General features: G+C 61.1%; 54 protein-coding genes and 2 tRNA genes (2 of these 56 only partly in view). 40 read left to right on the top strand and 16 right to left on the bottom strand.

Features of this window, described 5'->3' with window-relative positions; translation table 11 throughout:
• The 3 genes from glpK to QWY79_RS00995 form a co-directional block, all read left to right on the top strand.
• A protein-coding gene (gene glpK, locus QWY79_RS00985) for a glycerol kinase GlpK (RefSeq protein WP_290268995.1) crosses the window boundary here: on the top strand, positions 1-1,205 show its 3' portion. 304 nt of this gene lie to the left of the window's left edge; only the last 1,205 of its 1,509 coding nucleotides appear in the window; its start codon lies off the left edge, out of view; its stop codon occupies positions 1,203-1,205.
• A gap of 96 nt (positions 1,206-1,301) precedes the next feature.
• Positions 1,302-1,378: transfer RNA gene (locus QWY79_RS00990), tRNA-Val, on the top strand.
• Positions 1,379-1,409: 31 nt separating this feature from the next.
• Positions 1,410-1,486 (top strand) — tRNA-Val (locus tag QWY79_RS00995).
• A gap of 73 nt (positions 1,487-1,559) precedes the next feature.
• On the opposite strand, the gene QWY79_RS01000 is transcribed toward QWY79_RS00995, so the two are convergent.
• From QWY79_RS01000 to QWY79_RS01015, 4 genes are all read right to left on the bottom strand, one after another.
• Positions 1,560-2,018 carry a GAF domain-containing protein gene (locus tag QWY79_RS01000; protein WP_290268996.1) on the bottom strand — a complete coding sequence of 153 codons (459 nt, stop codon included), beginning with the start codon at positions 2,016-2,018 and terminating at the stop codon, positions 1,560-1,562.
• 104 nt (positions 2,019-2,122) lie between these two features.
• A complete protein-coding gene (locus QWY79_RS01005; RefSeq protein WP_290268998.1) occupies positions 2,123-2,911 on the bottom strand; it encodes a MetQ/NlpA family ABC transporter substrate-binding protein in 789 nt (262 codons plus the stop codon).
• Between the two features lie 99 nt (positions 2,912-3,010).
• Positions 3,011-3,664, bottom strand: a complete 654-nt coding sequence (locus QWY79_RS01010; RefSeq protein WP_290269000.1) for a methionine ABC transporter permease — start codon at positions 3,662-3,664, stop codon at positions 3,011-3,013.
• Positions 3,645-4,703: a methionine ABC transporter ATP-binding protein gene (locus tag QWY79_RS01015; protein ID WP_290269001.1), complete on the bottom strand. Its 1,059-nt coding sequence runs from the start codon at positions 4,701-4,703 to the stop codon at positions 3,645-3,647. Before QWY79_RS01015 ends, QWY79_RS01010 begins: the two co-directional genes overlap by 20 nt.
• A 469-nt stretch (positions 4,704-5,172) precedes the next feature.
• On the opposite strand from QWY79_RS01015, the gene QWY79_RS01020 reads away from it, so the two are divergent.
• The 19 genes from QWY79_RS01020 (at position 5,173) to QWY79_RS01110 (ending at position 23,119) form a co-directional block, all read left to right on the top strand.
• A complete protein-coding gene (locus QWY79_RS01020; protein WP_290269003.1) occupies positions 5,173-5,802 on the top strand; it encodes a riboflavin synthase subunit alpha in 630 nt (209 codons plus the stop codon).
• Between the two features lie 108 nt (positions 5,803-5,910).
• Complete coding sequence (locus QWY79_RS01025) at positions 5,911-7,215, top strand: NCS2 family permease (protein WP_290269004.1); 1,305 nt, start codon at positions 5,911-5,913, stop codon at positions 7,213-7,215.
• 22 nt (positions 7,216-7,237) lie between these two features.
• On the top strand, positions 7,238-7,783 hold the full coding sequence (locus QWY79_RS01030; RefSeq protein WP_141318213.1) for an adenine phosphoribosyltransferase: 546 nt from the start codon (positions 7,238-7,240) through the stop codon (positions 7,781-7,783).
• 56 nt (positions 7,784-7,839) lie between these two features.
• Positions 7,840-8,523 carry a uracil-DNA glycosylase gene (gene ung / locus QWY79_RS01035; RefSeq protein ID WP_290269009.1) on the top strand — a complete coding sequence of 228 codons (684 nt, stop codon included), beginning with the start codon at positions 7,840-7,842 and terminating at the stop codon, positions 8,521-8,523.
• Positions 8,524-8,635: 112 nt separating this feature from the next.
• A complete protein-coding gene (upp, locus tag QWY79_RS01040) occupies positions 8,636-9,265 on the top strand; it encodes a uracil phosphoribosyltransferase (protein WP_141318217.1) in 630 nt (209 codons plus the stop codon).
• 345 nt (positions 9,266-9,610) lie between these two features.
• Positions 9,611-10,699 carry an ABC transporter ATP-binding protein gene (locus QWY79_RS01045; protein ID WP_290269012.1) on the top strand — a complete coding sequence of 363 codons (1,089 nt, stop codon included), beginning with the start codon at positions 9,611-9,613 and terminating at the stop codon, positions 10,697-10,699.
• Position 10,700: 1 nt separating this feature from the next.
• Positions 10,701-11,801: an ABC transporter ATP-binding protein gene (locus QWY79_RS01050; RefSeq protein ID WP_290269014.1), complete on the top strand. Its 1,101-nt coding sequence runs from the start codon at positions 10,701-10,703 to the stop codon at positions 11,799-11,801.
• Entirely contained in the window at positions 11,794-12,672 is an 879-nt protein-coding gene (locus tag QWY79_RS01055; RefSeq protein WP_290269016.1) for a carbohydrate ABC transporter permease, read from the top strand. Before QWY79_RS01050 ends, QWY79_RS01055 begins: the two co-directional genes overlap by 8 nt.
• A gap of 1 nt (position 12,673) precedes the next feature.
• Complete coding sequence (locus QWY79_RS01060; RefSeq protein WP_290269018.1) at positions 12,674-13,570, top strand: carbohydrate ABC transporter permease; 897 nt, start codon at positions 12,674-12,676, stop codon at positions 13,568-13,570.
• 12 nt (positions 13,571-13,582) lie between these two features.
• Entirely contained in the window at positions 13,583-13,855 is a 273-nt protein-coding gene (locus QWY79_RS01065; RefSeq protein WP_290269021.1) for a DUF2160 domain-containing protein, read from the top strand.
• Positions 13,856-13,911: 56 nt separating this feature from the next.
• Positions 13,912-15,654: an ABC transporter substrate-binding protein gene (locus tag QWY79_RS01070; protein WP_290269023.1), complete on the top strand. Its 1,743-nt coding sequence runs from the start codon at positions 13,912-13,914 to the stop codon at positions 15,652-15,654.
• A gap of 145 nt (positions 15,655-15,799) precedes the next feature.
• Positions 15,800-17,443: a glycerol-3-phosphate dehydrogenase/oxidase gene (locus QWY79_RS01075; RefSeq protein ID WP_290269025.1), complete on the top strand. Its 1,644-nt coding sequence runs from the start codon at positions 15,800-15,802 to the stop codon at positions 17,441-17,443.
• Between the two features lie 129 nt (positions 17,444-17,572).
• On the top strand, positions 17,573-18,814 hold the full coding sequence (locus QWY79_RS01080; protein ID WP_290269028.1) for a uracil-xanthine permease family protein: 1,242 nt from the start codon (positions 17,573-17,575) through the stop codon (positions 18,812-18,814).
• Between the two features lie 91 nt (positions 18,815-18,905).
• Complete coding sequence (mobA, locus tag QWY79_RS01085) at positions 18,906-19,511, top strand: molybdenum cofactor guanylyltransferase MobA (protein WP_290269030.1); 606 nt, start codon at positions 18,906-18,908, stop codon at positions 19,509-19,511.
• Entirely contained in the window at positions 19,508-20,098 is a 591-nt protein-coding gene (gene mobB / locus QWY79_RS01090; protein WP_290269031.1) for a molybdopterin-guanine dinucleotide biosynthesis protein B, read from the top strand. Before mobA ends, mobB begins: the two co-directional genes overlap by 4 nt.
• 151 nt (positions 20,099-20,249) lie before the next feature.
• The gene (gene moaC, locus QWY79_RS01095) at positions 20,250-21,059 is read left to right on the top strand and encodes a cyclic pyranopterin monophosphate synthase MoaC (RefSeq protein WP_290269034.1); all 810 of its coding nucleotides are present in this window, start codon (positions 20,250-20,252) and stop codon (positions 21,057-21,059) included.
• A 4-nt stretch (positions 21,060-21,063) separates the two neighbouring features.
• Entirely contained in the window at positions 21,064-21,519 is a 456-nt protein-coding gene (moaE, locus tag QWY79_RS01100) for a molybdopterin synthase catalytic subunit MoaE (RefSeq protein ID WP_290269036.1), read from the top strand.
• Positions 21,516-22,508 (top strand): GTP 3',8-cyclase MoaA, encoded by a 993-nt coding sequence (moaA, locus tag QWY79_RS01105; protein WP_141318239.1) that lies wholly within the window; start codon positions 21,516-21,518, stop codon positions 22,506-22,508. The genes moaE and moaA overlap by 4 nt, the downstream gene beginning before the upstream one ends.
• A 320-nt stretch (positions 22,509-22,828) precedes the next feature.
• A complete protein-coding gene (locus QWY79_RS01110; protein ID WP_141318241.1) occupies positions 22,829-23,119 on the top strand; it encodes an H-NS family histone-like protein in 291 nt (96 codons plus the stop codon).
• 71 nt (positions 23,120-23,190) lie between these two features.
• On the opposite strand, the gene QWY79_RS01115 is transcribed toward QWY79_RS01110, so the two are convergent.
• Positions 23,191-24,780, bottom strand: coding sequence for a ribonuclease J (locus tag QWY79_RS01115; protein WP_290269042.1), 1,590 nt, complete (start codon positions 24,778-24,780; stop codon positions 23,191-23,193).
• 228 nt (positions 24,781-25,008) lie between these two features.
• On the opposite strand from QWY79_RS01115, the gene purU (QWY79_RS01120) reads away from it, so the two are divergent.
• On the top strand, positions 25,009-25,863 hold the full coding sequence (purU, locus tag QWY79_RS01120) for a formyltetrahydrofolate deformylase (RefSeq protein WP_290269043.1): 855 nt from the start codon (positions 25,009-25,011) through the stop codon (positions 25,861-25,863).
• An 11-nt stretch (positions 25,864-25,874) separates the two neighbouring features.
• Here purU (QWY79_RS01120) and dinB read toward each other — a convergent pair whose 3' ends face one another.
• Both dinB and lexA read right to left on the bottom strand, forming a co-directional pair.
• Positions 25,875-26,921: a DNA polymerase IV gene (gene dinB / locus QWY79_RS01125; protein WP_141318247.1), complete on the bottom strand. Its 1,047-nt coding sequence runs from the start codon at positions 26,919-26,921 to the stop codon at positions 25,875-25,877.
• Between the two features lie 67 nt (positions 26,922-26,988).
• Positions 26,989-27,651: a transcriptional repressor LexA gene (gene lexA, locus QWY79_RS01130; RefSeq protein ID WP_290269047.1), complete on the bottom strand. Its 663-nt coding sequence runs from the start codon at positions 27,649-27,651 to the stop codon at positions 26,989-26,991.
• 273 nt (positions 27,652-27,924) lie between these two features.
• Between lexA and QWY79_RS01135 the strand changes: the two genes are divergently transcribed.
• Both QWY79_RS01135 and QWY79_RS01140 read left to right on the top strand, forming a co-directional pair.
• Positions 27,925-28,590 (top strand): TetR/AcrR family transcriptional regulator, encoded by a 666-nt coding sequence (locus QWY79_RS01135; protein WP_141318251.1) that lies wholly within the window; start codon positions 27,925-27,927, stop codon positions 28,588-28,590.
• On the top strand, positions 28,590-29,105 hold the full coding sequence (locus QWY79_RS01140; RefSeq protein ID WP_290269050.1) for a L,D-transpeptidase: 516 nt from the start codon (positions 28,590-28,592) through the stop codon (positions 29,103-29,105). Before QWY79_RS01135 ends, QWY79_RS01140 begins: the two co-directional genes overlap by 1 nt.
• Before the next feature lie 8 nt (positions 29,106-29,113).
• Here the strand turns inward: QWY79_RS01140 and QWY79_RS01145 are convergent, their stop codons facing one another.
• Positions 29,114-30,343 carry a type II secretion system F family protein gene (locus tag QWY79_RS01145; RefSeq protein ID WP_290269052.1) on the bottom strand — a complete coding sequence of 410 codons (1,230 nt, stop codon included), beginning with the start codon at positions 30,341-30,343 and terminating at the stop codon, positions 29,114-29,116.
• A gap of 39 nt (positions 30,344-30,382) precedes the next feature.
• Positions 30,383-32,119: a type IV-A pilus assembly ATPase PilB gene (pilB, locus tag QWY79_RS01150; RefSeq protein WP_290269054.1), complete on the bottom strand. Its 1,737-nt coding sequence runs from the start codon at positions 32,117-32,119 to the stop codon at positions 30,383-30,385.
• 241 nt (positions 32,120-32,360) lie between these two features.
• Here pilB and QWY79_RS01155 point away from each other — a divergent pair, with 241 nt between their 5' ends.
• Positions 32,361-32,840 carry a pilin gene (locus QWY79_RS01155; RefSeq protein ID WP_435389740.1) on the top strand — a complete coding sequence of 160 codons (480 nt, stop codon included), beginning with the start codon at positions 32,361-32,363 and terminating at the stop codon, positions 32,838-32,840.
• Between the two features lie 10 nt (positions 32,841-32,850).
• Here QWY79_RS01155 and QWY79_RS01160 read toward each other — a convergent pair whose 3' ends face one another.
• The 4 genes from QWY79_RS01160 to QWY79_RS01175 all read right to left on the bottom strand — a co-directional run bounded on the left by QWY79_RS01160 (position 32,851) and on the right by QWY79_RS01175 (position 37,939).
• Positions 32,851-33,270, bottom strand: a complete 420-nt coding sequence (locus QWY79_RS01160; RefSeq protein ID WP_290269056.1) for a secondary thiamine-phosphate synthase enzyme YjbQ — start codon at positions 33,268-33,270, stop codon at positions 32,851-32,853.
• A 65-nt stretch (positions 33,271-33,335) separates the two neighbouring features.
• A complete protein-coding gene (locus QWY79_RS01165; protein ID WP_290269058.1) occupies positions 33,336-34,496 on the bottom strand; it encodes an extracellular solute-binding protein in 1,161 nt (386 codons plus the stop codon).
• Positions 34,483-36,297: a chloride channel protein gene (locus tag QWY79_RS01170; protein WP_290269059.1), complete on the bottom strand. Its 1,815-nt coding sequence runs from the start codon at positions 36,295-36,297 to the stop codon at positions 34,483-34,485. The genes QWY79_RS01165 and QWY79_RS01170 overlap by 14 nt, the downstream gene beginning before the upstream one ends.
• A gap of 250 nt (positions 36,298-36,547) precedes the next feature.
• Positions 36,548-37,939 (bottom strand): aminotransferase-like domain-containing protein, encoded by a 1,392-nt coding sequence (locus QWY79_RS01175; protein WP_290269061.1) that lies wholly within the window; start codon positions 37,937-37,939, stop codon positions 36,548-36,550.
• Between the two features lie 98 nt (positions 37,940-38,037).
• Between QWY79_RS01175 and QWY79_RS01180 the strand changes: the two genes are divergently transcribed.
• The 8 genes from QWY79_RS01180 (at position 38,038) to QWY79_RS01215 (ending at position 49,025) form a co-directional block, all read left to right on the top strand.
• On the top strand, positions 38,038-38,637 hold the full coding sequence (locus QWY79_RS01180; protein ID WP_290269063.1) for a LysE family translocator: 600 nt from the start codon (positions 38,038-38,040) through the stop codon (positions 38,635-38,637).
• A gap of 175 nt (positions 38,638-38,812) precedes the next feature.
• Positions 38,813-39,130, top strand: a complete 318-nt coding sequence (locus QWY79_RS01185) for a GNAT family N-acetyltransferase (protein ID WP_494337333.1) — start codon at positions 38,813-38,815, stop codon at positions 39,128-39,130.
• A gap of 95 nt (positions 39,131-39,225) precedes the next feature.
• The gene (locus tag QWY79_RS01190; protein ID WP_290269065.1) at positions 39,226-39,474 is read left to right on the top strand and encodes a hypothetical protein; all 249 of its coding nucleotides are present in this window, start codon (positions 39,226-39,228) and stop codon (positions 39,472-39,474) included.
• On the top strand, positions 39,467-40,984 hold the full coding sequence (locus QWY79_RS01195) for a sodium:solute symporter family protein (RefSeq protein ID WP_290269066.1): 1,518 nt from the start codon (positions 39,467-39,469) through the stop codon (positions 40,982-40,984). The genes QWY79_RS01190 and QWY79_RS01195 overlap by 8 nt, the downstream gene beginning before the upstream one ends.
• 360 nt (positions 40,985-41,344) lie before the next feature.
• Entirely contained in the window at positions 41,345-43,480 is a 2,136-nt protein-coding gene (locus QWY79_RS01200) for a hypothetical protein (RefSeq protein ID WP_290269068.1), read from the top strand.
• A 475-nt stretch (positions 43,481-43,955) separates the two neighbouring features.
• A complete protein-coding gene (locus QWY79_RS01205; RefSeq protein WP_290269069.1) occupies positions 43,956-46,202 on the top strand; it encodes a sensor domain-containing protein in 2,247 nt (748 codons plus the stop codon).
• A gap of 140 nt (positions 46,203-46,342) precedes the next feature.
• Complete coding sequence (locus QWY79_RS01210) at positions 46,343-46,690, top strand: DUF1428 domain-containing protein (RefSeq protein ID WP_290269071.1); 348 nt, start codon at positions 46,343-46,345, stop codon at positions 46,688-46,690.
• A 130-nt stretch (positions 46,691-46,820) separates the two neighbouring features.
• Complete coding sequence (locus QWY79_RS01215; RefSeq protein WP_290269073.1) at positions 46,821-49,025, top strand: OsmC domain/YcaO domain-containing protein; 2,205 nt, start codon at positions 46,821-46,823, stop codon at positions 49,023-49,025.
• A gap of 81 nt (positions 49,026-49,106) precedes the next feature.
• On the opposite strand, the gene folD is transcribed toward QWY79_RS01215, so the two are convergent.
• Together folD and purU (QWY79_RS01225) are read right to left on the bottom strand one after the other, a co-directional pair.
• A complete protein-coding gene (gene folD / locus QWY79_RS01220; RefSeq protein ID WP_290269075.1) occupies positions 49,107-49,967 on the bottom strand; it encodes a bifunctional methylenetetrahydrofolate dehydrogenase/methenyltetrahydrofolate cyclohydrolase FolD in 861 nt (286 codons plus the stop codon).
• Between the two features lie 14 nt (positions 49,968-49,981).
• The gene (gene purU, locus QWY79_RS01225; protein WP_290269077.1) at positions 49,982-50,857 is read right to left on the bottom strand and encodes a formyltetrahydrofolate deformylase; all 876 of its coding nucleotides are present in this window, start codon (positions 50,855-50,857) and stop codon (positions 49,982-49,984) included.
• An 811-nt stretch (positions 50,858-51,668) separates the two neighbouring features.
• Between purU (QWY79_RS01225) and QWY79_RS01230 the strand changes: the two genes are divergently transcribed.
• From QWY79_RS01230 to QWY79_RS01255, 6 genes are all read left to right on the top strand, one after another.
• The gene (locus QWY79_RS01230; RefSeq protein WP_290269079.1) at positions 51,669-52,535 is read left to right on the top strand and encodes a hypothetical protein; all 867 of its coding nucleotides are present in this window, start codon (positions 51,669-51,671) and stop codon (positions 52,533-52,535) included.
• A 185-nt stretch (positions 52,536-52,720) separates the two neighbouring features.
• Positions 52,721-54,289, top strand: coding sequence for a GmrSD restriction endonuclease domain-containing protein (locus QWY79_RS01235; RefSeq protein WP_290269081.1), 1,569 nt, complete (start codon positions 52,721-52,723; stop codon positions 54,287-54,289).
• Positions 54,290-54,383: 94 nt separating this feature from the next.
• A complete protein-coding gene (locus QWY79_RS01240; protein ID WP_290269083.1) occupies positions 54,384-54,932 on the top strand; it encodes a hypothetical protein in 549 nt (182 codons plus the stop codon).
• A 99-nt stretch (positions 54,933-55,031) separates the two neighbouring features.
• Entirely contained in the window at positions 55,032-55,667 is a 636-nt protein-coding gene (locus tag QWY79_RS01245; protein ID WP_290269086.1) for a hypothetical protein, read from the top strand.
• A gap of 89 nt (positions 55,668-55,756) precedes the next feature.
• Positions 55,757-56,404 carry a PIN domain-containing protein gene (locus QWY79_RS01250; protein WP_290269088.1) on the top strand — a complete coding sequence of 216 codons (648 nt, stop codon included), beginning with the start codon at positions 55,757-55,759 and terminating at the stop codon, positions 56,402-56,404.
• A gap of 70 nt (positions 56,405-56,474) precedes the next feature.
• The gene (locus QWY79_RS01255; RefSeq protein WP_290269090.1) at positions 56,475-56,903 is read left to right on the top strand and encodes a hypothetical protein; all 429 of its coding nucleotides are present in this window, start codon (positions 56,475-56,477) and stop codon (positions 56,901-56,903) included.
• 68 nt (positions 56,904-56,971) lie between these two features.
• Here QWY79_RS01255 and QWY79_RS01260 read toward each other — a convergent pair whose 3' ends face one another.
• Positions 56,972-57,116, bottom strand: partial view of a hydroxymethylglutaryl-CoA lyase gene (locus QWY79_RS01260; protein ID WP_290269092.1) — the final stretch only. 755 nt of this gene lie beyond the right edge of the window; 145 of the gene's 900 nt are visible here — the last part of the coding sequence; its start codon lies off the right edge, out of view; it ends in the stop codon at positions 56,972-56,974.

A 57,116-nucleotide genomic window follows, 5' to 3' on the forward strand; every position in this document is an offset into this window, starting at 1 on the left:
GGCAGGACCGGCGTACCGCCGATGCCTGCGAGCGGCTGCGCGAAGCCGGCCATGCCGAGGATCTGCAGGCACGCACCGGCCTTTTGATCGATCCCTATTTCTCGGCCAGCAAGCTGGCCTGGATATTGGACAATGTGCCGGGCGCGCGTGAGCGAGCGGAGCGCGGCGAACTGGCCTTCGGCACGGTGGATACCTTCCTGATATGGCGGCTTACCGGCGGCAAGGTGCATGCCACCGATGCCACCAATGCCTCGCGCACCGCGCTGTTCAATATCCACGAGCAGTGCTGGGATGCCACTCTGCTGGAACGCTTCGACATTCCCGAGAGCCTGCTGCCGGAGGTCAAGGACTCCAGCGATGACTTCGGCCGGGTCGATGCCGAATGGCTGGGAGCCGAACTGCCGATCGCCGGTGTCGCCGGCGATCAGCAGGCCGCCCTGGTCGGCCAGGCCTGCTTTACCCCGGGGATGGGCAAGAGCACTTATGGCACCGGCTGTTTCATGATCGTCAACATGGGGCAGGAAGCCGGCATTTCGCGCAATCGTTTGCTGACCACGGTGGGCTATCGCCTGAATGGCGTCCCGACCTACGCCATGGAGGGCAGCATCTTCGTGGCGGGGGCAACCGTGCAATGGCTGCGCGACGGCCTGCAGCTGTTCGCCGATGCGGCCGAGACCGAAGCGCTGGCCAGCAAGACCCGGCGTGGTCACAGTGTCTATCTGGTGCCTGCTTTCACCGGTCTGGGCGCCCCGCACTGGGACCCCAAGGCGCGCGGCGCCATCCTGGGCCTGACCCGTGATACCGGGATCGCCGAGATCGTTGCCGCCGGCCTGCAGGCGGTCTGCTACCAGACCCGCGACCTGCAGGTCTGCATGAATGATGACATGAGCGCCGGTTCCAACACCCTCAGGGTGGATGGCGGCATGGTCGGCAACAACTGGGTCATGCAGTTCCTTGCCGACATGCTGGGGGTGCAGGTGGACCGGCCCACTGTGCTGGAGACAACGGCGTTGGGCGCCGCCTATCTGGCCGGACTGCGCTTGGACTGGTACCGCAACCTGGACGAGATCGCCGGGCTGTGGCGCTGCGAGCGCAGCTTCCATCCCGCCATGGAGGAAGAAGAGCGCAGTCGTCTTTACGCCGGCTGGCTGGAGGCGGTGGATCGGGTGCGCACCTCGCCCGGGGAGCATGACTCAAGTCACTGATCTTCGGGATCTTGATCAAGGTGTTGGGGGGTTGCATTTGCGTGCCGGATAGGTAGAATACGCATCCGTTGTCGAGGCGATCCCGGCTCGATAGGCAGGACCATAGCTCAGTTGGTTAGAGCGCCACGTTGACATCGTGGAGGTCGGCGGTTCAAATCCGCCTGGTCCTACCAAGCCTCATCCGGTAGTTCGACAGCACGCATCAGGACCATAGCTCAGTTGGTTAGAGCGCCACGTTGACATCGTGGAGGTCGGCGGTTCAAATCCGCCTGGTCCTACCAGATATCGAAAAGCCCCGGGACCTCGCGTCTCGGGGCTTTTTGCATTCCGGTTGTCAGCCGAGCGGGGCAGGGCTCAGGCGTTGAACGTCGTGCTGGCCACGAAGATCTCGACCAAGGCCTCGATGCCGGCCTGGTCTTCCTCGGCAAAGCGGCCCGGCACCGGGCTGTCCAGGTCGAGCACGCCCCACAGTCGGCCGTCGACGACCACCGGAACCACCAGCTCGGCCTGAGAGGCGCTGTCGCAGGCAATGTGATCGGCAATGGCATGCACGTCGTCGACGCGTTGTGTCTTGTGTGTACGGGCCGCGGCGCCACACACGCCCTTGTCGAAGGGAATCGGATGACATGCCGGTTTGCCCTGGAAGGGCCCCAGGTGCAGTACGCCGGGCTCGCGTTGCAGATAGAAGCCCACCCAATTGAGGTCCGGCACTTCCTGCATCAGCATGGCGCAGGTCTGGGCACTGTTGGTCAGCCAGTCGGTGGTATCCAGCAGGGCGTCGAGTTGTCGGCCCAGCAGGGTGTAATGGGTCATGATGTTGCGCTTCCTTGAACGCTCGAGGCCGGCACCATGGCTGGCCTCGAAGGGTGGGTCAAGCAGGGTTCCCGAGCGGCTTCAGGCCAGGCCCGGGGACCGCTTCACTTCCAGCCGGGCACCGCCTGGGCACCGAACAGCTCTTCGGCCTTGGCTTCCACTGCTTCGCTCTGATAAGCGTCGACCAGCTGCTGAATGCTCTCCTTGTCTTCATCGCCGGCACGCACGGCAATGATGTTGACGTAGGGAGACTCCGGACCTTCCTTGATCAGGGCATCATCCAGTGTCAGGCCGGCCGGCTGGGCGAAGGTGTTGTTGATGAAGGCCATGTCGACGTCAGGCAGCACGCGCGGCAGTTGGGCGGCCTCGATTTCGCGGAACTCGAAGTCGTGCGGGTTCTCGACGATGTTGAGCGGCGTGGCTTCGAGGTTGCTCGGGTCGTCCAGCGTGATCAGGCCTTCGTTGTGCATCAGGATCAGCGAGCGGCCCTCGTTGGACGGGTCGTTGGGCAGGGCGATGGTGGCCCCGTCCGGCAGTGCCTCGATGCTGCCGTACTGCTCGGAGTAGGCACCGATCGGGTAGACGAAGGTGCGCCCGGCAATGGCGAAGTCATAGCCGCGGTCCTCGACCATGGACTGCATGTAGGGCTCGTGCTGGTAGGCGTTGGCATCCAGGCTGCCGTCGGCCAGGGCGGCATTGGGCGTGACATAGTCGGTGAACTCGATGATCTCGATGTTCAGGTCGTGCTGGCTCTCGGCGAGGTCCGCGGCGACCTGCATCACCTCGGTTTCGGGGCCGGCGACGGTGCCCACCTTGAGGCTCTGCTCGTCGGCATGGGCCTGGCCGAAGGCCAGAACGGAAGCGGCGAGGCCGCCGATCAGGATATGGCGCATGTCGGTCTCTCCTTTGCGGAAATGGTGAGGTTGCTCACTACTATATTGGAATAACCGTAAAAAGTGTAATGCTTTTTGGTTATTAAGCGATGGTCCGGCTCACTTGTGATCGCTCTTGCGTACCAGGTAGTCACCCAGGCTCTGGAAGCCTTGCACCATCACCACCAGGATCGCCACGGTGATCAGCATGATGGTCGGGTTGAAGCGGTTGTAGCCATAGCGGATGCCCAGATCGCCCAGGCCGCCGCCGCCGACGGCACCGGCCATGGCCGAGTAGCTGACCAGGGTGACGATGGTCACCGTCAGCGCGGTGAAGATGCCGCCACGCGCTTCCGGCAGCAGCACCTTGGTGATGATCTGCCAGGGGGTGGCGCCCATCGACTGGGCGGCTTCGACCAGGCCGGGGGATATCTCGTTCAAGGCGCCTTCCACCAGGCGTGCGATGAAGGGGATGGCTGCAATCGTCAGGGGCACGACGGCGGCATTGGTGCCGATGGAGGAGCCGACCAGCACGCGGGTAAAGGGGATGATGGCCACCATCAGAATGATGAAGGGCACCGAGCGGCCGATATTGGTGATCACACCCAGCACGCCATTGAGCATCGGCTGGGCGAGTATCTGGCGCGGTCGCGTGACATACAGCATGACGCCCAACGGGATGCCGAGGATCGCGGCGATCAGGCCGGAGACGGCGACCATGTAGAGCGTGGCCAGGGTTGCCTCGAGGATCAGGTTAAGCATCGCGCTGGACATGGCCGAGTACCTCCACTTGCAGGTCGTGGTCTTGCAGATAGGCGAGGGCACGCCGGGTATCCTCGGCGTCGCCCATGAGTTCGGCGATCATCAGCCCCAGGGTACGGTCCTGGATCGACTCCACCTTGGCCTGCAGGATGCTGACATCCACCCCGCATTCGCGGGCCAGTCGCGAGACCAGCGGGGTGGAAACGGCGTCCCCGGAAAAGGCCAGGCGCACGACCGGGTGGCTGTGAGCGCCGGGTTGATCCTCGAGGCGCTCGACGAGTGCATCCGGCGGCTCGAGCTCCAGGAAGTCGTTGAGGAAGTCGCGGCCGAGCTGTGTCGTTGGCGCCGTGAAGAAGTCGCCGACGTCGGCGGCTTCGACCAGCTCGCCGTCGGAGATCAGGCTGACCCGATGGCAGATCGACTTGACGACTTCCATCTCGTGGGTGATCAGCAGGATGGTCAGGCCGAGCTTGCGATTGATGTCGCGCAGCAGCTCCAGGATGGCGCCAGTGGTATGGGGGTCCAGCGCCGAGGTCGCCTCGTCGCACAGCAGCACGCGGGGGCGGCTGGCCAGGGCGCGGGCGATGGCGACGCGCTGCTTCTGGCCGCCGGAGAGCTGAGCGGGATACTGGTCGGCCTTGTCGTCCAGGCCGACCAGCTCGAGCAGGGGCGTGACGCGGTCGCGGATATCGCGTCGTGACATGCCCATCAGTTCCAGGGGCAGGGCCACATTGTCGAAGACATGGCGCGACGTCAGCAGGTTGAAGTGCTGGAAGATCATGCCGATGCGATGGCGGGCCTGGTTGAGGGCTTCCCGGGACAGACCGGTGAGCTCCTGGCCGTCGACGCTCACGCTGCCGGTCGTGGGTCGCTCGAGCAGATTGACGCAGCGGATGAGAGTCGATTTGCCGGCGCCGGAAAGCCCGATCACGCCGTGAATCTGGCCCTCCGGAACATGCAGGTCGACCGGCTTCAGGGCTTCGACGCCCGTGGCGTTGCGGCGTTTGCTCGTGGGGTAGTACGTCTTGGAAACGTTCTGCAGTCGAATCATCACAGCCACCGAAGGTGGCGCCGCAGGTGACGGAGCGGGCGGGCAGGAAGGGGAGCCGAAAAAAAGGCCACCCTGACGGGTGGCCATCAACGCTGGACACACCCTTTTAGCTGCATTTCACGCCACGACAGCCAGGCCGTCGTGGCGTCGGCGCCCGCAATCCGGGTACAAATCGGCGCCTATGAAATGTAGCGCGCAATCCTAGGTGTCATACGAGCGTATGTCAAACGTGTGGCGGCCGTGTGCCACTCAGACGCCTGAACGAAAGGCTTATGGCTAGTGAAATATGCTGCATGGATGCGTTATTCAGCAATATTTATGGCACTGGTGCATGACGGGTCGCGGCGACATGGACGCCACCGGGAGGCGTTGCCTAAACTGTCTGCCTTCATCGGGCGCGGCCTGTCGGGCCGCGTCTTTACTGTGCCATGCCAAGCGATGGCAGCAGCTCAATCAACGGGGATTCATCATGTTCACGGGCATCGTTCAGGGAACCGCCGAGGTGGTGGCCATCGAGGCAGCACAGGATTTCCGCACGCATGTGTTATGGCTGCCGGCGCCCTTGCGCGAGGGGCTCGAGCTCGGCGCGTCGGTATCGCATAACGGTGCCTGCCTGACGGTCACCGCGATCGAGGGCGAGCGGGTCAGTTTCGACCTGATGCGCGAGACGCTGCAGCGGACCAATCTGGGAAGCCTGTGCGTCGGGGGCCGGGTCAATGTCGAGCGGGCCGCCCGCTTCGGCGACGAGATCGGCGGTCACGCCATGTCGGGGCATATCATGGGCATGGCGGAAGTCCAGTCGATCGAGGAGGCCCCCAACAATCGCCGTATCTGGTTCGTGCCGCCGCCGGAACTGGTTCGCTTCCTGTTCGACAAGGGCTACATCGGCCTCGATGGCACCAGCCTGACCATCGGCGAGGTGCGCACGGCCCGCGACGGTCAGCCGGCCAGCTTCTGTGTCGACCTGATTCCCGAAACACTGGCGCGCACGGTGATCGGCGAGCGTCTGCCGGGGGATCGGGTCAATCTGGAGATCGACCCGCAGACCCAGGCCATCGTCGAGACCGTCGAACGCGTGCTGCAAGGTCGGGAGCAGTGAGGGACGGCGCCGCGTCTCGCAAGACCCGGTGCCATCCGCTATCATGAGCGGTTTTCTTGCCCCGGACTCGAGGACGCGCTGGTCAGGCCGGCGTGAAGGACACGACGCATGCTGAAACATTGGATCGACAACCATTTCAAGCTGGCCGAGCACGGCACCACCGTCAGGACGGAGGTGATCGCGGGTATCACCACCTTCCTGACCATGGCCTACATCATTTTCGTCAACCCGAGCATTCTCTCGGAATCCGGGATGGACTATGGGGCCGTCTTTGTTGCCACCTGTGTGGCGTCGGCGCTCGGCTGCCTGATCATGGGGCTGTGGGCCAATTACCCGGTCGCCCTGGCACCCGGCATGGGCCTCAACGCCTTCTTTACCTATGGCGTGGTCATGGGCATGGGCTATACCTGGGAGGCGGCGCTGGGCGCGGTCTTTCTGTCCGGCCTGACCTTTTTCCTGCTGAGCATATTCCGCATTCGCGAGTGGATCATCAACTCGATCCCCACGTCGCTGCGCCTGGGCATCGCCGCGGGTATCGGCCTGTTCCTGGCCATGATCGCGCTCAAGAATGCCGGCATCGTGGTGGCCAACGACGCCACCTATGTGGCGCTGGGGGATCTCACCGAACCCGCCGCCCTCTATGCACTGCTGGGCTTTTTCGTGATCACGGCCCTGGCCTATCGGCGCGTCACCGGCGCCGTGATGATCGGCATTCTCGGCGTGACTGTGTTGGCCATGCTGCTGGGGCACAATGAATTCGGCGGTGTGATGTCCATGCCGCCCTCCGTCGCGCCGACCTTCATGGCCATGGACCTGGCCGGTGCGCTGGACGTGGCGATGCTCAGTGTGGTGTTCGCCTTTCTGTTCGTCGATCTGTTCGATACCTCGGGTACCCTGATCGGTGTGGCCCATCGTGGTGGACTGCTCGACGAGCAGGGCAAGCTGCCGCGCATCGGCAAGGCCATGATGGCCGACAGCTCCGCCTCGATGGCCGGCGCCGCCCTGGGCACCTCGACCACCACCAGTTATATCGAGTCGACCGCGGGCATCGTCTCCGGCGGGCGTACCGGTCTGACGGCCGTGGTGGTGGCCGTGCTGTTCCTGGTCAGCCTGTTCTTCGCGCCGCTGGCCGGCTCCATTCCGGCCTATGCCACGGCCGGCGCATTGCTTTATGTGGCCGTGCTGATGGCGGGCAGTCTGGCCCATGCCGACTGGGACGATGCCACGGAGGCCGCTCCTGTACTGATTGCCGCGCTCGCCATGCCGCTGACCTTCTCGATCGCCGAAGGCATCGCGCTGGGCTTTATCAGCTATGCCGCCATCAAGGCCCTGGCGGGCCGCTTCAAGGACCTGAATCCGGCCGTGATCATTCTGGCGCTGGTCTTTGCCGCCAAGGTACTCTTCCTCGACTGACACTTACCTACAGAGATTCGTGATGAGCATTTACGGCGACTATATCAAGTCTGTGATCCGCACCGTTCCTGACTGGCCGCAGGAAGGGGTCAATTTTCGTGATATCACGCCACTGCTGCAGAACAGTGCGGCGTTTCGCAAGCTGATCGACAGCTTCGTGCATCGCTACCAGGAGATGGAGCTCGATGCCATTGCCGCCATTGATGCCCGTGGCTTCATCGTCGGGGCTCCCCTGGCCTATGAACTGGGCTGCAGCTTCGTGCCGGTGCGCAAGAAGGGCAAGCTGCCATTCCAGACCATCAGCGAGACCTATACCCTGGAATATGGCGAGGCCGAGGTCGAACTGCATGCCGATGCCTTCCGCAAGGGTGATCGCATCCTGCTGGTCGACGACCTGATTGCCACGGGCGGTACCATGCTGGCCGCCGCCAAGCTGATTACGCGCAGTGGTGGCCTGGTGGTCGAGACCTCGACCATCGTCGATCTACCCGACCTGGGCGGCGCGCAGCTCATTCGCGATGCCGGCTACAGTGTCTTCGCGGTGTGCTCGTTCACCGAGGACGAGTGAGTCGTCCGTCGTTGATCGACATGCCAGGATTGCGCCATCAGCTTGGACGGTGAGGCATGAGCAAGGTACTTCCCGACACTTGGCATCAATACCTGGGTGACGAATTCCAGGCCCCCTACATGCAGGCACTGCGCGACTTTCTCGCCGCCGAAAAGGCGGCGCACAAGGTCATCTATCCGCATTCGTCGCACTGGTTCAGGGCCTTCGAGCTGACCCCGCTGGATGAGGTGCGGGTGGTCGTGCTGGGGCAGGATCCCTATCACGGCCCTGATCAGGCGCATGGCCTGTGCTTCTCGGTGCGCCCCGGCATCCAGATTCCGCCGTCGCTGCAAAACGTCTACAAGGAATTGCAGCAGGACCTGGGCTGCGAGCCGGTCGATCACGGCTTTCTCGAAAGCTGGGCACGCCAGGGAGTCTTGCTGCTCAATACCTCGCTGACGGTCGAGCAGGGCAATGCCGGCTCGCACCGCGGCAAGGGCTGGGAGACCTTCACCGACCGCGCCATTGCCACGGTCAACGCGCATGCCGGGCCGACGGTCTTTCTGCTGTGGGGTGGCCACGCACGCAAGAAGAAGGCACTGATCGACACGCATCGCCATCTGGTTCTGGAGTCCCCGCACCCGTCGCCGCTATCGGCCTATCGTGGCTTCTTTGGCTGCCGACATTTCTCGCGAGCCAATGCCTTCCTGGCCGAGCAGGGTCGCAACCCCGTGGACTGGCAGCTCCCCGCCCAACCGTGAGATGTCCCGTCTGCCACGGTGTGGCGGGCCAGCTTAACCTCGCGGCGTGATACGGGTAGAATGCCCATCAATTTGTGCCACCGACCCAACCGCCGCCAAGAGGTTCTCGCTCATGAGTGTCCATGCCATTCAACACCCGCTCGTTCAACACAAACTGGGACTGATGCGTCAGGCGGGCATCAGTACCAAGAGCTTTCGCGAGCTGGCCGGCGAGGTTGCCAAGCTGCTGACCTATGAAGCCACCCAGGACCTCGAACTGGAACTGCAGGATATTCCGGGCTGGAGTGGCGAGCCGATCACCGTCAACCAGCTCAAGGGCAAGAAGGTGACCATCGTGCCCATCCTGCGTGCCGGCCTCGGCATGCTGGAAGGCGTGACCGACCTGATTCCCAGTGCGCGCGTGAGTGTCGTGGGGCTTTATCGCGATGAAGACACCCTCCAGCCGGTGCCGTACTTCTCCAAGTTCGTCGGCGATCTCGACGAACGCATGGCCATCGTCATCGATCCCATGCTGGCCACCGGCGGTTCCATGGTGGCCACCCTGGACATGCTGCGCGAACGCGGCTGCAAGCACATCAAGGTCATCGTGCTGGTCGCGGCCCCCGAGGGCATCGAGCGCGTGCAGCGCGACTACCCGGACCTCGAGATCTATACTGCCTCGGTGGATGAAAAGCTCGACGACAACGGCTATATCGTGCCTGGGCTGGGTGATGCCGGCGACAAGATCTTCGGTACCCGCTGAGTCGTCCGACCCCGTCCATGGCGGGGGACGCCTGTGACGGTCTGACGCCAAACTTTAAGGGGTCGCCAAGGGGCGGCCCCTTTTAATGTTCGAAATCGAAAAATATCGAACCTGGTTCCTGCACAGCCATCCGGGTGGCGGTTTTCATCGACCACCTAGACAAAAGTTATAGAGCTTCATTAATCTCCGTTTATTCAGAGTGTTATGCGTGAATTTCGGGCGCTGCCGGGCAGCGTCGAGCGGTTTTCGCGAAATAACATTTGTGTCTGAATTCGAATCTCGGCTAACTTGGTGCGACACGCCTGCTTAGCGTGGTCTCAACAACAATGATCAGCCGAGATCCGTATGTCATTGACCCTCGAAAACATGGACCGGGTGGTCGGCGGTGAAACCCATATCGCCGACATGAACCTGACGCTGGAACCCGGCTCCTTCAATGTGTTGCTGGGCCGGACGCTCTCCGGCAAGACCAGCCTGATGCGCCTGATGGCCGGGCTCGATACACCGACCCGAGGCCGGGTCCTGATGAACGGCGAGGATGTGACGGGACGTTCGGTGCGCCATCGCAACGTCTCCATGGTCTACCAGCAGTTCATCAACTATCCCGGCCTGAGCGTCTACGACAACATCGCCTCGCCGTTGAAACTGGCCAGGGTTCCGCGCGCCGAGATCGATCGGCGGGTACGCCAGGTCGCCGAGATGCTGCACATGGAGCACCTGCTTGAGCGTCTCCCCCTGGAGCTTTCCGGCGGTCAGCAGCAGCGCACCGCCATGGGTCGGGCGCTGGTCAAGGACGCCGATGTGGTGCTGTTCGACGAACCGCTGGTCAACCTCGACTACAAGCTTCGCGAGGAGTTTCGCGAGGAATTGCGAGCGGTGTTCAGCGAGCGCAACTGCATCGCCGTCTATGCCACCACCGAGCCCGGCGAAGCCCTGGCGCTGGGGGGCAATACCGCCGTGTTGCATGAAGGCCGGCTGGTCCAGTACGGCGCTACCGAGGATGTCTATCACCGTCCGGGCAACATTGCGGCGGCGGAGATGTTCTCCGAACCTCCGATCAATATTGTCACCGGCAGCGTGTCCGGCACCGAGATCCGCTTCGATGAGAGCCTGCACTTTCCGGCGGGGGAAGCGCTGGGCAAGCTGTCGCCGGGTGACTACCGCTTCGGTATCCGTGCCTCGCATATCACTCTCAAGCCGCGTGCCAGCGATGATGTCGAGCTCCGGATGAGTGTCGATATCGCCGAAATCAGTGGCTCGGAAACCTTCCTTCATGTGCACAACGACCACTTCCACATGACGGTTCACCTGGATGGGGTGCACGAATTTGCCGTGGATGAGCCGGTCACGCTGTATTTTCCGGCGCACAAGGTCTATGCCTTCGATCGTGACGGGGCCGTGGTCCACATACCGGCGCATCTGGGAGGTATCTGACATGGCCGAGATCACACTGAAGTCCCTGGCGCACACCTATTCGGCCGCTCCCCGGTCCGACGCGGACTATGCCATCCGCGAGATGAACCACGTCTGGCAACAGGGCGGGGCCTACGCATTGCTCGGCCCGTCGGGCTGCGGTAAATCGACGCTGCTCAACATCATCTCCGGCCTGCTGGAGCCCTCGAGCGGGGAGGTGTTGTTCGATGGCGAGGTGGTCAATGCGTTGCCACCGGAGGAGCGCAACATCGCCCAGGTTTTCCAGTTCCCGGTCATCTACGACACCATGACGGTCTACGATAACCTGGCGTTTCCCCTGCGCAACGTGAAGACACCGGAAGCCCGCGTCCATGAACGCGTCATGGAAGTGGCCGATGTCCTGGAGCTGACCGCGCAACTCAAGCGCAAGGCCAAGAACCTCACCGCGGACGAGAAGCAGAAGGTCTCCATGGGGCGCGGTCTGGTGCGCGATGACGTCTCGGCGATTCTCTTCGATGAGCCGCTGACCGTGATCGACCCGCAGCTCAAGTGGAAGCTGCGCCGCAAGCTCAAGGAGATCCACCAGCGCTTCGCCATCACCATGGTCTACGTCACGCATGACCAGCTCGAAGCCTCCACCTTCGCCGACAAGATCGCGGTCATGTACGAGGGCCAGGTCGTGCAGTTCGGCACGCCGCGCGAGCTGTTCGAGACCCCCAACCATACGTTCGTCGGCTACTTCATTGGCAGCCCCGGCATGAATTTCCTGGATGTCGAAGCCCGTGATGGCAGTGTCTGGGCCGGTGATACCCGTCTGGAAGTCGGCCGGGGCGTGCACGCCACCATTCTCAGGGCCGACTCGTCCAATGTCCGGCTGGGTATTCGACCGGATTTCATCGAGGTCCATGACGAGCCGCTGGAAGGGGGCATGCAGGCGCGCGTCGAGCATGCCCAGGACCTGGGGACCTATTCCATCGTCTACCTGTCGCTGGGTGGCGTCTCGCTCAAGGCGCGCATCGAAGAGGACCAGCAGACGCCGGTCGAGACGGCCTGGTTGCGCTTCCCGGACGAGCGCCTCGGCGTCTATGTCGATGAATACCGCGTGGAGATCGACCATGAATAAAGTCTACAACAATCGGGCCTGGTGGCTGATCCTGCCCATGCTGCTGCTGGTGGCCTTCTCGGCCATCATTCCCTTGATGACGGTCGTCAACTATTCGGTGCAGGACGTCTTCGACGCCCATACCCGCTTCTTCACGGGTACCGAATGGTTCAAGGAGATGCTCAATGATCCAGCCCTCCAGGCGGCCGTTCTGCGACAGTTCGCCTTTTCGCTGACGGTGCTGGCCATCGAGGTGCCCCTGGGCATCGGCATTGCCCTGCTCATGCCGAAGAAGGGCTGGCAGGCCTCCGCCGTGCTGATTCTGGTCACCATGCCGTTGCTGATTCCGTGGAATGTGGTGGGCAGCATCTGGCAGATCTTCACGCGTGGCGATATCGGCCTGATGGGCTGGAGCCTGCGCGAGCTGGGCTATGGCTACAACATCACGGCCAGTCCGGTGGATGCCTGGGCCACCATCATTCTGATGGATGTCTGGCACTGGACGCCGCTGATCGCGCTGCTCTGCTACAGCGGCCTGCGTTCGATTCCGGATGCCTATTATCAGGCGGCACGCATCGATCGCGCCTCGAAATGGTCGGTGTTTCGCTACATTCAGTTGCCCAAGCTGACCAATGTGCTGGTGATCGGGGTACTGCTGCGCTTCATGCACTCCTTCATGATCTATGCCGAGCCCTTCGTGCTCACCGGGGGCGGGCCGGGCAGTTCGACGACATTCCTCAGTCAGTCGCTGACCACCATGGCGATCGGCCAGCAGGACCTGGGGCCATCCGCTGCCTTTTCGCTGATCTATTTCCTGATCATTCTGCTGGTCACCTGGGTGTTCTACACCGCGATCATGAATATGCAGAAAGACAACAACAAGGAGGCATGAGATGACGGATTCATCATCGCCGAGCACTCCCGAGGCCGTCCGCGAACACGCGGCGGCTGCCGACAAGCGCCGGCGTCGCAAGGCACGGCCGGCTTCCCGGCAGTGGCGTCGTCGCGGCCTGATGGCGGCCTACATCGTCTTCGTGCTGTTGCCGATCTACTGGCTGCTCAACATGTCCTTTCAGTCGAACACCGAGATTCTCGGCGGGCTGACCTTGTGGCCGAACGACTTTACCGTCGAGCACTATGCCAAGATCCTGACCGAATCCAGCTGGTATATGGGCTACGTCAACTCGATCACCTATGTGCTGATGAACATGCTGATCAGCATTGTGGTCGCGTTGCCGGCCGCCTATGCCTTCAGTCGCTACCAGTTCATCGGTGACAAGCACCTGTTCTTCTGGTTGCTGACCAATCTGATGGCACCGCCGGCCGTCTTCCTGCTGCCATATTTCCAGCTGTATTACACCGTGGGGCTGTTCGACACACACGTGGCCGTCGCCCTGGCGCATTGCCTGTTCAACATTCCGCTGGCGGTGTGGATTCTCGAAGGTTTCATGAGCGGGGTGCCCAAGGAAATCGACGAAACGGCGTTCATCGACGGCTACAGCTTCCCGCGTTTCTTCGTCAAGATCTTCATTCCCATGATCAGTTCGGGGATCGGCGTCACGCTGTTCTTCCTGTTCATGTTCTCGTGGGTCGAGCTGCTGCTGGCCAGCACCCTGACCTCCACCGATGCTCAGCCGATCGCCTCGGTGATGACGCAGACCAAGGGCGCCTCGGGTATCGACTGGGGGGCACTGGCCGCGGCCGGGACCCTGACGATACTCCCCGGCATCGTGGTGGTGTATTTCGTGCGCAACCACATCGCCAAGGGCTTTGCCCTGGGCCGCACCTGAGGAGGATTCGACATGGAATGGATGGTCTGGACCACGCCCACCACCGTCTTCTTTGCTCTCATCGCGGCCCTGCTGGCCTGCATGACGACCTGGGAAGTCGTGTCACCGACCGTCGAGCGCAAGGGCTTTCTGCCCATTGCGACCACCCGTGGTGATCGCTTCTTTATCAGCCTGCTTTCGGCGGCCTATATCCACCTGATCGTGGTCGGATTCACGCCACTCAGCATCTGGCTGGCTCTGGGGGCATCGGTAGTCTGGTGTCTGATACTGATGCGCTGGGGCTGACAGAAACGCATGGAGCCCAATGTCCAGGACGGACCACAACCACTCAAGAGGTCAACATGAAACACACAACAATGCGACTCTCTGTACTGGCGGCCAGTGTCATGCTGGCCAGCGGTGCGCTGCACGCCGATGACCACGATGCTCGCGCCATTGCCGAGCGCCTGGTCGATGAACACTTCCAGGACTCGACACTGACCCGCGAGGAACAGATCGAGGAACTGATGTGGTTCGCCGAAGCGGCCGAGCCCTTCCGTGGCATGGAGATCAATACCGTGGCGGAGGGTCTGACGACGCACATCTATGAGCGGGATGTGCTGGCCGAGGCCTTCACTGAACTGACCGGCATCGAGCTGACCCACAACATCATCGGCGAGGGTGATGTGGTCAACAACATGCAGACCCAGATGCAGTCGGGGCGCAACATCTATGATGGCTACGTCAATGATACCGACGCCATCGGCACGCACATTCGCTATGGCACCACCGTCAATCTGTCCGAAGCCATGGAGAATGAGTGGGCCGACTATACCCTGCCGAGCCTGGACCTGGATGACTTCATCGGCCTGCAATACGGCACGGCACCGGATGGCAACGTCTATCAGCTGCCGACCCAGCAGTTCGCCAACCTCTACTGGTTCCGCTATGACTGGTTCCAGCGCGAAGACTTCCAGGAGCAGTTCCGCGAGATCTATGGCTACGACCTGGGCGTGCCCACCAACTGGACGGCCTACCAGGATATCGCCGAGTTCTTCACCGAGCATGTCGGCGAGATCGATGGCGAGACCGTCTATGGTCACATGGACTACGGGCGTCGCGACCCGTCCCTGGGCTGGCGCTTCCATGATTCCTGGCTGTCCATGGCCGGCATGGGCAGCCCGGGTGTGCCGTTCGGCAATCCGGTGGATGACTGGGGCATCCGCGTCAACGAGCAGAGCCAGCCGGTGGGGGCCAGCGTCTCCCGTGGTGGCGCGACCAACTCGCCGGCCTCGGTCTTCGCGGTGACCAAGATGGTCGACTGGCTCGAGAAGTATGCACCGCCCGAGGCCAGCGGCATGACCTTCGGCGAGGCCGGCCCGGTGCCTGCCCAAGGCAATGTGGCCCAGCAGATGTTCTGGTACACCGCCTTCACCGCCGACATGACGGCCCCGGACCTGCCGGTCACCGATGACGAGGGCAATCCCAAGTGGCGCATGGCACCGTCGCCCACCGGTCCCTACTGGGAAGAGGGCATGAAGGTCGGCTATCAGGACGTGGGGGCCTGGACCTTCTTCGATTCGACGCCCGAGGATCGCCGCACGGCGGCCTGGTTGTTCGCCCAGTTCACGGTTTCCAAGACAGTGTCGCTGGAGAAGCTGATGGAAGGGCTGACACCGATTCGCGAATCCGATGTGTTCTCCGAGCAGATGACCGAGATGGCACCCAAGCTGGGTGGCCTGGTGGAGTTCTATCGCAGCCCCAACGAGTCCAACTGGACGCCGTCGTCCACCAACGTGCCGGACTATCCGCGCATGGCACCGCTGTGGTGGCAGAACCTGGCACCCGCGGTCAGTGGCGATATCACGCCGCAGGAGGCGCTGGACAACCTGGCCGGGGACCTCGACAGCATCATGCAGCGCCTGTCGCGTGCCAAGGTCTTCGATACCTATGCGCCGGTTCTCAACGAAGAGCGGGACCCGCAGCACTGGCTCGATCAGCCGGGCGCTCCCAAGCAGAAGCTGGATAACGAGATGCCCGAAGGCAAGACCGTGCCCTATGACAAGCTGATGGAGGCGTGGATGGCTGCCGGCGAACGTGAATGACCTCAGGCGCCGGTCGTGAGGCCGGCGTGGTCACGCCCGGGCCCAGGCTCGGGCGACTGGACAAGGTTTCACCGGTTGCCTGAACGGGACAAGGCCCCGCTGGGAGCAAACCGAGCGGGGCCTTCTTTCTGAACAAGGGCCAAACATGCAACTTAGAGAAAGCAATATTCGTCAACTGACCGAGCAGACCTTCGATACCCTGGTCATCGGGGCGGGCATCAATGGCGCCTCGGCAGCGGCGGCGCTCAGTGGCAAGGGCAGCAGTGTCGCGCTGATCGACCGTGGAGACTTCGCCGGCAGTACCAGTATGCATTCCTCCAATCTGGTCTGGGGCGGTATCAAGTACATGGAAAGCGGCGACTTCAAGCTGGTGCGCAAGCTGTGCAAGAGTCGCAACCATCTGATCCGCAGCTATCCCTCGACGGTGCAGGAAATCCGCTTTCTGACCACCATCGACAAGGGGTTCCGGCATCATCCGTTATACCCCTGGGCGGGAACCTGGCTCTACTGGTTGATGGGAAGCGCCTTCACCCGGATGCCGCACTTTCTGCGACCTGCGGCCATCAAGGCGCGCGAGTCGATCATCGATACCTCGAATGCGCAGGGGGGCTTCGAATACTCCGATGCCTATCTGCATGACAATGATGCACGCTTTGTCTTCAGCTTCGTCCGCAATGCGCTGGATTTCGGTGCCATGGTGGCCAATTACGTCGAATCCCTGGGCTCGCGCCGCGAAGGCGATGTCTGGGTGACGCAGGTGAGGGATGGCATAGACGGCCGGACCTTCGAGATTCGCTCGCGGGTGCTGATCAATGCCGCCGGCCCCTGGGTCGATCAGCACAACCGGCTCACGCAACAGCCGACCGACCACCATCATGTGTTCTCCAAGGGCATACACCTGATCGTGCCGCGCCTGACTCCCAACAAGCGGGTGCTGGCCTTCTTTGCCGATGACGGCCGCCTGTTCTTCGTGATTCCCATGGGCCGGCGCACCTGCATCGGCACCACCGACACCCGGGTCGACAGCCCTGACGTATCGGTGACCGAGGACGATATCCGCTTCGTGCTCGACAACATCAACAAGCGCCTCGAACTCGACAGCCCCTTGACCAGCGAAGACATCATCTCGACGCGCTGTGGTGTCAGGCCGCTGGCCGTGAAACCCAGCGGTGGCAATGATCGCGATTTTCTCAACCTGTCGCGCAAGCATGCCATCGATATCGATCGGAACAGCTGCCACCTCAGCATCTTCGGCGGCAAGTTGACGGACTGCCTGAATGTCGGCGAGGAGGTCGTGGCGGAAGTGCGTCAACTGGGCATCGACATGCCGCACCCCGAGCATCGCTGGTATGGCGAGCCGGATGAGGCGGTCCGCGAGGATTTCATGCACCAGGCGAGCCGCATGGGGCTGGACAGCATGACGCACCCGGATGCGTCGGAACCGCTCAGCACCCGGCTATGGCGACGCTATGGCCGTCAGGCTCTGGAACTGCTCGAGGACATTCGCCTCGATCCCGCACAGGCGCAGGTCCTGATCGAAGGCACCGAGTATCTGCGCTGCGAGCTGAAGCTGGCGAGGCGCAGTGAAATGGTGACCAAGCTGGATGACTTCCTGCGGCGTCGCTCGAAGGTGTCGCTGGTCGTCTCCGAGGCGACATTGCATGCCTCGCCCGGTCTCATGGAAGCATGCCGCATCCTGTTCGACGATCAGGCCGAGCAGCGTCTGGCCGAATACTGGCAGTCACGGCAGGCACTGCCCCGGGGAGAAGCCGCGGAAGAGGCGGGCTGAGCCGGCGCCGGGTCGCCATGGTCAGGGTGCGGGCGAGTGGGCTCGGGCGCGCAGGGTTACCGGGCGGGGTCGGGTTGCTAGAATGGCCAGGCTCGAGCCATTCATCCCGCCCTGCAGGAGCCTTGCCTGATGACTGACGATACGCCAGCCGCGGCGACGCCGACGGATTCCCCCATGCGCACTCTACTGGTCGGTGCGCAGATGCTCTTCGTGGCCTTCGGTGCCCTGGTACTGGTGCCGCTGCTGACCGGCCTCGATCCCAATGTGGCGCTGTTCACCGCCGGCGTCGGTACTCTGGTCTTCCATGCCGTGACCGGTGCCAGCGTACCGGTCTTCCTGGCGTCCTCCTTCGCCTTCATTGCCCCCATTCAAAGCTCGGTGCAGAGTTTCGGCATTCCGGCCACGCTCGGCGGGATCCTGGCCGCCGGTCTGGTCTATGTGTTGATCTCGCAGCTCGTGCGACTCAAGGGCACGGTCTGGCTGCATCGACTGTTGCCGCCGGTGGTGGTCGGCCCGGTGATCATGGTGATCGGCCTGGCGCTGGCGCCGGTGGCGGTGGACATGGCCACCGGTGGCACCAGCGATGATATCGGCTATGGCCAGGCCATCACGCTGTCCATGGCCAGTCTGCTGGTGACCATGGTGCTGGCCGTCTTCGGCCGCGGGCTGATCCGCCTGGTGCCCATCATGGGCGGCATCGTGACCGGTTACGGCCTGTCCATGATCATGGGCGTGGTGGACTTCGCCCCGGTCCGGGATGCCGCCTGGCTGGCGCTGCCGAGCTTCACGGCCCCCAGCTTTCACTGGGCGGCCATTCTCTTCATGATTCCCGTGGCCATTGCCCCGGCGGTCGAGCACATCGGCGACATGGTGGCCATCGGCTCGGTAACGCGCCGGCACTATCTCGACAAGCCCGGGCTGCACCGCACGCTGCTCGGCGACGGCCTGGCGACCTGCTCGGCCGCGCTGTTCGGCGGGCCGCCCAATACCACCTACTCCGAGGTGACCGGGGCCGTGACCCTGACCCGTGCCTTCAACCCGCGCATCATGCTGGTGACCGCCGTCATCGCCATCGTGCTGTCCTTCCTCGGCAAGCTGGGGGCCCTGTTGCAGACCATTCCGGCCCCGGTCATGGGTGGCATCATGACATTGCTGTTCGGCTCGATTGCCGTGGTCGGCATGAACACCTTGGTACGCGCGGGCAGTGCGCTCACGGCCTCACGCAATCTGGTGGTGGTGTCCTTGATCCTGGTCTTCGGCATCGGCGGCATGCAGTTCGGGGAAGGCCAGTTCACGCTGCAGGGCGTCAGCCTGGCGGCCCTGGTCGGCATCCTGCTCAATGCCGTACTGCCCCGGGAGGCGGAGGACTGAACCGGGCAATGCAGCATGGCGCCCGGCAGTGTGCTCAGGCATCATGAGAGGCATCAATGATGAACGTCGATGACAAGCGTCAGGAGGCGTGGTGATTCCGCGTGATGAGCTGACGGGGCTGATACTGGCCGGGGGTCGCGGGCAGCGCATGGGGGGCTGCGACAAGGGGCTGGTTGCCTTTCGCGGCAGGCCGCTTGCCGGGCACGCAGCCGAGGTGCTGCGTGAGCATGTCGGCGAGCTGCTGATCGTGGCCAATCGCCATCAGCAGGCCTATGCCAGCCTGGCCGATCGCGTCATCGGGGATGTCGAGACCGACTATCAGGGGCCCTTGATGGGGCTCTACAGTGGCTTGCGGGCGGCACGTGGTCGCTGGCTGGTCGTCGTGCCCTGCGATGTCCCGACCCTGCCGGCCAACCTGGTGGCGCGTCTCGCCGAGGCGGTTGGCGATGCCGATATCGGCGTGGCGCATGACGGCCACAGGAGTCACCCGGTCGTGGCCCTGTTGCGCGTGACGCTGGCCGCGGACCTGGCCCACTGCCTGGCGCAGGGCGAGCGCAAGCTCGATACCTGGCAGGCCCGTCATCGGCGCGTGCAGGTCGACTTCTCCGACTGCCCGGCGGCGTTCGTCAACCTCAACACCCAGGCCGAGCGTCTGCGCCTGGAACGCGCACTCGACGAGGAGCCGCCAACGTCATGACCGATGCCATACCCGCCAGCCTCGATCTGTCGGCGTCGCCGGCCTTGCTGGGCATTGCCGCCTGGAGCGGCACCGGCAAGACCACGCTGCTCGAGCAGCTGTTGCCCGCCCTGCGTCAGCGTGGCCTGAGGGTGGCGGTCATCAAGCATGCCCATCATGACTTCGATGTCGATAAACCCGGCAAGGACAGTCACCGCCTGCGTCAGGCCGGCGCCACTCCCATGCTGGTGGCGTCCCGGACGCGTATCGCGCTGATGATGGAAACGCCCGAGCGTGAAGAAGCGGACCTGGCAGAACTGATCGACATGGTCAGCCATCAGTCGCCGGATCTGATTCTCGTCGAGGGCTTCAAGGCCTGGCCGCTGCCGAAGCTCGAGCTCTACCGCAGTGAACTCGGCAAGCCGCCACTGGCGGCGCAGGATCCGTGGATCAAGGCGGTGGCCAGCCAGGGGGATATCACGCCGCCGGCCGATGTCGAGCACCTGGATCTCGATGATGTCGAGGCGCTGGTGAGCTGGGTCGCGCACTGGCCGGCACGCTGGCCGCAGGAAGGCCGACCGCGTGGATCATCGGGGGCCGTCACCTGATGCCATGCCGATGGCAGGCAGTCGCTCGCTGCCTGCCCGAGCCGGCCGATCAAAATCCATGCATGACTGTCACACGATAGAGGCAGAAACTCTCTGCTCCACTGGCTGATTGCATGACGTTTCCGACGACCTGAGACTAGGCATTAACACCATGACTCTGACTCATCTCAACGCCCAGGGCGAAGCGCGAATGGTCGATGTGGCCGACAAGCCGGAGAGCCGGCGTGAGGCGAGTGCCTCGGGTGCCATCTACATGCATCCGGCCACGCTCCAGCGGCTTGCCGACGGCAATCTGCCCAAGGGAGACGTGCTGGCCACGGCACGCATTGCGGCCATACAGGGCGCCAAGCGTACCCATGAACTGATCCCCTTGTGTCACGCCTTGCCACTGTCGAAGGTCGAGGTCGATTTTCGCGTCGATGAAGCCGCGGGATGTGTGCATGTGTTTGCCCATTGCCGCCTGAATGGTCGCACCGGTGTGGAAATGGAGGCCCTGACGGCGGTGTCGGTTGCCTGTCTGACGCTCTACGACATGTGCAAGGCGGTGGACAAGGACATGGTGATCGGCTCGATCCAGGTGGATGAGAAGAGCGGTGGAATGTCCGGTGACTATCAACGCGCGGCGTCCGCCGAAAGAACCCCGATCGTGACCGGGGAGGGCGCCAGTGGCGAGGTCTCCCTGGGCTCCCTGATCGGCGCGGATGAACCCTGTGTGAGGGTCAAGTGCCTGGCAGAGCTGCGCGAGCGGCTGGGGATCGGCGAAGTCAACGTGCCCTTCGAGCGCATGGAAAGTGCCGATGTCAGTGGCCTGAAGGCCGTGCTCAAATCCATGGATTCGCGTTTCGTCGGCCTCGAGGAAGGGCGTATCCTGTGTGCCGTGAACCAGGTCATGGCGGGTGATGCCACGCCACTGACCGCCGATGATGAAGTGGCGTTTTTCCCCCCGGTAACCGGAGGTTGAGTGAATGATCCGTGTCCAGTCACAGCCCTTTGATGCCGGTGAGGAGCAGCGACTGTTGCTGGCCGGGCGTCGCGACATCGGCGCCGTCGTGAGTTTCACCGGCCTGGTGAGAGACTTCAATGAGCGTCCGGATGTGCAGGCGCTGAGTCTCGAACATTATCCCGGCATGACGGAATCGGCGCTGTCCGGGATCGTGGCCGAAGCCGAGGCCCGCTGGTCCTTGCAGGGCGTGCGCCTGGTGCACCGGGTCGGTCATCTGCAGCCGGGCGATCCCATCGTGCTGGTGATGGTCGCCAGTGCGCATCGTCGCGCCGGCTTCGAGGCCTGTGACTTCATCATGGATTATTTGAAGACCCGGGCCCCTTTCTGGAAAAAGGAACACACCGCCAGTGGTGATTACTGGGTCGCGGAACGCCAGACTGATCTTCAGGATGCCCAGCGTTGGGAGGCTTCATCATGACCGACGAGTTGATCGACAATTTTGGACGCAAGGTGAGCTATGTGCGCCTGTCCGTCACCGATCGCTGTGACTTTCGCTGTGTCTACTGCATGAGCGAAGAGATGACCTTCCTGCCGCGCGATGAGGTCCTCAGCCTCGAAGAGCTGGGTCTGGTGGCGAAGGCCTTCACCGAGCTGGGGGTCGAGAAGATTCGTCTGACCGGTGGTGAGCCGTTGGTGAGACGGGATATCTCGCGCCTGGTCTCGGATATCGGGGCCCTGCCGGGCCTCAAGGATTTCTCCATGACCACCAATGGCGCCGGGTTGGGTCGACATGCCCAGGCCCTGCGTCAGGGCGGACTGGAACGCCTCAATATCAGCCTGGATACCCTGGATCCCGAGCGTTTCAAGCGCGTGACGCGTACCGGGGATCTCCAGAAGGTGCTGGATGGCATGCGTGCCGCGCGCGACGCCGGTTTTCGGCGCATCAAGCTCAATGCCGTGATCCTCAAGGGGCGCAATGACGATGAAGTGACCTCGCTGGTCGATTTCGCGCGTCGCGAGCAGGTCGATATCAGCTTTATCGAGGAAATGCCGCTGGGCGAGGTGTCCGATCACTCGCGTGCCGAGACCTATTGCTCGAGTGATGAGGTCAAGGCAATGATCGAGCAGCACCATGAACTGCTGCCCACCACGGAGACGACGCCGGGGCCATCCCGTTATTTCCGCATGCCGGACAGCGAAACAAGAATCGGCTTCATTTCTCCGCATAGCCACAATTTCTGCTCTTCCTGCAATCGCGTGCGTGTCACCGTCGAAGGGCGCCTGTTGCTGTGCCTGGGCAATGAACACTCCGTCGATCTGCGTGCCGTGTTGCGTCGTCACCCCGGCAATATCGAGGAACTCAAGAAGGCCATCATTGCCGCGATGCCGCTCAAGCCGGAACGCCATCACTTCACCACGGATGGGGATGTGCAGGTCGTGCGCTTCATGAACATGACCGGCGGTTGAGCTCTCGTCAGGCCTCTTGGCTCAATTGAGCTGTTTTACCCGGCACCTTTTCCCGCTCAAAGGTTCCCGCAATTCTCTCCAGGACGTCCGGGCACGCGGTACTTTTTCCGGGTGCTGGACAGGGATTTTTCCTTTCTTTTCTTGCTAAAATGCGATTCGTCAATATACTTTTGTTGAGGTTGCCCGAACAGCTCTCGGGAACGGCTGGGCAACCCGGTGCAGTTCAAACTTGATGGAATCGATCGAGCCTGCGTAGATCGGCAGAGTTTGCTTCAGTACTGACAAGTTTATACGTCCAATAATTCTTCACGGAGGGGGTAATGTCCACTCAGACCCTGGAACAGATCGCTCGAAACAAGAACGTGGCCCGGGCTGCCGCTCGTCAGTTGAGCATGGAACAGCTTCACAAGCTCGCCGAGGTGATCGGTGAAGTGATCGAGCAGAAGAACGACGAAGAAAAACGTCGTCAGGATGAAGAAGAGCAGAAGGCACGCAAACTGGCCGAAATTCGCGAGCAGATCAACGAAGCCGGCCTGTCGGTCGAGGATCTCGTGCCGGATCAGCCCAAGCGCAAACGCGGACGCCCGCCGAAGAATGCCGAGAAGTCGTGAGGGCGATTCAAGGGTTCGCCTGGATGACAGCGAGGCAGTGAGATGGCGACGTGCATCGGGAAGGATGCACGTCAGTCATTGCCTGCCACGGCCTGGTTTTCCATGGCAAATATCTGCAGATGAACCTCCGGTACACGCTGGAGGTGGTCCGCCAGCCAGGCCATGACATCCGGATAGAGCAGTTCCCGCAACTCGACCAGGGAGTCGCCCCCAGCGCTCTCCAGGCACTCGTCCAGCCGGTCCGCCAGCGCGGTTTCATCCAGCGGGCTGGCATGACTGTCATCCAGCATCAGACGTCCGATACGGCTCCAGCCCAGTTCCGTGGCCGCCACGGTGATGGCCACGAAAAGCTCGCCGTGTCGTGATGCCGTCTCTCCCCCGGCGCCTGCCACCGGCGCGTTGCGGTTCTGGTCGATGATGCGCGGCGTCAGGCGATGGTGCTGCTCGAGCACCAGGCCGTCATCATCCAGGCGCAGCATGTCGCCATTGCGCGGGATCAGCGGCGCGTCGATCCCCAGTTCCTGTGCCAGAGCCTGGTGGGCATGCTGATGTCGGGCTTCGCCGTGCACCGGCAGCAGACGCTCGGGGGCCACCCACTGATAGAAGGTGCGCAATTCCTCCTGATAGGGATGGCCGGAAGCATGCAGGGCCGGTTGGGCGTCATCATCCAGCAGGGTGATGCCCTTGATCCGCAGGGCATGCTTGAGACGTTCGATGATGCGCTCGTTGCCCGGAATCGCCCGCGCCGAAAAGATCACGCTGTCGCCCGGGGTCAGCTCGAAGTGTGGATGACGGCCCGCCGCCAGGCGTGACAGGGCGGCGCGGGGTTCGCCCTGGCTGCCGGTCGCGATCACCAGTACTTCCTCGGGTGGCAGATACCCCAGATCATGCACCGGCACCAGGGCGGGAAAGTCCTCCAGATAGCCGAGCCCCTGGGCAATGCGCACCATGCGTTCCATGGAACGTCCCATCAGGCTGACCCGGCGCCCACAGCGCTCGGCGGCCCGCCCAATGGCGAGGACGCGATCCAGGTTGCTGGCAAAGCAGCTGACCACCACCCGTCCGGGCAGGGGAGCAATGGCCTCGGCCAGCGCATCGGCGACCTCGCTCTCGCTGCGTGAATGCCCGGCGTCGGGGGCGCAGGTGGAGTCGCCCACCACCAGGTCCACCGGCGCGATGGCGCGGAAGGTGTCGGCATCCACGGGGGCGCCCAGCAGCGGAGCAGGGTCGAGCTTCCAGTCACCGGTGTGCAGGACCCGGCGATCGCCGGCCTGGATCAGCAGGGCGCAGCTTTCCGGAATCGAATGGGTTACCGGGAGGTAGCGCAAGGTAAAGAAGCCAACCTCGGTGGCTTCGCCGGGCTCGATGACCCGGATGGCATGGTTGCTCAGGCCATGTTCGGCAAACTTGCTGCGCAGCAGGCCGGCGGCCAGTGGGGTGGCATGAATGGGGCAGCCCCAGCGCGGCCAGAGCCAGGCCGCGGCTCCGATGTGATCCTCGTGACCATGGGTGATGATCAGTGCCTCGGGCGCGATGTTCAGCGTCTCGAGCAGGGCAGTATCGGGTATCTGCAGCGGGCCGCCGGGGAGATCCTGGCGAATCATCATGCCGCAATCCACGGCGATCCAGTGGTCGCGATGGCCGTAGAGCATGAAGTTCATCCCGATTTCGCCACACCCGCCGAGTGGAAGCAATTGCAAAGGGGAACGTCGGCGGGAGCGTATTTGCACGCGGGGCTTCAACATCGGGAAGGGCTGGGTCGAGAATGTGCCGCTCACTATACGGGATCGCCACCATGACCCACAATCAACGCCCGGAACCTGTGTCCCTGCGATGCCATTTCGCTACAATGGCGCGCTTTCTTGTTTCCCCAATGGAACGCATTCGCCATGTGTCATCGTTATCGTCTGGTCATTTCCTGTCCGGATCAGCTGGGTATTGTGGCCCGGGTATCGAGTTTCATTACCGGGCATGGTGGTTCGATCACCGAAGCCAGTCAGCACTCCGATCTGGAGACAGGGCGCTTTTTCATGCGTTACGAGATTCGTGCCGATTCGCTCGGCATGACGGCCGACAGCATGCGCGATGCCTTCCTGCCCATTGCGCGGGAATTCGACATGCACTGGGCGCTGACGGACACTCGCCAGCGGCGTCGACTGGTGTTGATGGTCTCGCGCGAAAGCCATTGTCTGGTCGACCTGCTGTACCGTTGGACCACCGGTGAGCTCGATTGCGATATCGCGGCCGTGATCTCCAATCATGATGACCTGCGCAGCCTGGTCGAATGGCACGCGATACCCTTTCATCATGTTCCCGTGAAGGCGCAGGACAAGGCGCCGGCCTTTGCCGAGATCGAAGGGCTGGTCGAGGCGGCGCAGGCTGACTGCGTGGTGCTGGCCCGTTACATGCAGATCCTGCCGCCGGCCATCTGCCAACGCTATGCCGGCCGGGTGATCAACATCCACCATAGTTTCCTGCCGTCCTTTGCCGGCGCCAAGCCTTACCACCAGGCCCATGAGCGCGGCGTCAAGCTGATCGGTGCGACCTGCCATTATGTCACCGAGGAGCTGGATGCCGGACCGATCATCGAGCAGGGGGTACATCGCGTCAGTCACTGTCACACACCCTCGGACCTGGTGCGCTTCGGGCGTGACGTGGAAAAGGCTGTGCTGGCCCGCGGCGTGCGCTGGCATCTCGAGGACCGGGTCCTGATGCATGGCAACAAGACGGTTGTCTTTGCCTGAGCACCGCTTCTCTAGAGAGGCAGCGGCAATTGCTGGCGCGCCTGTTCGGGGACCAAACGGGCGCCGACACCCAGCAGGCGCACGGGGCGGTGCGCCCGTGCCCAGGCCTGTTCGAGCAGTTGCGCGAAGCTCTCCGGCGTCACCGCCATGCCACGACTCTCCATGGTGGTGATGCTGAAATCATCGAAGCGCACCTTGACGAAAATGCCCGACAACGGGGGTTGGCCATGGCCGTCGATGCGCTGGGTCAGTCGCTCGCATAATGGCAGGAGTGCCTGGTGGGCGCTGTCCAGGTCGGGCAGGTCCTGGCCGAAGGTGGTCTCGACACTGATCGACTTGCGTTCGCGCTCGGTGCGTACCGGTCGCTCGTCGATGCCCCGCGACAGTTCGAACAGCCGCCTGCCGAACTTGCCGAATTCGTCGAGCAGTTTCTCGAAGGGCTGCTGGCGCAGGTCGGTGCAGGTCGCGATCCCCAGGGCGTCCAGTCGCGCCGCCGTGGCGGGCCCGACACCATGCAGCTTGTTGACCGGCAGGCGCGCGATGAAGTCATCGACCCTGTCGGGGGCAATGACGGTGAGGCCATCGGGCTTTTCCCAGTCACTGGCAATCTTGGCCAGGAACTTCGAGGGGGCGGCGCCGACCGAGACGGTAATGCCGGTGCGTGCCATGCACTCCTGCTTGAGCCACTGGGCCATCCAGGTGGCGCTGCCCTGGAAGGCCTCGACGGCGCTGACATCCAGATAGGCTTCATCCAGGGAGAGGGGCTCGACCAGGGGAGTCAGCTCGTGAAAGATGGCCTGGATATCCCGCGAGACCGCGCGATACTTGTCGAAATTGCCGGGCATCAGGGTCAGGTCCGGGCAGAGTTTCAAGGCGCGAGCGGTGGGCATGGCCGAGTGAATGCCATAGGTGCGGGCCGGGTAATTGCAGGTGGCAATCACCCCGCGCCGCTCGCGCGAACCACCGATCGCCAGCGGAATGTCGCGCAGCGCGGGGTCGTCGCGCATTTCGACGGCCGCATAGAAACAGTCGCAGTCGGCATGCAGAATCTTGCGCAAGGCCGCCTTACCCCTTCATGCGCTGGGCCCGGAACGATACGGGCGGATGCGGTTCAATCCGGGGGCATCAGTTCAGTGCCTGGCCATTGCCGCCACGGATCACTCCCACGCCGATGCCCTCGATCTCCAGTTCCTGATGGCGCAGATCGACTTCGATGGGGGCGAAATCGGCATTCTCGGCTTCCAGCGTGACATGATGGCCCTGACGGTGGAAGCGCTTGACCGTGACCTCATCCTCGAGGCGGGCCACCACGATCTGCCCATCGCGGATGCGGTCGGTGCGATGGACCGCCAGGAGATCCCCCTCGAGGATGCCGATGTCCTGCATGGACAAGCCGCGTACCCGAAGCAGGTAATCGGCCCGCGGCGTGAAGAACTCGGCGGGCAGGGGGCAGTAGCGGTCGATGTGCTCGGTGGCCAGGACGGGGCTGCCGGCGGCCACTTCACCGATGATCGGCAGCCCCTGGGAGCTCTCGGCTTCGTTCGAGGACTCGGCCGTGAGGGGGGCGGCTTCCTGTGCCGGTAGCCGGATGCCCCGGGAAGTGCCGCGAATCACACGGATCACGCCCTTGCGCTCGAGGGCACGCAGGTGCTCCTCGGCGGCATTCGGCGAGCGAAACCCCAGGGCTCGCGAGATTTCGGCCCTTGTCGGCGGATAGCCCAGTTCATTCATGGTCTTGACGATGAAGTCGAAGACATTCTGCTGGCGAGGCGTGAGGGAGCGAGTCATGCGACCTCCGGTTCATGGACCTGGGTATGGTGCCGATCATGGCTGTCGGGAAACACTGTGCCGGCGTCTGTGCGGGCAGCTGGCCGAGTGGTTCAGTGTCTCCTCCTAGTGGTCAAGTATACAGCATGATTATCCATCCAGTAAAAGTGTGCCGCGATTGACGGGCAAAACGTGATGTTTCAAACAGTTGACAGAAGGCTGAATTGAGCCACTGTGATGCATGACGTACACTGCAGACAATTCAAACAATTGTTTCCAACCCGGACTCGACTCATGGCCCAACCGGACACCGTCACGCGCATCCTGGATACCGCCGAGGTGCTGTTCGCCGAGCGAGGGTTCGCCGAGACCTCGCTACGCCATATCACCAGCAAGGCCAAGGTCAATCTGGCTGCCGTCAACTATCACTTCGGCTCCAAGAAGTCGTTGATCCAGGCGGTCTTCGCCCGCTATCTGGATCCCTTCACGCTGCGCTTTCATGCCGCCCTGGATGAACTCGAAGCGCAGCATCGCCACGATGACAGCATCATTCCGCTCGAGGAGCTCCTCGAGACCATGGCCCGTACCGTGCTCGAGGTGCCGGCCGAGCGAAACAGTCTGAAGGTCTTCATGCGGCTCCTGGGGCTGGCGTACAGCCAGGCTCAGGGCCATCTGCGTCGCTATATCCAGGAAGAATACGGCAGTGTCTTCCGCCGCTTCACGGAACTGGTCAGGCGTGCCACGCCCGAGCTGCCGGATGCCGAGCGTTTCTGGCGCCTGCACTTCGTGCTGGGCACGGTGATCTTCACGCTTTCCGGGCTCGATGCGTTGCGCGATATCGCCGAGCAGGACTATCAGGAACATGTCTCGGTGCGCGACCTGATACGGCGGCTGCGTCCCGTCGTGGTCTCGGCCATGCAGGCGCCATTGCCGGAACTGCCGGCTCAGGAGGCCGGCTGATGCGAACCCCGCGCCTGCCGTCACTGCCGCCCGAGGCCGAGGCCTGGGTGGAGATCGATGTTGACGCCCAGCAGCTGACCCTCCACCAGGGCAGAGAGGCGCTCTGGTCCTGCGCGGTGTCCACCGGGGCCGCCGGCACCGGAGAGCTCGATGGCAGTGGTGCCACCCCCTTGGGCTGGCACTATGTCCGTGCGGCCATCGGGGAGGGCAATCCGTGCGGGACGGTCTATCGGGGGCGACGCCCGACCGGCGAGGTGTTCGATGAGCAGCTGGCCGCCGCGCATCCCGAGCGTGACTGGATCCTGACCCGCATCCTCTGGCTGTGCGGACTGGAGCCGGGCCGCAACCGGGGTGGCCGGGTCGATTCCCAGCGGCGTTATATCTACCTGCACGGCACGCCGAGTGACCAGCCCATGGGCGTGCCGGCGTCCCACGGCTGTGTGCGACTGCGTGACCCCGATCTGCTGGCCGTCTTTCGTCATGCCGTGCCCGGAACGCCGGTCTGGTTGCATTGAGAGCGGCGCTATAGAGCACCGCCGAGCGCGAAAATCGGCAGATACATGGCCACGACCAGGCCACCGACCATCACCCCCAGGATGACGATGACCAGCGGCTCGAGCAGCGAGGTCAGGACATCGACCCGCTCGTCGACTTCGCTCTCGTGGTGTTCGGCCACCCGTTCCAGCATCTGGTCGAGCGTGCCGGAGGCCTCACCGATGGCCACCATCTGCAGGGCCATGGCCGGGAAGCGCCCCGCACGCCGCATCGACAGCTCCAGCGACTGGCCGTCCAGGACGTCGTGACGGACCTGCTCCACCGCCTGTTCGAAGACCCGGTTGCCGCTGGCGCCCGCCGCACTCTTCAGGCCTTCCACCAGCGGCACACCGGCCCCGGTGGTGGTCGCCAGGGTACGGCAGAATCTCGCCACGCAGGAGGCACGCAGCATCTCTCCCAGCACCGGCAGGCGCAGGGCCAGGCCCTGGAGTCGCAAGGCCAGGCGGTGCGAGCGTTGCTGGCCCCAGTACGCCAGCAGCGGCAGGCCAAGCCCCAGCAGCACGCCCCACAGCCAGTATGCCTGTGCCGCCTCGGACAGGCGCAATGCCAGCCGGGTCAGGGCCGGCAGTTCGGCCCCGAAATCGTGGAACAGCGTCTCGAAGCGCGGCACGACCTTGACCAGCAGCAGGGCGGCCACAGCGACACCGGTGATCAAAACCACGGCGGGGTACCATAGCGCCTTGCGCACCCTGGCCTGGAGCCGCTCCGCTTTCTCCTTGTGGAGGGCGATGCGTTCCAGCATGCGTTCCAGTGTGCCGGACTGTTCGCCCGCCGCCACCAGGTGCACGAAGAGCCCGCCGAAGTGCCGTGGATGCTGCCGCAGGGCCTCGGCAACGCTGGCGCCCTGGGACACGGCCTTGCTCAGGGACTGGACCAGAAGTCGCATGGCCGGCTTGTCGACGCCCTCCGCAATGACGTTGAAGCCCTGGAGGACAGGCACGCCGGCGCGCAGCAGGGTCGCCATCTGACGCGCCAGAAGGGTGATGTCGCGGCTCTTGATGCGCCCCGACCCTGCTGTCAGGCGTCGGCCTGGCTGGATACGCCGCACCAGGATGCGTTGCTCGGCCAGCTGCTGGACGACGTCGTCGCGTCGCACGGCGAAGCTTTCGCCACGCACGCGCTTGCCATGCCGGTCAAGGCCGCTCCATTGCCAGCGTCGCGGTCTGCTGGCCTCGGATCCGGGCTGTGCTCTGGCCATGTGACCTCCGTCGGGGATATGGCATAGCGCAACGGGCCGTCAGTTGTGGCCGGTGACGCGGTGGACTTCGGCGAGACTGGTCAACCCCTGCAGGACCTTGTCGATGCCGTTCTGGCGCAGGCTCGGGTAGCCGCTGTCACGAGCCTGCTGCTCGAGATCCGAGGCCTTGCCGCGGCGCAGAATGCGTTCACGCATGGCGGCGTCGATGGGCACCACCTCATACAGCCCGATGCGCCCCCGGAAGCCCTGGATGCACTCATGGCAACCGACCGGCTCATGGAGGGTCGGCGCCTGCTGCGGGTCGATATCGGGGCCCATCGCCTCCAGGCTGGCGGCGTCCGGACGGACTGCCCGCTTGCAGTGGTCGCACAGGCGACGAGCGAGGCGCTGCGCGATGATCAGGCTGACCGAACTGGCCACATTGAAGGGCGCAATGCCCATGTCGGCCAGCCGGGCCAGGGTCTGCGCCGCCGAGTTGGTGTGCAGGGTGGACAGCACCAGGTGGCCGGTCTGTGCGGCCTTGACGGCGATCTCCGCGGTTTCGCGGTCGCGGATCTCGCCGACCATCACCACATCCGGATCCTGACGCAGGAAGGCGCGCAGCGTGCTGGCGAAGTCCAGCCCGATGCGCGGCAGCACATTGACCTGGTTGATGCCTTCCAGTTTGATCTCCACCGGGTCCTCGGCGGTACAGATGTTGCGGCTGATCTCGTTGAGCTGGCGCAGGCCGGTGTACAGCGTGACCGTCTTGCCGCTGCCGGTGGGGCCGGTCACCAGAATCATGCCCTGAGGGTTGTCCAGCGCCTGAGCATAGAGCGCCTGTTGCGCCGCATTGAGCCCCAGCTGGTCCAGGTCCCAGAGGGCGGTCGCCGGGTCGAGCAGGCGCAGCACCACCTTCTCGCCATGCACGGTTGGCAGGGTGTTGACGCGGAAGTCCACGGCATCCCCATGCCGGGGGCGCCACTTGATGGCGCCATCCTGCGGCAAGCGGCGCTCCGAGATATCCAGCCGGGCCATGACCTTGAGTCGCGCCGCCAGCCGGGCCCGCAGCGCGCAGGGCGGATGGGCCTGATCGTGCAGCCGGCCGTCGATGCGCAGGCGAATGCGCAGCTGGTCCGCATAGGGTTCGAAGTGAATATCCGAGGCGCCCTGCTTGATGGCGTCCTGCAGGATGCTGTCGACGAAGGCCACCAGCGGCCCGTCCGTCTCGGTGGCATCGGCGGCGTCAGATGCGTCCTCGGTAGCGTACTCGGCCGGGGATGAGGCAATGCGTGCCATGGCCGACGGCGTGTCGCGGCGTGCCGCCAGATAGCGGTGCAGGCAGGTCCGCAGCTGATCCCCGGAGGCGAGCACGCCCTCGATGGCGAGGCCGGTAGCGAATCTCAGTTCATCGAGTTCGGCCAGCAGCCCCGGATGGCCGATGGCCACCCCCAGTCGCTTGTCATCGCGGTACAGCGGCAGGGCTTCCAGCCGACGCAGAAGTTCGACGGAATGATCATCGAGGGCGGGCAGGGTCATGACATCCGTATCGTTCAGATCGGTCACCGGCAGGTCATAGGCCCGGCCGGCTGCCTCCACGGCCTGACGGGGCGTGACGGCGGCGACGTCGACGACATGGCTGAGCAGCGAGCGGCCCGCCTGGCGGGCCTGTTGCTCGAGCTGACGGGCCGTCTCGAGGTCCAGCAGGCCGTCGTCGACCAGGTGGCACGCCAGGCCACTCAGCCGCGAGCGGTCGTGATCAGGCCCGTCGTCCCCGGGGGATGCATCATGCGCCATGCGTCTGTCCCTATCCATGGGTTCATGGCGGAGTCTAGTCACGCGGGCCATCGCCGGCCCTGAGTCTTTTGCTGAGCACTGGCGACGACTTTACCCACGCCAGCCCGGGAAATCTCGTCGGCTCGGTGTCGGGGAATCGGCCTTGTGAGCGTCTGAAGGCACTGCCTAGTTTCAGGTCAGGGCACGCCACACGGAGAGGTGCACCATGCAGAGAATGACAATCACAATCAGGAACACGTCAGTGCTCACGGGGGAGGATGCCGGCCATGTCGCACGGCTTCAGTTGGCAGGTTGCAAGGCGCTGGAACTCCCGCCGGGCAGGCGGGCGGGCGCATTATCAACCACGCGGGGCAGCCCGCGGCAGCAGGCCGGGTTTACCCTGATCGAGCTGCTGATCGTGGTGGCTATCATCGGCATTCTCGCCGCCGTGGCGGTACCGCAGTATCAGGATTACACCGAACGCGCCGAGCATAGCGCGGCCATTTCGGAACTGAGTGCCGCCAAGCTCAGCGTGTCCATGAACCTCTCCGAAGGCCGGGATGATCCCTGTGCGGACGTAGGCTGGGGCTGCTCCGTCAACGGCGATGGCGGCGGCACCATCGAGAACACTCAGGACAGCAATGACTCCGGTTCCGGCAATACGCATCCCAATGCCGTCCTGACCTGGGATACCACAGCCGGTGATGGCATCACCTGGGAAACCACCAGCTGGGATGACTGAGCCCGGTGCTTCATTCCCCGTTGAGCGTCGCGATCAGCCGCCGAGCGCCTCCCTGATCGCGATGCTCGCCCAGCCAGATGCCCTGCCAGGTGCCCAGCGCCAGCCGGCCATGCCGCACCGCCAGTGTCAGCTGGGTGCCCAGAAGGCTGGCGGCGATATGAGCCGGCATGTCATCCGGCCCTTCCATGGTGTGCCGAAAGTAGGGCAGGTCACCGGGAATGCGGTCACGCAGGAAGGCATCCAGGTCATGACACACATCCGGGTCGGCGTTCTCGTTGAGGGTCAGCGAGGCCGAGGTGTGCAGCAACTGTAGATGCAGCAGGCCCACCCGCAGTTCGCCCAGGCGCGGCAACGCCTCGCTGACCTCGTCGCTGATCAGATGAAAGCCTCGGGAACGAGGGGCCAGTCGCAGTTCCTGCTGGTGCCACATGTCGTGTGTCCTGATGGTGAATACGACGCTCAGCCTACCCCATGGACGAACCGCACAACACCGGTTCAGGGGCTCTGGCTGGCGCTATCTTCCTCAAGCAGGGCGTCCTCGAAGTAGTCGTTGATACGTTCATGGCTGCGGGCGTACCACTCGTCATCCTTGGTCAACGCATGTTCGGCGTTCAAGGGGTGAGTGGGAATGTGCAGCCGCATGTCGACGCCCGTGTCCGGGTGGTTGGCGACCTGGAGGGTGGCCGAGCGGCGCGAGGGGCCATAGGGAATGAGCTCGGCCAGCGCCGTCTGGCGCTCGGCCGAGGTGGCGAAGTCGATGAACTCCCGCGCCTGTTGTGACTGTTCGGCACCCCGCGGCACGGTCCAGACTTCGTGCTCCTGAACCTGCCCATCCCAGAGGATCTCGATGGGCAGGTCCTGGTTGACCATGGCATCGAAAAAGCGGCCATTGAAGCCGGAGGCCATGACGACCTTGTCCTCGGCGAGCAGTTTCACCGGGGTATCGCCGGCTTCCCACCAGTGCAGGTTATCGAGGTCGTCGAGGCGCTTGAAGGCGAGTGATAGTCCGCGTCGCGTGCTCAGGAGACGATAGATTTCCTCCTCGGGAACGCCATAGGACAGCAGCGCCCACTCCAGGTTGACCGCGGGGCCGCGCTGCAGGGCCCGCGGCCCCGGAAAGTTCTGTTGATCGAAGAGGTCGGAGATCTCGGTGGGGCGCTGCCCGGGAAACGCATCCCGACGGTACGCCACCACGGTGGCGAACACCGAATGCGTGATGGAACAGCGGTTGAGGGCGCCGGTGATGAAGTCGCGCTGGGCCGGGCGGCCCTGGGGCGAGGGCGAGAGAATGTCCGCCGACAGGGGCTCCAGCAGGTTGTCGGCGCATGCGGTCTTGGCCTCGCTGCGGCTCATGTCGATCAGGTCCCAGGGCGTGCGGCCGGCGTCGATGGCCTCGCGCAGCTCTGTCAGGCCGCCATTGTAGCGATGCACGCGCACTTCAATGCCCGTTTCTCGGGTGAACGGCTCGAACAGTGCGCGGCGCTGGGCGCGTTCATAGGCGCCGCCCCAGGTCAGGACATCCAGTGTCGCCTCACCCTGCGCTGCGGCCGTCTCCTCGCCTGCGGCCAGCGGCGACATCCCGGTGAGCGCGGCGAGCAACAGCCCGCATGCCGTGTTACGCCAGCTTGCGCCGGCCTGTCGCTCAGCCCGTACCATGCTCCTCCCGTCGCAGATCTTCACTGTGTTTCAGGTAGGCGCGGGCAATGCTCGACTCGTATACCACGCCGAGGAAAGCATCGCCCGCCTTGTCATCAACGACCGCGATGGCCTCGCCGGTTACATCCTGGACATGGTGCATGGCATCCCAGACCGACGCCTCGGGGCTGAGCACCGGGCGCGGGGTACGCTGACAGCTCCTGACCCGGTGGTGGCCGTGTCCCTTGCCGCGCATGACCTCGAGATCGGCCAGGGTAACGCTGCCGCGATAGCGCTGCCTGTCGTCCACCAGGTAGGCTTCGCCATGCCCGCCTTCGCCGAGTCGGGTGACCGCTTCCTGCACGCTGTCGTTCGGGTTCAGGATCACGCATTCCTGGCTGACCAGGCTCTTGAGGCGGGCATTCTGCAACAGCGCCCGGCCGCGCCCGGCAGACAGGTCGAGCCCGCGTCGGGCGAGTTGAATGTCGAACAGCGAGCGACCGAAGAGTTGAGCCGCGATGGGGCTCGCCAGGGTGACGCTGGCCAGGGCCGCCGTGGTCAGCACATAGCTGCCGGTCAGCTCGAAGACGATCAGCAGGGTGGTCAAGGGCGCACCGATCACCGGTGCGGTGACCGCCACCATGCCGCAGACCGCATAGAACACGAAGGTCTCGCCGGCCATGCCCAGCTGGGTGACCAGGGTGCCGCAGAGGGCGCCGAACAGTGTGCCGATCACCAGTGCTGGGCTGAATACGCCGCCGCCGAACCCCATGCCGATGCACATGGCGGTGGCCGCCAGCTTGAGCACCAGCACGATGACCAGGTCGAGGCTGCTGAAGGCGCCCTGAATGGTGGCGAAGCGCAGGGTTTCCTGTCCCATGCCGAGGATGTCCGGGACCCAGAGCGCGACGAGCCCCAGAGCCGCCCCGGCGATCGCCGGGCGCAGCGAGGGCACCACAGGCAGCTTCGCCGCCCAGCGACCCACGGCCAGGATGGCATGCATGTAGCCGCCGGCTACCAGCGCCCCGAGGCCGCCGATGACGATGAAGGCGGCGAACTCCCAGGGCCGCGGGACGGCGGTGTCGGTGACATGGAAGAGGGCCCCCTGGGAGAGCACGTTGGTGGCAATCACATGGCCGACGATGGCGGCTGCGGCGACGGGCGCGAAGGCGCGCAGCGCGTAGTGACGCAGCACCACTTCATGGGCGAAGACGATGCCGGCCAGGGGCGCGTGGAAGGCCGTGGCAATGGCGGCTGCGACACCGCAGGCAATGGTGACATTGTCGTCGGAGCGTCCCATGCGCAGCAGCCTGGCGGCCAGCGACCCGAGGCTGGCGCCCATGTGCACCAGGGGGCCGTATTGCCCCACCGAGGCACCGGAGCCCAGCGAGACCAGCCCCGACAGCGCCGACAGCAGACCGGCCCGCGGCGGCAGACGACCGCGCCGCGTCTGTACCGCGGCAATCAGGTCGGCCGGTGTGTGGGGGCGGCGCTCACGAATGGCGCGATGCAGCTGTCCCACCACCAGGCCGCCCAGGGCCGGCACGGCGACCGTGGCCAGGGCCAGCGCCTCGGGATGGGCGAACATCATGCGGCCGCGGGGGGAGATCAGCAGCAGGTCATTGAGCCAGATAACCGCACTGACAAAGCCCACCGCGGCCAGCGCCGCCAGGCCACCGATAACGGCGCCCAGCAACACCAGCCCCAGAAAACGCAGCATGCCCCGGGCACCATTGGGGGAGTGTGCGTCGGAGGCGGGAGAGCTGTAGGGGATATCCTGTCCGGTTGTCGTTGAGGTCGGCTGATCCTTGTCGGCTGCCACTGGGCGTCATCCCTGATCGTACGTGGTCGATGCGTCCCGGCTGGCGTGCGTCACTTCACGAACCGGGATACCTCCCTCATGTGTAGGGGGAAAGTTTGGCCGGAGCAAGTCGCGTGCGGCCTTCATCGGGCCGGTGAAGGCGGCCGTGCGGAGTACCGGCCGGTCCGTCACAGGTCCGGCATGCTGGGGCTGGTGGCATGTCTTCGCGCATTGCGCACAGGCGTTGAAACAGGGTGAGTCGGGGCATGACCTACATGGTGTGCCAGGTATCGCTGGGCGGTGTTGCCAGCGTCTCGGCAATGAGGTCCAGGCCACGTGTCAGGCTCTCCCGACTGGCCGGTGGACCCAGGCACAGGCGCAGCGCCTGGGGGGCCGGTTCGCTGCCCGTGCAGAAGGGCTCCGGCGTCGAGACGCGCACCCCGCGTTCCGCCAGCATGGCCTGGACCCGGCCGCTGCGTTGCCCGGCCGGCAGCGGCAACCAGACCAGTGACGAGCCTTGGCGGCATTGTGGAGCCTGCGCCGCCAGCCGCTCGAGTGCCAGCTGCCGGCGCTCGGCCAGCTCGTCGACTTGCCATCGCAGCAGGGACTGGCTGGCCGGATCCTCCACCCACTGGCAGCTCGCTTCCGCCATCAGGGGCGGCACCATCCAGCTTTGGGAGCGCAGGGCCGCGCAGAGGCGTTCCTGCAATGCTTGCGGTACGCTGAGCGTGCCGATGCGCAGTCCCCCGGCCAGCACCTTGGAGGTGCTGAAGATGTGGAGGGTGCGCTCGGGTGCCAGGTCCACCAGCGGAGTCCCGCGCTCGCTTTCGGGCAGGTACTGGACGGCATCCTCGACGAGCCAGAAATCGTGCTCGCGGGCCAGCTCGCCCAGACGTCGGCGGCGCTCCTCGGACAGTTGCGCCCCGGTGGGATTGTTGAGATCCGGCATGCAGTAGAGCAGCCGCGGTGGCTGCCGCGCGCACAAGCGGGCGAGTGCCTCGGTGTCCATGCCATCGGCATCCATTGGGATGGCCAGTTGCCGTAAATGCGCCTGCTGGGCGGCGCAGACGAACCCCGGATAGGTCAGGGCCTCGGCGGCCACCAGTTCGCCGGGTTGCACCAGGGTACGCAGGGCCAGATGAATGCCGTGCTGGCCACCCTGGGTGATCAACAGTCGCTGCGGGTCCGCGGGCAGTCCGAGACGCCCCTGCCAGGCCGCCATCCTGGCCCGCTGAGATGCATTGCCGGCTTCGTGCTGGTATTCGGTGGCCGCCTGTATCGCCTCGGGGCAGGCGGTGATCCGCTCCAGGGCATGCTGCAATCCCTGGGCCCGCAGTGGATGAGGCGGCGGAAAGCTCATGCTCATGTCGATGACGCCCTCATCCACCGTTCGGGTAGCACGAAACGAAGTCCTGGCATGCCGCGGTGGGCAGACATAGGTGCCACTGCCGACACGGGACTCGACCCAGCCCTGGTGTTGAGCCTCGGCATAGGCGCGGGTGACAGTACCGATGGTCACGCCGAGCTGATCGGCCAGGCGCCGTTGCGGGGGCAGGCGTTCGCCGGGTGCCAGTTCACCACGGGTGATGGCCTCGGCCATGGCCTCGGCGATGCGCCGATAGCGTGGCCCCTTGTCGCCGAGTCGGGGTGTCCAGATTGTCATGGTGACAATAAAACCTTTGACGCCAATTTTGTACTCATTATGCTCAAGAATACGGCTAGTGCAATCGCAATTCTCCAATATTGTATGGGTGCAATTTTATGAGCTCGCTGGCATACTTGGGGCCCGTGACCCTGTTCATGATCTCGATGACCATCACGCCCGGACCCAACAATGTGATGTTGACCGCCTCCGGCGCCAACTACGGCTTCCGGCGAACCCTGCCGCATCTGCTGGGCATTATGGGAGGATGCTTCGTGCTCTTTGCGGCGATTGCTCTGGGGCTGGGTATCGTCTTCGAGCGTTATCCGCTGGTGCAGACATCGCTGCAGGTGGTCGGCAGCCTCTATCTGCTGTACCTGGCCTGGAAGATCGCCACCGCGCCGCCGCCCGAGTTCGGCGATGCCGAGGGGCGTCCTCTCGACTTCTGGCAGGCGGCGGCCTTTCAATTCGCCAACCCCAAGGCCTGGGTGATGGGGCTGACGCTGATGGCGAGTTTCCTGCCGGAAGGAGGTAATACCGTCGTCAATGCCTTCCTGCTGGCCGGCTTCGCCGAACTGGTGGCGCTGCCCTGCATATCCCTGTGGGCCGGCTTCGGCATGGCCATCGGCCGCTGGCTCAAGGGGCCGCGCTCATGGCGCGTCTTCAACGGCACCATGGGCGCGCTCACCGCGGCCTGCGTGTTCTTCATCCTCGGTTGACGGAGGGATCATCATTTTCCACCTGCCTCTCGTCCGTCTCGATGCCCATTCGCCTCATGTCGCCAGCCTGGCAGGCTGGACCCATGTCGCATGGGGCCACCTGAACCCCGGTCGCGATCTCGCCGCCACCATCGAGCAGTTGCGTGCCGACTGCGGCCCGGCCGGTGTGCCCTCGGTGTTTGCTGCCATGAGTGGTGAGCGGCCGGTGGGCATGGCGAGCCTGGTCGTCGACGACATGAGTGATCGGCGCGACCTGACGCCCTGGCTGGCCTCGGTCTTTGTATTGCCCGAGTGGCGCGGCCATGGCATCGCCTCGCGGCTGGTGCGTCGCGTCGAAGAGGAGGCCGAGGCCCACGGCGTTGGTCGTTGCTATCTCTATACGCCGGACCAGCAGTCACTCTACCGTCGGCTGGGCTGGCAGGACGTCGAGGAACGTGAGTACCGTGGCGAGGTAGTGACCATCATGCAGCGCGATCTGCAGCCCCGGGACTGATCGATGCACTGGTGGACATTGCGTTGTGTCGACGTGGTGGTCCGCCATCGATCGAATTCAGATATCCGGGCCTGTTGATCCCGGGAGGGTTTGGCGTGTCCCGTCTTGTTGTTTTGCCCACCAGCCGTGCCGGCTGGGGGCTGTTGATCGCCTTCGTCGCCGTGGTGGCGGCCGGCATCTGGCCGGTCATCGGCTGGGTGAACCGCGCCGTGCTGGTGTTGGGCCTGCCGCTGCTGGTGGTGTGGAGCTATGTGGTGATCTTCGCCTGCTTCGCCGTCATGCTGATCGCCAATCGTGTCCTCGATCGTCAGCAGGGCGAACGCGAGGAGGGGGATCATGACTAGCCCCTGGCCGCTGCTCATCACCCTGGTCTATGTCGCCATTGCCATGTTCATCGGCCTGCGCGCGCGGGGCGGGCGGCGCATGAACAGCCTCGAGGAGTGGGGCCTGGCCGGGCGCAGCATGGGCCCGGTAACGCTCTACCTGCTGATCGCCGCCGGCAGCGTCAGCGCCTACACCTTCATGGGCGCGCCGGGCTGGGCCTACTCGAAGGGCGTGCCGGTATTCTATGTAGCCGTCTATCTCGCCTACCTGGCGCTGGTGGCCTGGTACGTCGGCCCCAAGGTGTGGCAGTTCGGCGAGCGCTTCGGCCATGTGACCCAGGCCAGCGCCATCACCGATCGCTACCAGAGCCCATTGCTCGGTGCACTCGCCGCCCTGGTCATGTCGATCGGCTCGATCGCCTACGCTGTGCTGCAGACCATCGGCGCCGCCTACATCCTCAACGTGATGAGCGGCGGGGCGATTCCGGTATGGCTGGGCGTGCCGCTGGTGCTGGCCTGCATCGCCGTCTACCTGTTCGTCAGTGGCCAACGCGCCATCGGCCGGACCAACGCCTTCCAGGGCGTGTTGATGCTGGTGGTGGCCTGGGCCGTGGGCCTCTGGTCACTGCATAGTGCCACCGACGGGCTCGATGTCGGTGCATTGTTCACGCGACTCCAGGCCGAGCATGGCGAGTTCCTGACCCTGCCCGGCGCCGGCGGTGACATGAGTTTCAGCTTCTGGACGACTTCCGTCATCGTCTCGATGTTCTCCTTCATGCCGCCGGTGTGGACCCAGTGGATGAGCGCCTCCTCGGCGCGCACCATCCGGCGCAGTGCCACCTGGCTGCCGACCTACTACGTGGTGATCCTGCCGATGGTAGTGGTGGGCTTCATCGGCATCTTCGCGCTGCCCGACCTGGCCCGCGCCGACACCGTGGTGCTGGAGTACGCCATGCAGCATCTGCCGGTCGTGCTGGTCGGGCTGCTCGGCGCCGGCACCCTGGCCGCTTCGATGTCCTCCAGCGAACCGTTTATCCACTCGGTGGCGCTCTCCTGGAGCCGGGACGTGCTGCAGCCGCTGTTTGGCCTCTCCGACGCCTTCACCGGAAAGCTGGCGCGCTGGATGATCCTGCCGCTAATGGCGCTGGTTATCGCTCCGCTGGCGATCGCCGAGCCGGGAAGCCTGGTGATGATCCTGCTGGTCGGGCTGGGCTTCGCCACCCAGGTGATGCCAGCCTTCATCGGCATGTTCCTGTGGCCGCGCGCCTCCATGCTGGGCGTGCTGGCGGGCATCGTGGCGGGATTTCTGGTCACGGTGGCCTTTACCACGCTGTGGAAGCACCCATTGGGCATTCACGCCGGCTTCTGGGGCCTGATGATCAACCTGCCGCTGTTCGTGGCGGTGTCACTCGCCACCAGGCCGGCGCCATGTGAGGTGGTCGAGCGTTTCTTCCGTATCGCCGCTCCGCATGGTCTGACGCGGCTCGGCGACGGAAACGTTCAGCATCCCAGCGACTGTCTGCAGCAATAAATCATCGACTCCCACCGGGCGGGGCGCTCTGAACCCCGCCCATTCTCGCATGGTATTTGTAGAACCGGTGTCAGGTACTGACGCGTCAAGATAGCGGTTGTTAATACCGGTAGGTCAGGTGGTCTAAGAATGTCTGGGTGGAGTTTCTTAACATCGCTTATGGTGTCAGTTAAGCGATTTTCTCACTGGCTAGTGTTGGTTGTTAAGGAACAAGTATGAAATCGCGATCCGGCTCGTGAAAAACTACTAAAACAGGATGATAATTCAGTGGTTCTGTGTGATATTTTTCAAGCTTGATAAAAATTATCTGCCCGTGAAAGCGGGGCGACCCAGCCTGGTTGTATCTCACTGGAGAACATCATGCGCTTTGATAAAGCCTTCCTGGTTTCCGCTATCTGCGTCAGCGTCTCAGTGGGTGTCAGTGCAAAAGAAGTATCATGGAGTGTGACGTCCTCGGAAAATTCCCCTTTTTCCAGGCTAGCTGCCATGGATGAAGGTGCTGAGATTCTGTCATTAGCATGTGTCAAGCCCGATATTGATGATGCTGTATTGTCAGCACAGCGAAATCTTCTGGTGGGAATGCGCGCAAATGATAGTGTCGCGATTCTGGTGCACCAGAATCCTGCGGACAAAATCTCCCCTCGGTTGAATCTTGAATCCATCAAGAATGGCGAAGTCGTCGCACGAACGCAGATGGCCTATGTTGACGATTTTGAGGCCTATTTCACGTCGTTCGGCGCGATTGACTTCATGAGCTATTTTATGGAGTCGACCACCCTGAAGTTTCAGGGAAGTAACGGCGCATTGAAGCCGGTAGAGGTCGATTTTGCCGGAGTCTTTCGTGACAGCTTTGCCCCCATGGCTGAGGAGCATTGCGAGTCCAGCACGGCCAGGACCATTGCCGGCGTTATTTCACCGCCTGAACAAGGTAGCATCACCGAGCCAATGAGTTGGCAAGAGGCGTCAGGCTGGCCATCGAAGAAGGGGACGTATTTTCTTTTACGCCGCTGGAGTGATAATGGGTTGGTTACCCAGCTTTCCGATGGCTCGGATCAAACGGTTGCGACGCTGACCACGCTGGATAGAAAAAAGTCGGCATCTTCCAGCGATGATTTTCTTGTCGATGCGGGTAACCGCTACTTCTTCCGTGCTGGCCACAATGAAAACGCCCGTGCTGTAGTAGCCATGACACATGCCGGTGACCTTAGCCGTTTCACGACTGAAGATAGCTTTGCCGGATCCCTCGGATATGCTGCCCCACTGGGTGATGGTTGGATTCTGATTGCCGGCGGCGTCTTTCATCTGTCGGCTGGTGACGAGCTCAGTAACTTGGGCGAAAACACTGCCCGGGGTTCCTTTCCAGCCCAGCCTATAAGTGTAGGGGATCGGGTCATTTATATCGATAGACATCCTGAATATGGTGTCGAATTATTCGCCACGGATGGCACCGTGAATGGCACCGGAATGCTGCTTGATATCAATGACCGGGTGTATCGTGACGAGCGCACCCGAGACTCCAATCCACAGCTCGAGCATGCGGTGAGAATAGGAAACCGCGTTGTGTTTACCGCCACTGATGTGAGCATTCCCAGCGGCAGTGCACAGAACAATTATCATATATGGAGTAGTGATGGAACCGCTGAAGGGACGCTGAAACTGCCGACTGATGATTTTTATTCGTCCTTTTCCAACTTCATTGAATTTGAAGGTCGGTTGTATGTCACGGCTCGCCCGCGTAGTAATGGGGCTGATGTTCTCTACAGCACTGATGGTACACCCGAGGGAACGCGAACTCTCGCCTCGACTGATACTCTTGTCAAGGCAGCCGGGGGTGATCCTGAGAAGGTGCGTAGCTTCCTGGGAGAGCCTACCAGAGCCGGCAGTCGACTGATCTTACCTTTGCTGGGGACACCGCTTGGTCGGGAGCGCGGCAACCCTTTATTCGAGATCCTGCCCGATGGAGAACTGAATCAGTTGTCCGAAACCAGTCAGAACATCGGGGACTTGTCTAGACGCTTGCGCCAGACAGGCCTCTCTGCCGGAGGATTACTCTTGTACGCCGGTACCGCGGTAAAGGATTCGACTACATTCAAGGGGAAACAGTCGTCGAATGTCATTCGTTCCGTCGATCCGGATAGCGGTGACACCAACATCATTCACGAATTTCGCAGTGGAGAAAAAGTCGATTGGTCGCCGAACCTGCCGCGATGGTTAGCGGCGGCAGATGTCGTAGCATTCGTCACCCGACTCTCCTCGGGCCGCAACATTATCGCTACCGATGGCACGGCCGGCGGGACTCATTCCTTGTCACAGGCCTCCAGGATTCCAGCGATTACGGAATTCGCCTTCAGTGATAAAAACATCCTCTGGATTGAAGACGACATTTTCTACTCTTTCGACCCGAATCAGTCGGAGGTGGTGGTCTTGTTTGATTCCGATACGGCGAAGACGTCCAGGCCGGGCAATGCACTGCTCGGGACGATGCGACTGCACTGAAACTGCATGTATGCTCCTGCGTTCCGGGGCGGTATTCCAGCCCTGGAGCGTCATGTCGTGTCACTTGTCAAAACCGATTAGTAGGAGCCGCCTTATCGTTTTGCTGCTTACGACACCAGCCACTGCGGACGTCCTCGAGCGTCTTTTCGCATTGCGGCACCCCATGGCTTGACGTGTCTGGGCAGTGCGCGGCGAGATTCCTGCGCCGAGTTGTTGTGTGTTCACAATAGTTAATGTAACTCCGCCGCTGTCGAGTATAAGCGAGCCCCGCTGCGTCGGGGCTTGTTATTGAGTCGGATCATCCTTGTACGCCGCTTCCATCCCCTCAACCAGGTTGAACTGATCGCCCTCGACTGAGGTCTGTCATTCTGAGCGGTTGAACCCTCAAGCTGATACATTATGGTTAAAGATGATAGTTCCTTGAAGATCAGGATGGTGCTTCAGGGTAGCCACTGAGGCCATGGAGCCGCGCCACATGGATTCATCCATCAGAAGTTCAGACTTCTCCAAAAAGCTGGGCGGCTCGAGCCTTGGTGGGTCGGACTCTTCGCTACTGCGCCCCCGAAGCCGGTTCGTCAGGCTGGGGCTGCTGACCTTTGTGGCCAGCTTGATGGTAGCGGTCGGCGTGGTATTCCATGAGCAGCGGGAAGTGGTGGAAGCGCGCAAGATGGAGGCTGCCTATCAGGCAGTCCATCAGGCGCGATTGTTGGAGGTCCGGCTGACTCATGCCCTGGGGGCGGCTTCCAGTCTGGCGGCATTGCCGCTCGACGCCCCCGACCTGGAGAAACGCTTCGAGCGTGTCGCGTCTCAGCTGGAGGCAAGCCACCCGAACGTGGCGGTGCTGACTCTCGCGCCGGAAGGCATGGCGCGCTACCGCTATGCGGCGCAACGCGACGGTAGCGACGAGGGCTGGGAAGAGCCGGCATCCATGACGCAAGCGGCCCCGGCCGCGGTGGATGACAGCTTGCAGCTGATGGGCCCGATGACGCTGGAAGATGGCACGCAGGTCCTCGTGGGACGCCACCCCTTGATGAGTGACCAGGCGCTCAGGGGCTACAGTGATGCGGTGGTGTCACTCACGTCGCTGCTGTCGGATTCGGGCCTTCAGGCGCTCGGCCAGCAGGGTTATCGGTTTCAGGTACTGGCCGAAGAGGAGGACGGCGCCTCGAGACAGGTGGTTTTGCGTAATACCAGCTCTATTCTGGAACAGCCTGTCGAACATGATATGGATATCGCCGGCAGCACCTGGACGCTTGCCATGGCGCCGGCCGCAGGGTGGCTTCCCGCCGGCTGGCTGATGTCGAGCCTGGGCATGGCCCTGGGTGTCTCTGGCCTGCTGGCCTATCTCGTCAAGAGCGTGACCGAATTGCGCTGGCGCCGTCACACGCTCGAGCAGCAGGTGGAAGAGCGCACGCGCGATCTGCGCAAGAGCCTCGATCGTTTTCAGTCCCTGATTGCGGCGACCAATACGGGGGTCTGGGAGTATACGCCCAGCCGGGATATTGCCCGCTTCAGTCCCGAGTATATTGCCATGATGGGCTTCGATCCCGACGACTATCCCGCCGATGGCCGGGCCAGCATCGAAGAACTATGGAGTGACCTGCTGCATCCCGATGATCATGACAAGGCCATCGAAAATCTGCAGAACTTCCTGATCGATGATAGCGGCCAGATGTACGAAGGGCGCTTTCGGATGAAACACCAGAATGGTGACTGGCGCTGGATACTCTGTCGTGGTCATTTCATCAATCTGGATGACGAGGCCGACCGAGTGATCGTGGGCAGCCACATCGATATCACCGGGCAGGTCGAAAGTCAGCGTCAACTCGATCTGGCCGCCGAGGTCTTCGAGAAGACGAGCGAAGGTATCGTCGTGACCCTGCCGTCCGAGGAGATCGTGCTCGTCAATGACGCCTTCATGCGCATCTCCGGCTATAGTGAGCAAGAGGCCATAGGGGCCAGGCCCAGCATCATGGCTTCAGGGCGCCATGACCACTTCTTTTTCGAAAAAATGTGGCACAGCATACTTAACCACGGGTCCTGGCAGGGCGAGGTCTGGAATCGGCGCAAGAATGGTGAGGTCTGCCCGCAGTGGTTGACGATCTCCGAAGTTCGCGACAGCGAGAATACGCTTACCCACTATATCGGCATCATCAGCGACATGAGCCGCTTGAAGCAGGATCAGCAGCAGATCCACCAGATGGCCTACTATGATCCCCTGACCAGCCTGCCCAATCGGACCATGCTGGAAGAACGCGCCGAGATGGCCATCAACTCAGCCAGTCGCCGCAAGGCGCATCTGTCCTTGATGTTCTTCGATCTGGATGGCTTCAAGAGCGTCAATGACGCCAGGGGACACCAGGTCGGCGACAAGCTGTTGAAGGCGTTCGCGGAACGCGTTTCGCCCCTGCTGCGCAAGCAGGACACCTTCTCCCGCCCGGGCGGCGACGAGTTTGTCATCCTGCTGCCGGATTCCGATGCGAGGGCGGCCATCCGGGTGGTGCAAAAGATCCTGGCCTCGCTGGAGTTCTCTTTCGATATAGACGGCGAGGAAATTCACATCGGGGGCTCGGTGGGAATCGCGATCTACCCGGAAGATGGCGACTCCATGAGCCAGCTCTATATCAACGCCGATACCGCCATGTACCGAGCAAAACAACAGGGTCGCAGTACCTACAGCTTCTACTCGGAGCTGGACGCAGTGGATCAGAACCGCTTCTGACAAGCGTGAGGCAGGCTCGAAACGGTAATTCAGCGCGAAACGAGTCCGGGTGTTTCAAGGACAACCAGGCTCTGAACGGAGCTTCCTGATGGCAAGGTCGTGCCTTCTGAGCAGCACCATGTGATAACAGGAGAACCACCATGGATTATGTAGAAGGTTTTGTGGCTGCGGTACCCACCAACAACAGGGAAGCCTATATCCGGCATGCGATGGAAGCGGCCGCTCTGTTCAAGGAGCATGGTGCCACTCGCCTGGTCGAATGTTGGGGGGATGACGTGCCGGCGGGAGAAAAGACATCCTTTCCATTGGCGGTGCAATGCCGTGATGATGAAACCGTGGTCTTTGCATGGGTGACATGGCCCTCGCGGGAATCCCGGGATGCCGGCATGAAGGCCCTTCAGGAAGATCCACGCATGCTGAACAATCCCATGCCATTCGATGGCAGCCGACTAATTTATGGTGGCTTCCAGATGGTAGTGGATGAATAGTCGCCGATCGGCCTGATGCCGTCGGACCAGGCGGTTTTTCGCCCACCCCAAGACGAAGCCCCTGAAAAGCTGGATAATGGCGGGCCACGCCGCTCAGGCCGCCTGAATCCATCAATCCGGTGCTTTGTCCATGGAAATCAAGGTCAACTATCTCGACAACCTCCGGCTGGAGGCCAGGTTCGATGACTTCACGGTCATCTCCGACCAGCCCATCCGCTACAAGGGCGATGGCTCGGCGCCGGGCCCCTTCGACTACTTCCTGGCGTCGTCGGCGATGTGCGCGGCCTACTTCGTCAAGGTCTACTGCAACGCGCGGGACATTCCCACCGAGAACATCCGGCTGTCGCAGAACAACATCGTCGACCCGGAGAACCGCTACAAGCAGATCTTCAAGATCCAGGTCGAGCTGCCGGAGGATATCTCCGACAAGGACCGCCAGGGCATCATGCGTTCCATCGAGCGCTGCTCGGTCAAGCGGGTGGTGCAGAACGTGCCGGACTTCCAGATCGAGGTCGTCGAGAACCTGGACGAGGATGCCCAGGCGCTGCTGATGGCCGAGCCGGAGGAGGGCGCGAACACCTGGATCGAGGGCAAGGACCTGCCGCTGGAGCAGACCATCGCCAACATGACGCGCATGCTCGAGTCGCTGGGCATGCAGATCGAGATCGCCTCCTGGCGCAACATCGTGCCTCATGTGTGGTCTCTGCACATCCGCGATGCCCACTCCAACATGTGCTTCACCAACGGCAAGGGCTCCACCAAGGAGAGCGCCCTGGCCTCGGCGCTGGGCGAGTTCATCGAGCGGCTGAGCTGCAACTTCTTCTACAACGACCAGTTCTTCGGCGAGGCCATCGCCCACAGCGAGTTCGTGCATTATCCCGACGAGAAGTGGTTCCAGCCCGGGCCCAATGACGAACTGCCGGCGGGCATCCTGGATGAGCATTGTCGCGACTTCTACGACCCGGATGGCGAGCTGCGCGGCAGCCATCTCATCGATACCAACTCCGGCAGGACGGATCGCGGCATCGTGGCGCTGCCCTTCGTGCGCCAGTCGGATGGCGAGGCGATCTACTTCCCCTCGAACCTCATCGAGAACCTTTACCTCAGCAATGGCATGAGTGCCGGCAACACCCTGGCCGAGGCCAAGGTGCAGTGCCTGTCGGAGATCTTCGAGCGAGCCGTGAAGCGTCAGATCATCGAGGAAGAGATCGCCCTGCCGGATGTGCCGCGGGCGGTGCTCGAGAAGTATCCGCGGATCCTCGAAGGCGTCGAGGCCCTGGAAAAGCAGGGCTTTCCGGTGCTGGTCAAGGATGCCTCGCTGGGCGGTGATTATCCGGTGATGTGCGTCACCCTGATGAATCCGCGCACTGGCGGGGTCTTCGCCTCCTTCGGCGCCCATCCGAGCTTCGAGGTGGCGCTCGAGCGCAGTCTCACCGAGTTGTTGCAGGGCCGCAGCTTCGAGGGCATGAACGACTTCATGCCGCCGACCTTCAATTCGCTGGCCGTCACCGAGCCCAACAACTTCGTCGAGCACTTCATCGACTCCTCGGGCCTGATGTCCTGGCGCTTCTTCAGCGCCCGCTCGGATATCGACTTCGTCGAATGGGATTTCGCCGGCACCAACGAAGAGGAAGCGGCGACACTGTTCGGTCTGCTCGAGGCGCTGGATCTGGAGGTCTACGTGGCCGTCCACGAGGATCTGGGCGCGCCGGTGTGCCGAATCCTGGTGCCGGGCTACTCCGAGGTCTATCCGGTCGAGGATCTGATCTGGGACAACACCAACAAGGCACTGCTGTTCCGCGAGGACATTCTCAACCTGCATGCGCTCGACGATCAGCAACTGAGGGATCTGCTGGAGCGGCTGGAAGACAGCCAGATCGATGATCACGAGGACATCATCACCCTGATCGGCGTCGAGTTCGACGAGAACACCGTCTGGGGGCAGCTGACGATTCTCGAGCTCAAGCTGCTGATCAACCTGGCGCTGGGCCAGCAGGAAGACGCGCTGGAACGCGTCGAGATGTTCCTGCAGTTCAACGACAACACCGTCGAACGCGGCCTCTTCTACCAGGCCGTCAATGCCGTGCTGGAAATCGCCCAGGACGATGAGCTGGAACTGAACGACTACCTCGAGAACTTCCAGCGCATGTTCGGCGAGGCGACCATGGCCGCGGTGGTGGGCTCGGTGAACGGCGAGGTGCGCTTCCACGGTCTCGAGCCGACCAGCATGCAGTTGGAGGGCCTGGAACGGCACCAGCGCCTGATCGACAGCTACAGCAAGCTGCACGCGCACCGCGCCGCCAGGGCGGAAGTGGCCTCACCGGCTACCGCCTGATCGCTGAGGGTGTTGAAGCGACAAAACCCCGAGTCAGTTCTCTGGCTCGGGGTTTTTAGTGGTCGCTTTCACTCAAGCCCTTCAGGTCAGCTGATTCTTCGCGGCGCGGGTGGTATTCAGCAGCAGGCAGGCGATGGTCATTGGGCCGACGCCGCCGGGCACCGGCGAAATGGCACCCGCCACTTGCGAAGCGCCGTCGAAGTCCACGTCACCGATCAGCTTGCGCTGCCCGTCGACCTCGATGGCATTGATACCCACGTCGATGACGGTGGCCTCGGGCTTGACCCAGTCAGACTGGATCAGCCCCGGCGAGCCGGTGGCGGCAATCAGGATATCGGCCTCCTGGCAGACCTTGCGGATGTCGCGGGTCCGCGAGTGGGCGATGGTCACCGTGCAGTTTTCCTGCAACAGCAGCGCGGCCATGGGCTTGCCGACGATATTCGAACGCCCGACGATCACGGCGTTCTTGCCGCTGAGGTCCTGATGCACATGGCGCAGCATGATCAGACAACCCTGGGGCGTGCAGGGCACGAGTGAGGCACGACCCTGGGACAGGGCGCCGACATTGGCCGGATGAAAACCGTCGACATCCTTTTCCGGCAGGATGCTCGAGATGATCCGCGCCTCGTCAATATGCTCGGGCAGGGGCAACTGGACGAGAATGCCGTGTACCCCGGGGTCGTCGTTGAGCTCCTGGATCAGGGCATCGAGCGTGGCCTGGCTGGTGTCAGCTTCCAGGTAATGCTCGAAGGAGGCTATCCCGGCTTCCTTGGCGCGCTTGATCTTGTTGCGCACATAGATCTGGCTGGCGGCATCGTCGCCGACCAGCACCACGGCCAGCCCGGGAACGCTCTCGAAGTGGTGCTTGAGCCACTCAACCTCGGCTGCCGCGTCCTCGAGCACCTGGCTGGCAAGCTGCTTGCCATCGATTACTTGCGCCATCTGCAGCCTCCCGTTCACTTGAAGATAATGGTCTTGTTGCCCGACAGGAAAATGCGGTGCTCAGTATGCAGTTTCACCGCCGTTGCCAGGGCCATGGTTTCGGTATTGCGCCCCAAGGCTACCAGTTCATCCGGGTAGTAGGCATGGTTAACCTGCTGCACCGACTGCTCGATGATCGGGCCCTCGTCCAGGTCGGCCGTCACATAGTGAGCCGTGGCGCCGATCAGTTTGACGCCGCGTTCGAAGGCCTGGTGATAGGGCTTGGCACCCTTGAAGCCGGGCAGGAAAGAGTGATGAATGTTGATCGCCCGTCCCTGCAGCTTCTGGCAGAGGTCATCCGAGAGCACCTGCATGTAACGAGCGAGCACCACCAGCTCCGTGCGGGTCTCCTCGACGATCTCCATCAGCCTGGCCTCCTGCTGAGGCTTGGTCTCCGGCGTGACGGGAAGGTGCATGAAGGGGATACCCTCGCGCTCGACGATCTCTCGCAGATCTTCATGGTTGGACACCACGCCGGTGATCTCGATGTTCAGCTCGCCCTTGTGGTGACGATACAGAAGATCCACCAGGCAATGATCGAAGCGCGACACCATGATCAGCACCCGGGGAGGGGACTGCAGGTCGTGCATGCTCCATTCGAGATCCAGGCGCTCACCCACCTCGGCAAAGCCGGTCTCCAGGCTGTCGAAGCTATGCTGACTGTCCTCGAGGATGCTGAACACACAGCGCATGAAGAACTGGCCCGAGATCTTGTCATCAAACTGGGACAGCTCCGTGATGTTGCAGCCACGCTCCGCAAGATAACTGGTGATGCTCGACACGATCCCGGTGCCGGTCTTGCAGTTCACCTTCAAGACGAATTGGTTATCGGTCTTATACTGGCTCTGCATGAGTCTACCTCTTCTTCTGGTTTTGTGGCGCTGGCAGGACGTTGCTGGCGACTTACGGTCGATGATGGGCAAGTGGTCATGGTGGATGCAAGGAGTTCGATGCCGATGTTATGAATCCAGTTCGAACGATGGCTCAGGCGCGCCCCTGAAGCCCGTCAATCGCCGGCACGTTAGGCGCTTGCCGACGTGCCATACGAACCCCCGACTGGCCGGACTCCATGGGGCATCAGGGGTGGAGCTGTCCCTTCTGCGAGCGGTTGCGCCACCCCACAACCCACGCCTCTCATCCCATGGTGGATATTGCCGGATATGACACCCTTGAATAGGCTGCTCAAAAGCCTACAGGGACGGCCGACACCACGACACCCGCAAGGACTGCCGCATCGATGCCAATAGGCCATCGCAGGATGCGGGTAGAGCGGTAGCGTGCCTGACTATGCCGGGTCTCCCGCCAAACCAATTTCAAGCCCACCAGGCTTTGCATTGATTCCATGAAGCACTGGTAATGAAGACTTTGACCAACGGCTTTCCCCGGAAGACTGGATGCCTGTACAGTGTAATTGAATCGGGCAAAACGCGCATGCACGCGAATTCTGCATAGGTAGCCAAGTGCTACACTGCAACAAACAAAATCAATGGGTTATGGCGTTTTGATTGATGAGGTTAAATTCTTGAGCAAGCAAGCGCGTTCAAGTTGTTGAACGAGCGCGCTATCTAATACCTGTTATTCTTAGAATGGAGCTTCAAGCTAGAAACTTTGAATCAAAAATACATGTCGTTTCAATATGCATGGAGTATGGAAGGTTGATATATGCACGTTTATAATGCAGACAGGAACGATTCAAAAAATAAAAGTTTTGTTCTTAAGCATCTAGGTATTTCGCCAGTCTCTGCTGCAGAACGTGTAGAAGGAATGTTCGCGCATCAGAAAATTTGTTCAATTAGGCCTGACCTTTCAGTGGATGTGCACGACCGTTCTGGGGTTGTTATTGAAACAAAAACATTGGAAAAGCATTTAGTAAATTTTTGCAACTACGCAAAACAATTTCATATATCAGAATACTTATTTCAACCAAAGCGCCCTCTAAGATTGGTAGACCTATGGGAAGATGATCCGATAGGTAGTGCTGGGCCCATGGTCGTAGACCCAAATGAAGTGCCAATTTCAAAGGGAGGGGGAATAAAATCTATTTTTTATCCTTTTTCTGGCGTTATTTACCCTCAAGAAGTATATAGTAAAATGTCAAAAAACGAGATTAAGCGGATAAAAAAGTCTTATAGTAATAATGCCGTTTTTAAAGAAGAGATGGGCAAGAGAAAAGCACGATCAAAAGCAATAGGAGAAGATTTTAACCAAGCCCAATATCAGGAAGTTGTTTGGCTAGATCTTACCCTTAAGCTCAGAACCTGGGCTCTCAGTGAGGGGTACGATTCATTTGTTTACTCCAATATAAAGGAGGGAGATGGTGAGGATACCTTTATCACTTTATTACCAGAGCAATTGAAAAGTACGGGTAATGCTTTCAAGTTTTTGGAAGAGAAGTATTTAAGAGAAATGCCACTTGCCATTCAAGAAATGGTAAATTCTTATCATGATTGTTCATTTGAATTAATTCACCATGCGTTATGGGGTCAAAAAAAACCAATGGATTACTGGGAGTTAATAAATTCTCAGTGAAAATATTTAAAAATAAGCATAACAAATTGCAGCACTTCATCCGCTTTGCGGCTCGGGCCTTTACAAGCTGCGCTTGTTTCGGCCGGTGTGCAAAGCGTTATCATACACACGGCCACGCTTTGCTATCTTAGTACCTGAGGTTTTACTCGTTAATCCCAAGCAATCCGTGAAAGGAGTTATAGTTAATGGAGTCATTTACGATTCGTGAAGTTCTCGACGCAGTCTATAGAGGGCAAATTCGTATTCCAGCGTTTCAGAGAGGATTTGTTTGGGAACCGGATAGAGTTGCTTTTCTGATAGATAGTATATACAAGAACTACCCTTTTGGCGCACTCCTGTTCTGGCGGACTAACGAGCAATTGAGGTCTGAAAGGCAGCTTGGGCCATTCGAACTCCCAGAGCCAGACGCTGACTTTCCTATTGATTACGTTTTAGACGGACAACAACGGGTGACCTCTATATTTGGGGTTTTTCAAACCGAAATTAATGGTGACTCAGACGAATGGAAAGAGATATATTTTGATTTTTCACAGGAAGATGATGTACAAGAGACGCAATTTTTCGCTCTTTCCAAAGATGAAGTTGACCTAGAGAAGCATTTTCCGTTAAGGACCATATTTGATACCGCCGCCTACCGACGAAGTACAAAGGATATGAGCGACGAAGTCGCTGCATCCATAGATCGAATGCAGTCTGTTTTCAAAGAGGCGCGAATACCAGTTCAAACCTTTAAAACCGACGAAAAAGAAAAAGTTGCTATAATATTTGAGCGTATCAACAGGCAAGGCGTGCCTCTTGATACGTTGCAGCTTTTGTCCGCTTGGACATGGAGTGAAGACTTCCAGCTGCAAGAACAATTCGAAGAGCTGATAGCTGATCTGAACGAATTCGGTTTCACTGAACTATCCAACGATATAAGTCTTCTTTTGCGCTGCACTGCAGCAATATTGAGTGACTCCTCCAGACCTGAAGACCTGGTGAATTTAAACGGTGCGGATGTTCGAGCACGTTTTGATGAAGTGCTCAATGGAATAAGGGGCGCTTTGGACTTTATGGACTCAGAGTTGTGTCTACCGTCGATAGAAAACTTACCCTACCAAAATATCCTTGTTCCCCTTTCTGTATTCTTCTCCGTACCAGGTGGGCAGCAAGTTATTTTGAATGAACACCAGAAAGAAATCATTAAGAGATGGTTCTGGAGGTCTTCCTTCTCAAAACGCTACAGCAGTGGTGTGTTGCGTCACATGGACGCTGATATTTCTGAAATGAGGAGTTTGAAACAGGGAAACGCGTCTACCCTTGACCAATTCGGGGCTCCGGTATCACCTGATTATTTTCTAGTCAACAGGTTCCAGTTACGCTCCGTAAGCACAAAAACCTTTGTTGCGATGCTTGCACAAAACTCTCCAAAAAACTTGATTGGAGGTGATGTTGTGGATCTCCGCAAAAAGCTTCAGAGGTATAATCGTAAAGAGTTTCACCACCTGATGCCAAAAGCATTTCTTGCGAAGAAGAACAATTCAGAGGTGGGGGAAAGCGTACTTGCAAATTTTTGTTTCATTTCTAGTGCAAATAATCGAGAAGTTGGTGGTGCGGCTCCTAGTGTTTACAGGAAGAAAATGGCTGATAACGTAGAAGAAATACTGAGTTCACACATATGCCCTTATGCTTTATTCGACGATGACTATGACGCATTTGTTAAGAGTCGAGCACAAATGCTCGCAGACCGAGCCATAGGACTATGCGGTTATTAGATGTGGTGCTAAGTAGAGACAAAATTGTGATAACAAAGGGCTTCAACCGACCGCTTAAAAGCGGCGGCTGAGCCCGCCCGTTAGGAGAGAAACCTTGAAGCCAATATTTACGCTTCATGCCGGGGAATTCGTTTTCGGCGAACATGTCGAGCAACGCTTCCGCGACGTCGACCTCTGGGTACCAACCAAGGATACGGGTATTGATTTTCTCCTCTCGGACAAGGCCAATCGCTCCACGGTGTCCGTCCAGGTCATAATGTCTCGCGACTATCAACCCCCTCATGCTTCGACCAAATTTGAGGACTCGTTGCAAGCCGCGGGCTGGTTTGTGTTTTCGAGGAAAGCGTTGGAGAGTTCGCGAGCCGACATTTGGAGTATTGTTCTTATTTCACACCAAAGGAAGTCTCAACCGGTTTTTGTGAATATCGCGCCCACCGAATTGCTCCGCAAATTGGTCGCGATTCATGGCCAACAGAAGAACTATCACCTTTATCCATGGGTTACAGCCGAGGCCTGTCTCGAAGGGCGAGGCATGAATAAGTCCGATAAATCGCGATTCGTCGCAGGCCAATTCGACCTTGGAGAAAGAGATCTTACTCAATACTGGGACAATTGGTCATTTATTGAAGAGCTCGGGATGTGAGGGTGCTTTCACGCTTTCGGGGATTTCTCCTAACACAGAGCTCGAGGGGGCGCTCGCAAGGCTCGCACCCCTTAGCTTCGCGTTAGCTTAAGAGGTTTCATGGAACAGTTTTACGATCAGTCCATTGGGGAAGATTTTCGATCCAAGCTAGCGAGCCTCAAGAAGAAGGTCCGGTCGGAATCCTTTGATGGACAATCACGTGGCTACGGGATAGCAGGCAACACGTTTCGTGCTTATCGCGGCTACAACCTACGACCGAGCGAGGTTTATCGTCATTGGGCTAGTCTCAAAACTGAAGATGTTTTGGGCGGCTACTTTCCAAGCATGACAGACCAAAGAGCATTTGATGAGTGGCATCGTGAGTTGTTTGAGTCGATCTATAATCATTGGTTTTCTGAGCAAGGCCAAGAAATAAGCTTTGCACATACTTCGAAGTTGCTAGATTTATATTTGAAGTGGTTAATGACTAATCAGAAATGCCCTGGTCAACTTGCCTCAGCTATCCTTTATTACGGTTACTGTGCATTAGATAGCCAAATACTTTTCCGGTTAAATCAATGCCTTTCCGGTGCTTTGCCAATCAAAAATCCGACAATGGGCGACATACTGAACAGGAACACCTATGTTTTTTGCCAAGAGCTGATCAAGGATTTTGCTGAAAAATTCGGCGGTACCAGAACACTTTTCGATTTTTACGCTTGGGAGCCGGGTGGCTTCCAGAAAACCAGAAGCTAACCAGCGGCTCCAGCCGACCGGTTTTCCGCTGCCGCTCCAAACCGGCGGCTGAGCCTAGGCGTTAGGCTGCCAGAGATAAGGGGGTGTGAATGGATGACGCGATACCGTTAATGATTGATTCGTCAGTTCTGAAGCAAGTGCCGAAATTGAATTCGGAGCTATTTAATGAGCTAGTAAAATATACTCGCGCAGGTCTGTATAGTTTGTACATCTCTGAAATTGTGGAAAAGGAATTCATATCCTGGGTCAAGGCCGAGGCACAAGGTGCGTTTGACGCAGCAAGTAAAGCGACAAGGTCGCTCAGCAAATACTATGATGAACCTGAAATCCTAGGACTTAATTTTGAATTCAATGTAACCGCCCTCGCTGCGGAAAGCCAAATAAATGGAATCCTTAGAAAAGTGGTAGATAACTGGACTCAGTTTAAACAAAGAACAAACGCCACTGTTCTTCCTATAGAGCCTGACGACGGAAAGCGTGTAATGGATGCTTACTTTTATAGTGAAACGCCTTTTAGTGGTGTGAAAAATCGGAATGATATTCCTGATGCATTCATATATTGTCGCATAAAGGATCTTTTGGAGGTAAATGAGAAAGTGGTTTTTGTGTCTAGTGACAGAAAATTCGTCGAGCAAATTCAGGGAGAAAGAATCATATGTTTCGAAAGCTTGTCCAATCTTTTTTTCCGAAGGGCCTGCAAAGCTGGATGCGAGATTCTTTGGTTCTCTAAGCGCTGACGATAGGTTTTTTGCGTTGGCAGAGATATACGAAGATGAAATACATAAAAAGCTCGTTCAGGAGATCGAGGTGACGGACCTCGATGATATCGTTGGTAACGAGTTTGTAGAGACTGCTGTCGGTGATTACAAGGATATGTCAACTGATGTCATAGAGATGGATAAAAAGTACAAAGAAGCTAAAAAGATTTCAGACCTGGCATATCTCGTATCGTTTGAAGCAAAACTTAAGTGCGCTGTGGAATCTCACTCAAGTAAAGAGCAGTTGCGGGCCGTCGAGGCGGAAAGGTTGAAAAGCATTGAAAAGGAGGTAGATGATGATGGAGATTTCAATGTTACCGAAAAGAAGATGCTGAGCGTGTCTGGTCATTTTAGTCTCAAATTTGACGATTCTGACCCTTCCGCTTGGAAAAAGGTAAAAACATCACGCCTACTTTTTGAGCAGAGCGAAATAAAGGAAATAAGCGTAGAGTTAGAGGACATGAAAGAAAACGCCTAGCTATTCGTTCAAGCGGACCGCTGAAAGCGCCGCTTCGCTCTGCTTTCATCGGCGGCTTAACTCAGCCGTTAACTCCTGGTAAGCGCCACGCTCGCCTTCGAGCGATTGGGCCGTCCGATGGTGCGGGTGATCCAGTCGCCGGTGGCGGCGAGGGTGTCGAGGTCGATGCCGTGCTCGATGCCGAGGCCGTTCATCAGGTAGACCACGTCTTCG

The organism is Halomonas sabkhae, assembly GCF_030409265.1.
Lineage (GTDB): Bacteria > Pseudomonadota > Gammaproteobacteria > Pseudomonadales > Halomonadaceae > Halomonas > Halomonas halmophila.

What these genes read in the sequence shown, in the direction of transcription:
- QWY79_RS01135 (WP_141318251.1), top strand. Translation starts at nt 27,925, where the DNA reads ATGGCCCAACCGGACACCGTCACGCGCATCCTGGATACCGCCGAGGTG.
- QWY79_RS01055 (WP_290269016.1), top strand. Translation starts at nt 11,794, where the DNA reads ATGAATAAAGTCTACAACAATCGGGCCTGGTGGCTGATCCTGCCCATG.
- QWY79_RS01015 (WP_290269001.1), bottom strand. Translation starts at nt 4,703, where the DNA reads ATGATTCGACTGCAGAACGTTTCCAAGACGTACTACCCCACGAGCAAA.
- QWY79_RS01000 (WP_290268996.1), bottom strand. Translation starts at nt 2,018, where the DNA reads ATGACCCATTACACCCTGCTGGGCCGACAACTCGACGCCCTGCTGGAT.
- lexA (WP_290269047.1), bottom strand. Translation starts at nt 27,651, where the DNA reads ATGACTCGCTCCCTCACGCCTCGCCAGCAGAATGTCTTCGACTTCATC.
- moaC (WP_290269034.1), top strand. Translation starts at nt 20,250, where the DNA reads ATGACTCTGACTCATCTCAACGCCCAGGGCGAAGCGCGAATGGTCGAT.
- QWY79_RS01235 (WP_290269081.1), top strand. Translation starts at nt 52,721, where the DNA reads ATGGAGTCATTTACGATTCGTGAAGTTCTCGACGCAGTCTATAGAGGG.
- QWY79_RS01175 (WP_290269061.1), bottom strand. Translation starts at nt 37,939, where the DNA reads ATGACAATCTGGACACCCCGACTCGGCGACAAGGGGCCACGCTATCGG.
- QWY79_RS01110 (WP_141318241.1), top strand. Translation starts at nt 22,829, where the DNA reads ATGTCCACTCAGACCCTGGAACAGATCGCTCGAAACAAGAACGTGGCC.
- QWY79_RS01005 (WP_290268998.1), bottom strand. Translation starts at nt 2,911, where the DNA reads ATGCGCCATATCCTGATCGGCGGCCTCGCCGCTTCCGTTCTGGCCTTC.
- QWY79_RS01025 (WP_290269004.1), top strand. Translation starts at nt 5,911, where the DNA reads ATGCTGAAACATTGGATCGACAACCATTTCAAGCTGGCCGAGCACGGC.
- QWY79_RS01205 (WP_290269069.1), top strand. Translation starts at nt 43,956, where the DNA reads ATGGATTCATCCATCAGAAGTTCAGACTTCTCCAAAAAGCTGGGCGGC.
- QWY79_RS01020 (WP_290269003.1), top strand. Translation starts at nt 5,173, where the DNA reads ATGTTCACGGGCATCGTTCAGGGAACCGCCGAGGTGGTGGCCATCGAG.
- folD (WP_290269075.1), bottom strand. Translation starts at nt 49,967, where the DNA reads ATGGCGCAAGTAATCGATGGCAAGCAGCTTGCCAGCCAGGTGCTCGAG.
- QWY79_RS01145 (WP_290269052.1), bottom strand. Translation starts at nt 30,343, where the DNA reads ATGGCCAGAGCACAGCCCGGATCCGAGGCCAGCAGACCGCGACGCTGG.
- QWY79_RS01245 (WP_290269086.1), top strand. Translation starts at nt 55,032, where the DNA reads ATGGAACAGTTTTACGATCAGTCCATTGGGGAAGATTTTCGATCCAAG.
- purU (WP_290269077.1), bottom strand. Translation starts at nt 50,857, where the DNA reads ATGCAGAGCCAGTATAAGACCGATAACCAATTCGTCTTGAAGGTGAAC.
- ung (WP_290269009.1), top strand. Translation starts at nt 7,840, where the DNA reads ATGAGCAAGGTACTTCCCGACACTTGGCATCAATACCTGGGTGACGAA.
- QWY79_RS01075 (WP_290269025.1), top strand. Translation starts at nt 15,800, where the DNA reads ATGCAACTTAGAGAAAGCAATATTCGTCAACTGACCGAGCAGACCTTC.
- QWY79_RS01200 (WP_290269068.1), top strand. Translation starts at nt 41,345, where the DNA reads ATGCGCTTTGATAAAGCCTTCCTGGTTTCCGCTATCTGCGTCAGCGTC.
- QWY79_RS01250 (WP_290269088.1), top strand. Translation starts at nt 55,757, where the DNA reads ATGGATGACGCGATACCGTTAATGATTGATTCGTCAGTTCTGAAGCAA.
- QWY79_RS01210 (WP_290269071.1), top strand. Translation starts at nt 46,343, where the DNA reads ATGGATTATGTAGAAGGTTTTGTGGCTGCGGTACCCACCAACAACAGG.
- QWY79_RS01010 (WP_290269000.1), bottom strand. Translation starts at nt 3,664, where the DNA reads ATGTCCAGCGCGATGCTTAACCTGATCCTCGAGGCAACCCTGGCCACG.
- QWY79_RS01195 (WP_290269066.1), top strand. Translation starts at nt 39,467, where the DNA reads ATGACTAGCCCCTGGCCGCTGCTCATCACCCTGGTCTATGTCGCCATT.
- QWY79_RS01070 (WP_290269023.1), top strand. Translation starts at nt 13,912, where the DNA reads ATGAAACACACAACAATGCGACTCTCTGTACTGGCGGCCAGTGTCATG.
- moaA (WP_141318239.1), top strand. Translation starts at nt 21,516, where the DNA reads ATGACCGACGAGTTGATCGACAATTTTGGACGCAAGGTGAGCTATGTG.
- QWY79_RS01165 (WP_290269058.1), bottom strand. Translation starts at nt 34,496, where the DNA reads ATGGTACGGGCTGAGCGACAGGCCGGCGCAAGCTGGCGTAACACGGCA.
- QWY79_RS01115 (WP_290269042.1), bottom strand. Translation starts at nt 24,780, where the DNA reads ATGAACTTCATGCTCTACGGCCATCGCGACCACTGGATCGCCGTGGAT.
- QWY79_RS01050 (WP_290269014.1), top strand. Translation starts at nt 10,701, where the DNA reads ATGGCCGAGATCACACTGAAGTCCCTGGCGCACACCTATTCGGCCGCT.
- QWY79_RS01060 (WP_290269018.1), top strand. Translation starts at nt 12,674, where the DNA reads ATGACGGATTCATCATCGCCGAGCACTCCCGAGGCCGTCCGCGAACAC.
- QWY79_RS01215 (WP_290269073.1), top strand. Translation starts at nt 46,821, where the DNA reads ATGGAAATCAAGGTCAACTATCTCGACAACCTCCGGCTGGAGGCCAGG.
- upp (WP_141318217.1), top strand. Translation starts at nt 8,636, where the DNA reads ATGAGTGTCCATGCCATTCAACACCCGCTCGTTCAACACAAACTGGGA.
- moaE (WP_290269036.1), top strand. Translation starts at nt 21,064, where the DNA reads ATGATCCGTGTCCAGTCACAGCCCTTTGATGCCGGTGAGGAGCAGCGA.
- purU (WP_290269043.1), top strand. Translation starts at nt 25,009, where the DNA reads ATGTGTCATCGTTATCGTCTGGTCATTTCCTGTCCGGATCAGCTGGGT.
- QWY79_RS01045 (WP_290269012.1), top strand. Translation starts at nt 9,611, where the DNA reads ATGTCATTGACCCTCGAAAACATGGACCGGGTGGTCGGCGGTGAAACC.
- QWY79_RS01180 (WP_290269063.1), top strand. Translation starts at nt 38,038, where the DNA reads ATGAGCTCGCTGGCATACTTGGGGCCCGTGACCCTGTTCATGATCTCG.
- QWY79_RS01230 (WP_290269079.1), top strand. Translation starts at nt 51,669, where the DNA reads ATGCACGTTTATAATGCAGACAGGAACGATTCAAAAAATAAAAGTTTT.
- QWY79_RS01140 (WP_290269050.1), top strand. Translation starts at nt 28,590, where the DNA reads ATGCGAACCCCGCGCCTGCCGTCACTGCCGCCCGAGGCCGAGGCCTGG.
- mobB (WP_290269031.1), top strand. Translation starts at nt 19,508, where the DNA reads ATGACCGATGCCATACCCGCCAGCCTCGATCTGTCGGCGTCGCCGGCC.
- pilB (WP_290269054.1), bottom strand. Translation starts at nt 32,119, where the DNA reads ATGGCGCATGATGCATCCCCCGGGGACGACGGGCCTGATCACGACCGC.
- QWY79_RS01160 (WP_290269056.1), bottom strand. Translation starts at nt 33,270, where the DNA reads ATGTGGCACCAGCAGGAACTGCGACTGGCCCCTCGTTCCCGAGGCTTT.
- QWY79_RS01065 (WP_290269021.1), top strand. Translation starts at nt 13,583, where the DNA reads ATGGAATGGATGGTCTGGACCACGCCCACCACCGTCTTCTTTGCTCTC.
- QWY79_RS01030 (WP_141318213.1), top strand. Translation starts at nt 7,238, where the DNA reads ATGAGCATTTACGGCGACTATATCAAGTCTGTGATCCGCACCGTTCCT.
- QWY79_RS01080 (WP_290269028.1), top strand. Translation starts at nt 17,573, where the DNA reads ATGACTGACGATACGCCAGCCGCGGCGACGCCGACGGATTCCCCCATG.